At 63.5% G+C, this 57,671-nt stretch carries 44 protein-coding genes and 2 pseudogenes (2 of these 46 cut by a window edge); 19 read left to right on the top strand and 27 right to left on the bottom strand.

Annotated features, from left to right (window positions below; all coding sequences use genetic code 11):
• Positions 1-119: the 3' portion of an ABC transporter permease gene (locus tag F8O05_RS11865; protein WP_192497162.1), read on the top strand. The gene continues 1,108 nt to the left of window position 1, outside the view; 119 of the gene's 1,227 nt are visible here — the last part of the coding sequence; its start codon lies beyond the left edge, outside the window; its stop codon occupies positions 117-119.
• Positions 120-129: 10 nt separating this feature from the next.
• On the opposite strand, the gene F8O05_RS11870 is transcribed toward F8O05_RS11865, so the two are convergent.
• From F8O05_RS11870 to F8O05_RS11880, 3 genes are all read right to left on the bottom strand, one after another.
• On the bottom strand, positions 130-1,422 hold the full coding sequence (locus tag F8O05_RS11870) for a DMT family transporter (protein WP_225735896.1): 1,293 nt from the start codon (positions 1,420-1,422) through the stop codon (positions 130-132).
• Between the two features lie 141 nt (positions 1,423-1,563).
• Positions 1,564-4,371, bottom strand: a complete 2,808-nt coding sequence (locus tag F8O05_RS11875; protein ID WP_225735888.1) for a cation-translocating P-type ATPase — start codon at positions 4,369-4,371, stop codon at positions 1,564-1,566.
• Between the two features lie 21 nt (positions 4,372-4,392).
• A complete protein-coding gene (locus tag F8O05_RS11880) occupies positions 4,393-6,819 on the bottom strand; it encodes an ATP-dependent helicase (protein ID WP_158052967.1) in 2,427 nt (808 codons plus the stop codon).
• Between the two features lie 272 nt (positions 6,820-7,091).
• Between F8O05_RS11880 and F8O05_RS11885 the strand changes: the two genes are divergently transcribed.
• Entirely contained in the window at positions 7,092-7,454 is a 363-nt protein-coding gene (locus F8O05_RS11885; protein WP_158052968.1) for a hypothetical protein, read from the top strand.
• Here F8O05_RS11885 and F8O05_RS11890 read toward each other — a convergent pair whose 3' ends face one another.
• The 3 genes from F8O05_RS11890 to F8O05_RS11900 all read right to left on the bottom strand — a co-directional run bounded on the left by F8O05_RS11890 (position 7,455) and on the right by F8O05_RS11900 (position 9,973).
• Positions 7,455-8,453, bottom strand: coding sequence for a glycerophosphodiester phosphodiesterase family protein (locus tag F8O05_RS11890; protein ID WP_225735889.1), 999 nt, complete (start codon positions 8,451-8,453; stop codon positions 7,455-7,457).
• Between the two features lie 40 nt (positions 8,454-8,493).
• Complete coding sequence (locus F8O05_RS11895; protein WP_192497163.1) at positions 8,494-9,417, bottom strand: Bax inhibitor-1/YccA family protein; 924 nt, start codon at positions 9,415-9,417, stop codon at positions 8,494-8,496.
• Positions 9,418-9,580: 163 nt separating this feature from the next.
• Positions 9,581-9,973, bottom strand: coding sequence for a DUF3054 domain-containing protein (locus F8O05_RS11900; protein ID WP_158052970.1), 393 nt, complete (start codon positions 9,971-9,973; stop codon positions 9,581-9,583).
• A 177-nt stretch (positions 9,974-10,150) separates the two neighbouring features.
• Between F8O05_RS11900 and F8O05_RS11905 the strand changes: the two genes are divergently transcribed.
• The 3 genes from F8O05_RS11905 to F8O05_RS11915 all read left to right on the top strand — a co-directional run bounded on the left by F8O05_RS11905 (position 10,151) and on the right by F8O05_RS11915 (position 13,534).
• A complete protein-coding gene (locus F8O05_RS11905) occupies positions 10,151-11,818 on the top strand; it encodes an alkaline phosphatase (protein ID WP_192497164.1) in 1,668 nt (555 codons plus the stop codon).
• A 223-nt stretch (positions 11,819-12,041) separates the two neighbouring features.
• The gene (locus F8O05_RS11910) at positions 12,042-12,539 is read left to right on the top strand and encodes a heme-degrading domain-containing protein (protein WP_158052972.1); all 498 of its coding nucleotides are present in this window, start codon (positions 12,042-12,044) and stop codon (positions 12,537-12,539) included.
• Positions 12,536-13,534, top strand: a complete 999-nt coding sequence (locus F8O05_RS11915; protein WP_158052973.1) for a Gfo/Idh/MocA family protein — start codon at positions 12,536-12,538, stop codon at positions 13,532-13,534. The genes F8O05_RS11910 and F8O05_RS11915 overlap by 4 nt, the downstream gene beginning before the upstream one ends.
• A gap of 91 nt (positions 13,535-13,625) precedes the next feature.
• Here F8O05_RS11915 and guaA read toward each other — a convergent pair whose 3' ends face one another.
• The 4 genes from guaA to F8O05_RS11935 all read right to left on the bottom strand — a co-directional run bounded on the left by guaA (position 13,626) and on the right by F8O05_RS11935 (position 17,955).
• A complete protein-coding gene (gene guaA / locus F8O05_RS11920; RefSeq protein WP_158052974.1) occupies positions 13,626-15,224 on the bottom strand; it encodes a glutamine-hydrolyzing GMP synthase in 1,599 nt (532 codons plus the stop codon).
• Positions 15,225-15,274: 50 nt separating this feature from the next.
• Positions 15,275-15,811: a DUF3817 domain-containing protein gene (locus tag F8O05_RS11925; protein WP_158052975.1), complete on the bottom strand. Its 537-nt coding sequence runs from the start codon at positions 15,809-15,811 to the stop codon at positions 15,275-15,277.
• Between the two features lie 8 nt (positions 15,812-15,819).
• Positions 15,820-16,761 (bottom strand): SURF1 family cytochrome oxidase biogenesis protein, encoded by a 942-nt coding sequence (locus tag F8O05_RS11930; protein ID WP_158052976.1) that lies wholly within the window; start codon positions 16,759-16,761, stop codon positions 15,820-15,822.
• A 69-nt stretch (positions 16,762-16,830) separates the two neighbouring features.
• The gene (locus tag F8O05_RS11935) at positions 16,831-17,955 is read right to left on the bottom strand and encodes a GuaB3 family IMP dehydrogenase-related protein (RefSeq protein WP_158052977.1); all 1,125 of its coding nucleotides are present in this window, start codon (positions 17,953-17,955) and stop codon (positions 16,831-16,833) included.
• A 194-nt stretch (positions 17,956-18,149) separates the two neighbouring features.
• On the opposite strand from F8O05_RS11935, the gene F8O05_RS11940 reads away from it, so the two are divergent.
• Entirely contained in the window at positions 18,150-22,232 is a 4,083-nt protein-coding gene (locus tag F8O05_RS11940; RefSeq protein ID WP_158052978.1) for a lamin tail domain-containing protein, read from the top strand.
• Positions 22,233-22,451: 219 nt separating this feature from the next.
• Entirely contained in the window at positions 22,452-23,963 is a 1,512-nt protein-coding gene (gene glpK, locus F8O05_RS11945) for a glycerol kinase GlpK (RefSeq protein ID WP_158052979.1), read from the top strand.
• An 87-nt stretch (positions 23,964-24,050) separates the two neighbouring features.
• On the opposite strand, the gene F8O05_RS11950 is transcribed toward glpK, so the two are convergent.
• The 5 genes and pseudogenes from F8O05_RS11950 to F8O05_RS14840 form a co-directional block, all read right to left on the bottom strand.
• The gene (locus F8O05_RS11950) at positions 24,051-25,481 is read right to left on the bottom strand and encodes an Ltp family lipoprotein (protein WP_192497165.1); all 1,431 of its coding nucleotides are present in this window, start codon (positions 25,479-25,481) and stop codon (positions 24,051-24,053) included.
• A gap of 169 nt (positions 25,482-25,650) precedes the next feature.
• Positions 25,651-27,027 carry an Ltp family lipoprotein gene (locus tag F8O05_RS11955; protein WP_225735897.1) on the bottom strand — a complete coding sequence of 459 codons (1,377 nt, stop codon included), beginning with the start codon at positions 27,025-27,027 and terminating at the stop codon, positions 25,651-25,653.
• A gap of 312 nt (positions 27,028-27,339) precedes the next feature.
• Positions 27,340-27,489, bottom strand: a pseudogene (locus F8O05_RS15340) (DUF2510 domain-containing protein); the annotation flags it as partial.
• A gap of 172 nt (positions 27,490-27,661) precedes the next feature.
• Complete coding sequence (locus tag F8O05_RS15345) at positions 27,662-29,626, bottom strand: HNH endonuclease signature motif containing protein (protein ID WP_158052982.1); 1,965 nt, start codon at positions 29,624-29,626, stop codon at positions 27,662-27,664.
• Between the two features lie 159 nt (positions 29,627-29,785).
• Complete coding sequence (locus tag F8O05_RS14840; protein ID WP_192497168.1) at positions 29,786-29,923, bottom strand: hypothetical protein; 138 nt, start codon at positions 29,921-29,923, stop codon at positions 29,786-29,788.
• Positions 29,924-30,091: 168 nt separating this feature from the next.
• Here F8O05_RS14840 and F8O05_RS11965 point away from each other — a divergent pair, with 168 nt between their 5' ends.
• From F8O05_RS11965 to F8O05_RS11990, 6 genes and pseudogenes are all read left to right on the top strand, one after another.
• The gene (locus tag F8O05_RS11965) at positions 30,092-32,293 is read left to right on the top strand and encodes an NADP-dependent isocitrate dehydrogenase (RefSeq protein WP_158052983.1); all 2,202 of its coding nucleotides are present in this window, start codon (positions 30,092-30,094) and stop codon (positions 32,291-32,293) included.
• Between the two features lie 359 nt (positions 32,294-32,652).
• Positions 32,653-33,681: an iron-siderophore ABC transporter substrate-binding protein gene (locus F8O05_RS11970; RefSeq protein WP_158052984.1), complete on the top strand. Its 1,029-nt coding sequence runs from the start codon at positions 32,653-32,655 to the stop codon at positions 33,679-33,681.
• Entirely contained in the window at positions 33,678-34,733 is a 1,056-nt protein-coding gene (locus F8O05_RS11975; RefSeq protein ID WP_225735890.1) for a FecCD family ABC transporter permease, read from the top strand. The genes F8O05_RS11970 and F8O05_RS11975 overlap by 4 nt, the downstream gene beginning before the upstream one ends.
• Positions 34,730-35,794, top strand: a complete 1,065-nt coding sequence (locus tag F8O05_RS11980; protein ID WP_225735891.1) for a FecCD family ABC transporter permease — start codon at positions 34,730-34,732, stop codon at positions 35,792-35,794. The genes F8O05_RS11975 and F8O05_RS11980 overlap by 4 nt, the downstream gene beginning before the upstream one ends.
• A gap of 212 nt (positions 35,795-36,006) precedes the next feature.
• Positions 36,007-36,798: pseudogene (locus F8O05_RS15105) on the top strand (ABC transporter ATP-binding protein); the annotation flags it as partial.
• A gap of 212 nt (positions 36,799-37,010) precedes the next feature.
• Positions 37,011-37,943, top strand: a complete 933-nt coding sequence (locus F8O05_RS11990) for a siderophore-interacting protein (RefSeq protein ID WP_158052985.1) — start codon at positions 37,011-37,013, stop codon at positions 37,941-37,943.
• Between the two features lie 149 nt (positions 37,944-38,092).
• On the opposite strand, the gene guaB is transcribed toward F8O05_RS11990, so the two are convergent.
• The gene (gene guaB / locus F8O05_RS11995) at positions 38,093-39,595 is read right to left on the bottom strand and encodes an IMP dehydrogenase (RefSeq protein ID WP_158052986.1); all 1,503 of its coding nucleotides are present in this window, start codon (positions 39,593-39,595) and stop codon (positions 38,093-38,095) included.
• 272 nt (positions 39,596-39,867) lie between these two features.
• On the opposite strand from guaB, the gene F8O05_RS12000 reads away from it, so the two are divergent.
• The gene (locus F8O05_RS12000) at positions 39,868-41,082 is read left to right on the top strand and encodes a class I SAM-dependent methyltransferase (protein ID WP_158052987.1); all 1,215 of its coding nucleotides are present in this window, start codon (positions 39,868-39,870) and stop codon (positions 41,080-41,082) included.
• Between the two features lie 185 nt (positions 41,083-41,267).
• The gene (locus tag F8O05_RS12005; RefSeq protein WP_225735899.1) at positions 41,268-43,220 is read left to right on the top strand and encodes a glycoside hydrolase family 15 protein; all 1,953 of its coding nucleotides are present in this window, start codon (positions 41,268-41,270) and stop codon (positions 43,218-43,220) included.
• A gap of 276 nt (positions 43,221-43,496) precedes the next feature.
• Here the strand turns inward: F8O05_RS12005 and groES are convergent, their stop codons facing one another.
• The 8 genes from groES to glmS form a co-directional block, all read right to left on the bottom strand.
• Entirely contained in the window at positions 43,497-43,790 is a 294-nt protein-coding gene (gene groES, locus F8O05_RS12010) for a co-chaperone GroES (RefSeq protein ID WP_158052988.1), read from the bottom strand.
• A gap of 143 nt (positions 43,791-43,933) precedes the next feature.
• A complete protein-coding gene (locus tag F8O05_RS12015) occupies positions 43,934-44,761 on the bottom strand; it encodes a hypothetical protein (RefSeq protein WP_158052989.1) in 828 nt (275 codons plus the stop codon).
• A gap of 61 nt (positions 44,762-44,822) precedes the next feature.
• Positions 44,823-46,406, bottom strand: a complete 1,584-nt coding sequence (gene tsaD, locus F8O05_RS12020) for a tRNA (adenosine(37)-N6)-threonylcarbamoyltransferase complex transferase subunit TsaD (protein WP_225735892.1) — start codon at positions 46,404-46,406, stop codon at positions 44,823-44,825.
• Complete coding sequence (tsaB, locus tag F8O05_RS12025) at positions 46,403-47,026, bottom strand: tRNA (adenosine(37)-N6)-threonylcarbamoyltransferase complex dimerization subunit type 1 TsaB (RefSeq protein ID WP_158052990.1); 624 nt, start codon at positions 47,024-47,026, stop codon at positions 46,403-46,405. Before tsaB ends, tsaD begins: the two co-directional genes overlap by 4 nt.
• A 110-nt stretch (positions 47,027-47,136) precedes the next feature.
• Complete coding sequence (gene tsaE, locus F8O05_RS12030; protein ID WP_158052991.1) at positions 47,137-47,658, bottom strand: tRNA (adenosine(37)-N6)-threonylcarbamoyltransferase complex ATPase subunit type 1 TsaE; 522 nt, start codon at positions 47,656-47,658, stop codon at positions 47,137-47,139.
• Positions 47,655-49,559: an alanine racemase gene (locus F8O05_RS12035; RefSeq protein WP_192497170.1), complete on the bottom strand. Its 1,905-nt coding sequence runs from the start codon at positions 49,557-49,559 to the stop codon at positions 47,655-47,657. The genes tsaE and F8O05_RS12035 overlap by 4 nt, the downstream gene beginning before the upstream one ends.
• A gap of 127 nt (positions 49,560-49,686) precedes the next feature.
• Complete coding sequence (locus F8O05_RS12040; protein ID WP_192497171.1) at positions 49,687-50,043, bottom strand: holo-ACP synthase; 357 nt, start codon at positions 50,041-50,043, stop codon at positions 49,687-49,689.
• A 6-nt stretch (positions 50,044-50,049) separates the two neighbouring features.
• Positions 50,050-51,900, bottom strand: coding sequence for a glutamine--fructose-6-phosphate transaminase (isomerizing) (gene glmS / locus F8O05_RS12045; RefSeq protein WP_158052994.1), 1,851 nt, complete (start codon positions 51,898-51,900; stop codon positions 50,050-50,052).
• Between the two features lie 108 nt (positions 51,901-52,008).
• Here glmS and coaA point away from each other — a divergent pair, with 108 nt between their 5' ends.
• Together coaA and F8O05_RS12055 are read left to right on the top strand one after the other, a co-directional pair.
• A complete protein-coding gene (coaA, locus tag F8O05_RS12050) occupies positions 52,009-52,959 on the top strand; it encodes a type I pantothenate kinase (RefSeq protein WP_158052995.1) in 951 nt (316 codons plus the stop codon).
• Between the two features lie 162 nt (positions 52,960-53,121).
• Positions 53,122-54,120, top strand: a complete 999-nt coding sequence (locus F8O05_RS12055) for an LCP family protein (protein ID WP_158052996.1) — start codon at positions 53,122-53,124, stop codon at positions 54,118-54,120.
• 94 nt (positions 54,121-54,214) lie between these two features.
• Here the strand turns inward: F8O05_RS12055 and F8O05_RS12060 are convergent, their stop codons facing one another.
• The 3 genes from F8O05_RS12060 to F8O05_RS12070 are packed head-to-tail and all read right to left on the bottom strand — an operon-like array spanning position 54,215 to position 55,924.
• Positions 54,215-54,772, bottom strand: a complete 558-nt coding sequence (locus F8O05_RS12060; RefSeq protein ID WP_158052997.1) for a YdcF family protein — start codon at positions 54,770-54,772, stop codon at positions 54,215-54,217.
• 12 nt (positions 54,773-54,784) lie between these two features.
• On the bottom strand, positions 54,785-55,378 hold the full coding sequence (locus tag F8O05_RS12065; RefSeq protein ID WP_158052998.1) for an arsenate reductase/protein-tyrosine-phosphatase family protein: 594 nt from the start codon (positions 55,376-55,378) through the stop codon (positions 54,785-54,787).
• A gap of 60 nt (positions 55,379-55,438) precedes the next feature.
• Entirely contained in the window at positions 55,439-55,924 is a 486-nt protein-coding gene (locus F8O05_RS12070) for a hypothetical protein (RefSeq protein WP_158052999.1), read from the bottom strand.
• 167 nt (positions 55,925-56,091) lie between these two features.
• On the opposite strand from F8O05_RS12070, the gene F8O05_RS12075 reads away from it, so the two are divergent.
• Entirely contained in the window at positions 56,092-57,432 is a 1,341-nt protein-coding gene (locus tag F8O05_RS12075) for a sensor histidine kinase (protein WP_158053000.1), read from the top strand.
• Positions 57,429-57,671, top strand: the start of a protein-coding gene (locus F8O05_RS12080; RefSeq protein WP_158053001.1) for a response regulator transcription factor. Its footprint extends 360 nt past the window's final position; only the first 243 of its 603 coding nucleotides appear in the window; it begins with the start codon at positions 57,429-57,431; the stop codon falls past the right edge of the window. The genes F8O05_RS12075 and F8O05_RS12080 overlap by 4 nt, the downstream gene beginning before the upstream one ends.

Below are 57,671 nucleotides of genomic sequence, written 5' to 3' on the forward strand. Positions count from 1 at the left end.
TCCCGCTTCAAGCGGCATTGATCGGCTTGGGCGCCGCCACCCTCGTCGGCGCAATTGCTGGGGCGCTTCCCGCGTTGACGGCCACCCGGGTACAGATTGTGGATGCAATCCGGTACTAGCCGGGTAGCCTCAGTCGGTCTCGGAGACCTCGATCGTGTCGATCAGGCCCGACTGCAGATCGGGGCCTCGCAGGAGGGCCGCCGCAACCGGATCCGGTTCGCGCTCCTCCAGGGACGGTTCGATCGGCACTGGCAGTTCAGCGAGCGGGATATCATGCCCGGTCTCGCCATGGCCCTCTTCGCTCACCGCTACCGTGTCGTCAGCATTCGTGCCGTCAGCGAGCAGATCGGAATTCGCTGCTTCGGGGATCGGCACGACCAGCGCGAGCTGGCCGGTGTGGGTGCCGAGTTCGCTGATGGCCGCAATATCGGCCTGGCCGAGGGTGCCAACCTGCGGCTCGAACTCGGGCTGTGCATCCTTCGCAAGATACGGCAGCGTGATTGGCGCCGTGATCGGGTCCAGCGGCGCAGCCACGGTGACCATGTCGGGTGCCAGACGAACGCAAATCACGCCGCCAACGACCAGGGCGACCCCAACTAACTGCACTTGGGCCGGCACTTCGCCGAGCAGCAGGACGGAGATCACGATCGCTGCGACCACTTCGAGGAGCCCGAAGAAGGACGCCATGCGGGAGCCGAGGATGCGCGCGGCTTTGATGCCACCGAGGTATGCGAACGCGGTGCCGAGCACCACCACGAACAGCAGCGGCACCCACCAAGCGACCTCGCCGCCGAACATAGTCACCGTGCCGAAGGTCGCGGTAATTGGCGCGAGCCCCAGGGCGGCGAGCACAACCATCATCACGGTGCCGACCAACATTGCGCCGCCGATCAGCGCGGCCGGCGGCAGGTCTTCGGGCACGGCGGCCGCCATGAGGTAGTAACCGCAGGTGGTGAGCGCCGCGCAGGCCGCGAAGCACACGCCCGCCCAGTTAATGCCGCCCTGGTTGCCGAAAATGTCGAGCGCGAGCAGCAGCCCGAGGATGCTCAGCCCGGCACCGATGAGTGACATCACCGCCGGTCGGATGCGCGTGCGCGCCCAGGCGAGAAAGAGCAGCAGCACCGGAGCGAGGTACATGATCAGCAGGGCCAGGCTCACCGGGAGCAGCTGGACTGCCGAGAAGTAGAGCAGCTGACTGCCGCCAACCGCCACGATGCCGTATCCGGCGATCCAGCGTGCGCGTCGTAGCCACACCCTGGGATCGTGTCGAGTCTGGATGAGCCCGAGCGGCAGCAGAATAGCCGCGGCTCCCAGAAGTCGTGCGAGGACGGCCGCGGTTGGCGACCAGCCTTCAAGTAACAGTGGTTTCACGAAAGGCCCACAACATGCAAAAGCGACCGCCGTAAGTACAGCGATCGACATACCCGTGGCCTGCCGGCGTTCCAACACCGCCACCACCTTTCCAAATTCAAAACGCCAACATGGTTCGGATGATCGTAGAAGCGAAAAGAGGCGACACGCAATCGTTATGAGATCTGAGAATATTGTTTTCTGTGCGCGCTTTTAAGAATGTTTAATTCGGCGGAAAAGTTTGACCAATTCCTCTGCCCACAGCACAATCGAGGCCATCGCGACGGCGATAATCCAGTGCTGCAGATCGAGCGCCGCGGTGCCGAAGGCGACCTGCATGAAAGGCACGTGCACCACCGCAATTTGCAGTACCACCCCGAGCACCACTGAGGCCCACAGCCAGCGGTTGGTGAACAGGTGCGTGAACGCCGATTGGTCGGCCGAACGCGAGTTGAACACGTTGAAGAGCTGCGCCATCACGAGTGTGGTGAACCCGGCGGTGCGGGCGACTTCGAGCGAGTCGCCACCCTCAATGAGGCCACCCGGCAAGAACATGTCAATGGTCAAGAGGGTGACCGCGCCCATCACGAGTCCAATGAAGATCACCCGTTCCCACATCGCCCGGTCAATCACGTGGTCATCGAGGCGGCGGGGTTTTCGTTCCATAACCCCGTCCACGGCCGGATCGAGACCGATCGCGAGCGCCGGGCCGGAATCGGTAACGAGGTTGATCCACAGCACCTGCGTGGCCAGCAGCGGCAGTACCACTCCTGCGCTGTCGGGGTGCTTCAGCCCGATTATCCCGGCGAGCAGCACCCCGAAAAACACCGTGCACACTTCGCCCATATTGGAGCTCAGCAGGTATCGCAAAAACTTCTGAATATTGTCGAACACCACCCGCCCGCGTTTGACCGCCGAGACGATGGTGGCGTAGTTGTCGTCGGCGAGAATCATCCGCGCGGCTTCCTTGCTCACCTCGGTGCCGGTGATTCCCATAGCGACCCCGATGTCGGCGGATTTCAGCGCCGGGGCATCGTTGACGCCGTCGCCGGTCATCGCGACGATATTGCCGTCGCGTTGCAGCGCATCCACGAGCCGCAGCTTGTGTTCCGGCGCGACGCGAGCGTAGACATCCACCTCGTGCGCCGCAGCCTTCCGCGCTTCGGGGCTCAGCGCATCCACTTCGGCACCGGTGAGGACCCGTCCCGCCTCCCCGGATATGCCGAGTTGGCTCGCGATGCTCGCGGCGGTGACAGGATGGTCGCCCGTGATCATCACGGTGCGGATGCCCGCCCGATGTGCCTGCGCGATGGCTTCCTTGGCTTCTTCCCGGGGCGGGTCGATGATGCCGACCACGCCCATGAAGCACAGTTCGCGTTCATCGGCTTCGGTGAACTCGGCCTCGGTCTCGGGGACCTCCTTGTAGGCCGTCGCGAGGGTGCGCATCCCTTCGGCAGACAGGTCGGTGATGGCTCGCGAGATCTCGGCGCGGCGCGCTTCAGTGAGGGGGCGGATGCTCGTCCCCACGCGTTCTTCCGTGCACAGCTCCAGCAGCACATCGGGGGCACCCTTCGTGTAGAGCCGCCCGAGGTGCACCACCGACATGCGCTTTCGGGTCGAGTTGAAGGGCACCTCCGCGATGCGCTCCCCCGGCATGCCTCGTTTCGAGTCGAATTTGGGCCAGGCCACGAGGAACGCGGCCTCGGTGGGGTCGCCAAGAATCTGCCATCCCGCTTCGCCGCGATCCAGTTGCGCGTTATTCGCGACGGCACCGATAAACACCGTCGCTTCGGCTTCTGCGATTGCGGCTTCTGCGATGTCGGCGCCGTTCGATGAGGCTGCCGCCTCACCTTCGGTCGGGTCATAGCCACTGCCGCTGAGTGTGACGGTGCCGCTTGCGGTCACGATCCGTCTGAGGGTCATCTCATTGCGGGTGAGGGTGCCGGTTTTATCCGAGCAGATCACGCTGGCGGCGCCCAGCGTTTCAACCGAGTGGAGGTCTTTCATCACCGCATTGCGCCGGGCCAGCGCCTGCACTCCGATGGCGAGCACGAGCGACAAAATCGCGGGCAAGCCTTCGGGTACGGCGGCCACCGCAAGCGAAACTCCAAGCACGAGGATGGCCACCCAGTCGCTCGGATTCTGCAGGTCGCTCACGAGTGCGAGCACGACCATGACGACCACCGCGATGGTGACGACGACGATTCCGAGCCACCGCGAGATCCGGCGAATCTCGCGCTTGAGGGGTGAATCTTCCTGCGCGGTACTCTCCAGCAGGGTCGCGATCGCGCCCATTTCGGTGCGCATCCCGGTCGCCGTCACCACTGCTCGCCCGACGCCTTCTACGACGCCGGTGCCCTTGAACACGCAGTTGCTGCGATCGCCGAGCGGCGGCGGCGCGGCATCGGGGTCCACACCGCCAATCGCGGCAAGGTCTTTGTCCACCGCTTCCGACTCGCCGGTCAGCGAGGCTTCTTGGATGCGCAGATTGGTCGCCTCGAGCAGGCGCGCATCGGCACCGACCGCATCGCCTTCTTCCAGCAGCAGGATGTCGCCGGGTACAAGTTCGCTCGAGGGCACGCGGGCTTTCTGGCCGTCCCGCAGTACCGTCGAGGTCGCCGCTGACATTTTCGCGAGCGCCGCGACCGCATCCGCGGCCTTGTTTTCCTGGACATAGCCGAGCACCGCGTTCAGCACCACGATCGCGGCGATGACCACTGCATCCACAGGGAGGCCTCGCGCTCCTTCGAGCAGCCAGGCGAGCAGTGAGATCGCGATCGCGATGAACAGCAGCGATACGAGCGGATCGCGGAACTGTTTGAGGAAGCGCTGCCAGCGAGTCTCCTGGCCCGACTCCTGCAAGTCATTCGGCCCGAAGCGCTCCTGCCGGAGCGCGGCTTCGGTCGCGGTGAGGCCGTGTGTGTCGTCCGCCCCAAATGCGGCAAGCGCCTCGGCGGCCGAGAGTTGCCAGGCAGGTTGGATGGCGGCTTGCTGCTGGTGCTTACCGTCGTCCGTGGTCACGTGGCCCGCGTTCTTTGTGCCTTAGAGCTTTTCGAGGGGTGCGACCTTGATCAGCAGCTTCTTGCGGCCGACCTCATCAAATTCCACTTCGGCGATGCGCTTGGCTTTCATGCCAGTCACGGCGCGCACGGTGCCCTCACCGAAGTCGGTGTGCTTGACCCGGTCCCCCGTCTCCAGCACGAGGTCGGCGTTGTCCTTCATCGCCCCGGTGATCTGATTGTCGAAGGTGCGGTTGCCGCGAGTGGGTTTGAATTCGCTTTTGAGCCCGGCGCCCTGCGGCATATCGCCATAGGAGCGCGAGCCCACCGCCCGCCGGCCGCCAAACCCGCCACCATTCCCGTAGCCCGAGCCGTAGCCCGTCGCGTTGAGCGCCCGCGGCCGCTCGCCACCGCGTGAGGTGGCGATGCCGGGCGACTGCCGCCAGGCGATGAGCGCTTCTGGAATTTCCTGCAGGAAGCGGCTCGGCATCGCGACCGAGGATTCCCCGTACTGCGTGCGAGTCAGCGCGAGCGAGAGGTGCAGGATCTTCCGCGCGCGGGTGATGCCCACGTAGAAGAGGCGACGTTCTTCGGCGAGCCCGCCCGGTTCATCCGCGCTCATCTTGTGCGGCAGCAGCTCTTCTTCCACGCCGGTGATCCAGACCGCGTCGTATTCGAGGCCCTTCGCGGTGTGGAGTGTCATGAGCGACACCGCACCCGATTCGTCATCGAGTTCGTCGGCGGCTGCAACCAGCGCCACCTCCGTGAGGAAATCAACGAGCGTACCGTCCGGGTGCTGCTTGTCGAATTCCTTCGCGACGTTGATGAGTTCTTCAACGTTTTCGGCGCGCGCGTCATCCTGCGGGTTGTTCGTGGCGCGCAGCTTTTCAATGTAGCCGACGCGCTCGACGAGTTTCGCAAGCATGTCGGAGACCGGCACGGCGCCGGTGTTCCGCGCCGGGTCAATCGACTGTTCTGCCTCGACGAGCACGTGTTCCAAGTCGAGGATGGCGTTCGTCACCTTCGGACCGAGGCCGAGTTCGCGAGCGCGGCCCATCGCCTCGCGGAAGGTGATGTCATTGTCCTGCGCGAACAGCGAGATCGCCGTCTCCGTCGAGGGCCCGATCCCTCGCTTGGGTGAGTTAATAATGCGTCGCACCGAGAGCTCATCCGCGGGGTTCGCGATCGACATCAGGTAGGCGACGATGTCCTTCACCTCGGCACGCTCATAGAACTTCGTGCCGCCGATCAGCCGGTAGGGCACGGCCGAACGGATCAAAATTTCTTCCAGCGCACGGGTCTGCGCGTTGGTGCGGTAGAACACCGCCATGTCGTTGAAGTTCGTGCCCTGATCGTGCAGTTTGTGAATCTCATCCGCCACAAACTGCGCTTCATCGTGCGCCGAGTAGCCGGTATAGCCGACGATCTTCGCGCCCTCCCCCGCGGCGGTCCACAGGTTTTTCGGACGGCGATCGAAGTTGTTGCCGATGACGGCGTTCGCGGCATCGAGGATGTGCTGGGTCGAGCGGTAGTTCTGCTCGAGCAGGATCGTTTCGGCGCCCGGGAAGTCCTTCTCAAACTCGGTGATATTGCGAATATCGGCACCGCGGAAGGCGTAAATCGACTGATCCGAGTCACCCACGACGGTGAGCGAGGCGGGCGGGATCGACCCATCTGCAGCGAGCCGGATGCGGGTATCAGCGGGCACGTGCTGCGGCTCGCTGCCGCGGGTGAGTTCGCGAATCAACGCGTACTGCGCGTGGTTCGTGTCCTGATACTCGTCGACGAGGATGTGCCGGAAGCGACGCTGATAGAGCGCGGCGATCTCCGGATAGGCACGGAAGAGCCACACGGTCTGGGCGATGAGGTCATCGAAGTCGAAGGCCTTATTGCGTTCGAGCTGTCGCTGATACTGGCGATAGATTTCCAGGATGAGCTGATCGCGCGGGTTCGTGGAATCCACCTGGCGCGCAAAGCCGTCCGGGTCGATGAGTTCGTTCTTGAGGCCCGAAATCCGATTCTGCGCGGTCGAGACCGTCACCCCCATCGACTCGGCTTCGAGCGCCTTGACGATGCGCTTGATGAGTGCCTTCGAGTCGGCCGAATCATAGATCGTGAAGCCCTGGGTGTAACCAAATTTCTCGGCTTCGCGGCGCAGGATGCGCACGCAGGCCGAGTGGAAGGTGGAGATCCACATCCCCTCCACGGCCTCGCCCAGCAGCTGCCCGACGCGCTCGCGCATCTCGGCAGCCGCTTTATTGGTAAAGGTGATCGCCAGAATCTGGCTCGGCCAGGCTTCGTGCGTGGCGATCAGCGATGCGATGCGGTGCGTAAGCACGCGGGTCTTTCCCGACCCCGCACCGGCAATGATCAGCAGCGCATCGCCGCGATACTCGACGGCGGCGCGCTGGGGCGGATTCAGACCCTCGACGAGGTCGGCAGGAATGGCAGTGGGAGGCAAGAACGTCATGGCTCCACCATCCTAAGCCGCACCACCGACATCCGTGCTGGCGTCGATCTTGCCCTAATCCGCCTCGCTGGTGAGTCCATGACCGCGGCGGATGCTGTCCCGTGGCACACCCGCAAGGATTCATTGGTAGGGCCCGGGAATCTCCTGAATTACAGCGTTAGCGGTACCCACTGTGCGCAAGGCTGCAACATTCCTGCTTGCCGCAGCCACAGACTGAGACGAATCACCGGTGGAAGCTGCCGCGGCTTCCTGCTGAGCAAAGGGGCTTAGAGATGAGTTCAACCGCATATGACATGGATGGCGACGGCTACAACGAGACGCTAGCGCAAGACACCAATGGAGACGGATACGACGACACCGTACACGTCGATACGGACGCCGACGGGTATATCGACACCACCTACGTCGACACCGACGGTGACGGCATCACGGATGTGAAGGGTATTGACGCGAACCAGAACGGCTACTACGAAACCATCGCCGAGGACACCAATGCTGATGGGTATCTCGAAACGGTCTACACCGACACGAATGAGGACGGCTATTACGAGACCACTCAGGTGGATACGGATGCGGACGGCTTCATCGACCAGACGTTTATGGACACCGACGGCGATGGAGTGCTCGACACCTAATCACACGCGGTCCTCACGCTCCAGCAGCGCGCGCACGCGATCGGGCGCATCGGCGAAGACACCGTCCACTCCCGTCGCGATGATGGCGCGCCAATAGTCCTCAGGGCGGCCCAGATAGGCGGGCGGTAGAAACTCGTCCTCGGCTCGAAGTGTGTAGGTGAACACTTCGAGCCCACGGGCGTGCGCAGCCGTGACGAGTGGAGCGTCGAGGAGCGAAGCGCGCACCGAGATCCCGTCGAAGCGTTTCGCGGCGTCATCGAGGCCCGCGGCAGTCAGCCGCTCTGGGCCTTCTTCCCCGGGCAGTACCTCTTCGGCGGCTGCGACGAGCAGGATGCGCGTCCCGGGGAATCCTGCCTCGCGGAGCCGATCGAGGGCCGAGGCTTCAAAGCTTTCGATGCGCAGATCGCGCAGGCTCTCGAGGTGCCACAGCCCGTCGAGTTCTTGCGCGAGTAAGTCGACAAAATCGAAGCCCAGGGTGAGGCAGCGGGCATCGTGCTTCAGCTCGATCACGAGCCCGCAATGTCTCCCGCAGACCTCCGATTCTTCGGCCACGATTCGCACCAGGTCGCGCAGCCGCAGGATGACCTCCTCCCCCGAGTGCGCGGCGGAGGTGAGGCGAAGCTGTGGGATGCGCTCGACCGCACGCAGCCGCTGCAGTTCAGCCCAGGTAAAGTCTTCCGCGAACCAGTCTGTGTCCCGCCGCCTGTCGGCAAACTCGGGATGTTCGGCAATATCGGTGGTGGATGCGAGCTGCGGCTCGTGCCGCACGAGCAGCACGCCGTCGCGGGTCGGCACGACATCGGGCTCCACAAGATCGGCGCCCTGACGGATCGCGAGGCGATAGCTCGATTCGGTGTGCTCAGGCAAATATGCCGGCGCACCCCGGTGGCCGATGATCAGCGGTGACATGCTGCCATGGTGCCTGTGGCCGGTGAACGCGAGCCGAGCATCCAGCGCCGAGACAACAATGAAGGCGGGAAACGCTGAAGGCGGGGCCACCGTTCAAGGTGACCCCGCCTTCAGAGCGTTGGTAGAACTCCTAGTCGTTGCCGCGCAGGATGGCGATCAGGCGCAGGATCTCGATGTAGATGAACACCACGGTCGAGACGACCGCGTAGGCCGCGATCCAGCCGTACTTGCGCGGTGCACCCGAGCGGGCACCGTTCTCGATGTACTCGAAGTCACCGATGAGCATGTAGGCGCCCATCACCACTGCGAAGATACCGAGGAGAACACCGAGCGGGATGCCGAAGATCTCCACACCGGTGCGCAGACCCCATGGGTCCTGCGAGACGCCGGTGAGCATGAGTCCGACGTTCACGAGCGAGAACACGAGGTATGCGGCACCCGCGATCAGGAAGAACTTCGTCACCTTCGGCGAGGTGCGTACCTTGCCCGAGGTGAACAGCGCCAGCGTCACACCAACCACGATCAAGGTCGCCAGCACCGCCTGTACGACGATCCCCGGGTACAGCGATTCGAGGGCGACCGAGAAACCACCCACGAGCAGACCCTCGGCGACACCGAAGATCATGATCAGTGGCACGCTCGGTTCCTTCTTGAACGCGAGAATGATGCCGAGCACCAACGCGGTAACCGAACCGGCAAGGGCGAGCATCATGCCGATGCTCGGGCCGAGGAACCAGGTGATCGCCGCGACGACCAGAACCACACCGAAGAGCGTGGCGCTCTTGGCGATCGAGTCCTCCACGGTCATCCGCCCAAGCTGATCCTGCGAGGGGGAAGGCATGTTGTACTGGTGGTCCATCGCCTGCGGCGAGGGCATCTGCTGGTACTGGCCCTGGTACGTGCCCTGCACGTACTGCCCGTTCTGGCCGTAACCCTGCTGCGGGTAACCCTGCTGAGGCTGCTGTCCGTAGCCCTGTTGCTGCTGTCCGTAGCCCTGTTGCTGCTGCGCCTGGCCGTTAAAGTATGGATTTCGTTGTAGTGCTGAACTCGCCATATGAGTAAGTCTCCGGTCTCGTGTCATGCGACACACGTTGGCCGCGTTCCCGACAGTCTAGAGAGGGAACGAGACGCGCGCTCGCAGCATTCCTCCCACAGCGTGAAACATCACGAAAATTGTCTGTGAATTAGCCAGATCGCGTGTGCTATTTGGGCGTGTGCTAATCGATCGCTTCGACCTCGCGCTTCGCGTGCAGCAGCAGTCGCGGCAGGATGAGGAAGACGGCCAGTACGCCCGCGGTCACCAAAATGAACGGCAGCGCCGCGGTCGCACCGAAGAGGATGCGCAGGGCCAGGCCGCTCGTGACCGTCACGGCAAAGATGAGGATGCCGGTGGGCCAGGGTGCCGAGGGCTGCATTTTCGTGAGCTTCACGATCAGCCAGGCGATGAGGAGTGCCCCGAGGAACGGTCCCGCCGTCACAAACACCTCGATGACGCCGAGGGTTTGTGCGTGGCTTGATCGTCCGGCGATCGCGAACACAATCACGAGCACGACATCCACCACAAAGGGAATCCACGAATTGCGCGTGTAGGCGCGGCGAAGCTTCTGCATCCCGCAATGCTATCGAGTCTCACCGATGCCCCGACTCGCAACCGGGGGTTCACCTCCCGGCCACCCATTGAAACGTTTTGGTGCCGAGTCTTCTCTATGTTGAGGCGCGAATTGCACATCAGATGCGTTCTCCACAAACAACTGAGAGTTCGGTTAAGAACACTGAAAGGTTTCGACTTGAAGTCAAACAAGTTTGGCAAGGCTCTCGCGGCAACCGGCGTCGCAGCGTGCATGGCAATGGCAGGCACCGCGTTCGCCGCCCCCGCGATCGCGGCGGACGTTTCCCCCAAGAACGTCATCGTGCTCATCGGTGACGGTATGGGCTACAACCACCTCGACCTGATGAACGCATCGAACACCGGCGAGACCTACTGGCAGGTGCAGCGCGGTGGCGACCAGAAGGTGATCCTCTCCGGCGAAAACGCCGCCCCAACCGGCTGGCAGGCCTGGGACCACGTTGGCCAGTCCACCCACTCGGCCAATAGCAACGCCTACGACAGCAACGCATCCTGGACCGACTTCTCCTGGAACGCCGCCTCGGCAACTGACTCGGCTGCCGCGGGTACCGCAATGGCCACCGGCGTGAAGACCAACAACGGCATGCTCGGCTTCGACCCCGAGAACAACGAACTCGAAAACCTCACCCAGCGCGCGGAACAGCTCGACAAGAGCACCGGCGTAGTCTCCTCAGTGCCGTACTCGCACGCGACCCCCGCGGCATACTCCTCGCACAACGAGAACCGCAACGCCTACGGCGAGATCGCCAACGAGCAGATCTACGGCGACCTCGAAGTGGTCTTCGGTGTAGCTCACCCCCACTACGACAACGACGGTCAGCCGCGCGAAAACGGCAACTTTACCTACATCAACGAAGCCGACTGGGAAGCCGTCTCAAACGGTGAAACCGACCGCACCTTCATCGAAACCACCGAAGACTTCGAGGCACTCACCACCGGTGAGACCCCCGAGACCGTCTTCGGCACCCCGCAGGTGGGCGACACCCTCCAGCAGGGTCGCAGCGAGGGCGCACCGATGAACGACGTTGTGGACCTCAAGACCATGACCGAGGGTGCCCTCAACGTTCTCGACAACAACGACAACGGCTTCTTCCTGATGGTTGAAGGCGGCGCGATCGACTGGGCCGGCCACGCCAACCAGACCGACCGCGATCTCGAAGAACTCCAGGACTTTGACCAGACCGTTGACGCAGTCATCGACTGGGTTGAGACCAACTCGAACTGGGATGACACCCTCGTGGTCATCACCGCCGACCACGAAACCGGCTACCTCTACGGTGAGACCGAGGGCGACTACAGCTCGATGGTCCCCAACGCCGAAGCAGCCGGCGGCTCGCTCCACACCTGGAACAGCGGCGACCACACGAACCAGCTCGTACCGTTCTTCTACAAGGGCGCCGGTTCGGAGGTCATCGCTTCGATGGCCGCGGCAAACAACGACCGCGTGCGTGGCGACTACCTCGACAACACCGACATGGCCGCGTGGCTGCTCGACGAGGCCTGGGTAGTTCCGGCCGAGGGCGGCAACGATGACGAGGAACCCACCGAGACCGACGACAACTCGGCCACCGACCCGGTTGACACCGAGGACCCGGCAGACACCGAAGAGCCGACCGAAACCGATGATGCTACCTCCCCCACCACAGACAAGGATGGCGACAAGAACGGCAACAAGGGTAACGGCACCTCGACCGACGCCGACAAGGGCGACAAGCTCGCCCAGACCGGTGCGGATGCATTCCTCCCGATCGGCATTGCAGCCGGCACGCTGCTGCTGGCCGGCGCCGGATTCGCACTGAAGGGCTGGCGTAAGGCAGCCGCCGAATAGGCAGCTCACCAAGATTGTGGCCCCGCAGTTCTCCCTTTCGAACTGCGGGGCCACTTACTTTTGGCAGACCACACCCGCGCATCCGTCCCGGCGCATCCTGAACGAACCCCGCGAGAAATTTATGTCCTATTGACATGACATATAGACTGGGCATAGGTTCTGTCGCGAGCGACGAACGTCGCAACACCAGACCTACGCCGAACCCGCGATCAAGGAGGACCCGATGCTCGATCAGGCAACGCGATATACCGGAATGATGCCCACTGAGGCGCATAACTACCTACTGGCCGAGGAATACGGCCTCAAGTTCGACAGCTTTGGCCTCGACGACGCCTGGGCCATCGGCACCTGGCTGCGTGACTACGCCGTCGAACACGACCTCTCGATTGCCATCGCAATCAAGCTCGGCGAGCAGCGCGCCTTCCACGCCGCCACTGGCAGCGCGGATGCCGAAAATGATGCTTGGCTCGAGCGGAAGTTCCGCATCGTCAATCGCTATGGCCACTCCTCCCTCGCAGTGCGCTACGACTTCCTTGCCAATGGGCAGGCCGCCGACGAACACTCAGACGCAGACGCCGAGGGCTATGCCGCACCCGGCGGTGGGTTCCCGATCCGTGTGGGGCTCAACGTCATCGGCGCGATCGGCGTGAGCGGTCTGGAAATGCACGAAGATCACGCGCTCATCGTGAAGGCGCTCCAGGAATACCGCGGCCGCGCATGAGCCGCCAGCGGGAGGTGCGGATCGCGCTGCTCGGCGCGGGCAAGATGGCGCGCGTCCACGCGCTGAACATCGCCCAGACTCCGGGGGCTCGTCTCGCGATTGTCGCGGGCGGCTCGAAAGCCCCGGAGCTCGCCGAGCGGTACGGTGCCGCCACGGCCGCCGTCGAAGCGGCCTGCGCGAGCAGCGAAGTCGACGCGGTGGTGATCGCCTCCCCCAACGGCGTGCACGCCGACCACATTGAGCTCGCGGCTCGCCACGACAAGGCGATCCTGGTAGAAAAGCCGGTGGACCTCGACCTCGCGCGGGTGGATGCGTGCATCACCAATGTCGGTTCGGCCACCGAACGCTGCGTGGTCGCCTTCAACCGCCGGTTCGACCCGTCCTTCGCGGCACTGCGACAGCGCGTGCACGCCGGCGAAATCGGGGCCCTGCAGCAGCTGACGATCACGAGCCGCGACCCGGCCCGGCCGCCACTGGAATATGTCCCCACTTCCGGTGGGCTCTTCCGCGACATGACCATCCATGATTTCGATATGTCCCGCTATATCGCGGGCGAGATCACGAAGGTGTATGCCTTCGGGCAACGCCTCGATCCAGACCTTGCGGAGCTCGGCGACTACTCCGGAGCGCTCGTGACGCTGGAAACCGCCACCGGCGCATCCGTGGTGATTCAAAACTCGCGGCACAACCCGAGCGGTTTCGATCAACGCGTGGAGGCCTTCGGCGCCGCAGGCACCCTCGCGCTGACCAACCCCACACCAACACTGGTGCGCTCTTCGGGACCTGACCACAGCGGTGCCGGTGATGCGTTCATCCGCCCGTATGCCGAACGCTATGCCGCCTCCTACCGGGCCGAAATCGAGCACCTCGTCGCCGTCACGCGAGGGGATGCTGCCCCACTCGCGAACCTGCACGACGGTCGGCACGCACTGGCGCTTGCCCTGGCCGCCGCGGAATCCGCACGGCGTGGGGTGGCAGTATCGCTGGAACAATAACGCCGCTCGACCGACAAAAATCCCCGTTCCCAGGTGCATCCAAGTACATAGGGAACGGGGATTTTTTGTTACCGCAGAAGCAGCTGCATAGCTACTCCCACTCGATGGTCCCCGGCGGCTTCGAAGTCACGTCGAGCACGACGCGGTTGACCTCTTCAACCTCATTGGTAATGCGGTTCGAAATCTTCGCGAGCACGTCATAGGGGATGCGCGACCAGTCGGCCGTCATCGCATCCTCACTCGAGACCGGGCGCAGCACGATCGGGTGACCGTAGGTGCGGCCATCACCCTGCACGCCCACCGAGCGCACATCCGCGAGGAGCACGACCGGGCACTGCCAAATCTCGCTGTCGAGACCGGCGGCGGTGAGCTCTTCGCGAGCAATCGCATCCGCCTCGCGCAGGATCGCGAGCCGCTCCTCGTTGACCGCACCGATGATGCGGATGCCGAGGCCCGGGCCCGGGAAGGGCTGGCGGGAGACGATGACCTCGGGGACGCCGAGTTCGCGACCCACTGCGCGGACCTCGTCCTTGAAGAGGGCACGAAGGGGCTCGACGAGTTCGAACTTCATGTCCTCGGGAAGGCCGCCGACATTGTGGTGGGATTTGATGTTCGCGGTGCCGGTGCCGCCGCCGGATTCGACGACGTCCGGGTAGAGGGTGCCCTGCACGAGGAACTTAATCTCGCCGGGAATGTCATCGGTGCGGGACTCTTCCACGAGGCGAGCCGCGGTGGACTCGAAGACGCGGATGAACTCGCGGCCGATGATCTTGCGCTTTTCTTCCGGGTCGGTGACCCCCTCGAGGTGCCCCAGGAACTGCTCCCGCGCATCCACGGTCACGAGGCGCACGCCGGTCGCGGCCACGAAATCTTCCTCAACCTGGCGGCGCTCGTCCTTGCGAAGCAGGCCGTGGTCCACGAAGACGCAGGTGAGCTGCTCCCCCACCGCGCGCTGCACGAGCGCCGCGGCAACGGCCGAGTCAACCCCACCCGACAGGCCACAGATGACCTCATCGCCGCCGATCTGCTCGCGGATGCGGGCGACCTGCTCTTCGATGATCGAGCCGGGATTCCAGTCATTCGGGATGCCCGCGGCGCGGTGCAGGAAGGCGGCAAGCACTTCCTGGCCGTGCTCGGAGTGCAGCACCTCGGGGTGCCACTGCACGCCGTAGAGCTTCCGCTCTTCGTTGGCGAATGCGGCCACCGGGGTGTCGTCGGTGGATGCGAGCACCTGGAAGCCCTCGGGGGCCTTCGCGACCGAGTCGCCGTGGCTCATCCAGACGATCTGGTTGCCGGGCTGCTCGGCGAGGATGCTCGAGGAGGAAGCCTGGTCGGAGAGGACCACGTGTGTGGAGCCGTATTCGCGCTTACCGGTGCGAGCTACCTCGCCACCGAGCGCGACGGCCATGGTCTGGAAGCCGTAGCAAATGCCGAAGGTCGGGACACCGAGCGAAAAGATTTCGGAGTCGAAGTTAGGCGCATCCTCGGCGTACACGCTCGAGGGGCCACCCGACAGCACAATGGCAAGCGGTTGCTTGGCGGCAACCTCGGCGGCGCTAATGGTGTGCGGAACGATTTCGGAGTACACGTTCGCCTCGCGCACCCGTCGGGCAATCAGCTGGGCGTACTGCGCGCCGAAATCGACAACGAGTACCGGCCGAACTGCGGTCGAAGAAGATTCATCTGTCACCCGACCAAGTCTAGGGCACTGAGCACGTCACCCTGGCACCGCGCACGCGACTACTCCCCGTCGGTGCGGCGCTTCACCTCGGCGTCCACCTCGGCGTCGAGCGCGGCGCGCTGCTCGGCGCTGAGCGAGTCCTCAACCGCCGCAAGCTTCGCGTCTTCCTCAACCCGCGCATCCCACATCAGCTGCGCCTCAGCAAGCTCGCGGTGGGCGCGCTTGGCCATCTGGTGCTCAGTAATGAAGGACAGGAACGGCACCACACCGCCGCCGGCCATCGCCAGCAGCCAGATGAGCTCCCACCGCATCTTGAGCCACACGAGGTACGACGCGATCAGGTACACCACGTAGAACCAACCGTGGATGATCAGAATCCAGCGCGAGAGGTTGAAGGCGGTGACCGTTCCCTCTTGCACGAGCGCCATGAAACCAAACGGCCCAAACATTTCGATCTCGAGATGGAAGGCGTACTTCAAGACCATTTCGACCACGAGCAACAGCAGCAAGATACCGGTGATCCAGGCGGTCACCTTGTAGAAGCGCAGTCGCGCGTGGATGCCGGGGAACTCTTCGGGGCGAGGGATTCTGCTCATCGTCAAACTCAGTTTCGTTCGGGGGCGGGCTTGTCTTGGGGTGCACGCTCGGCGGCAAGCGCGCGGAGTTTCTCGCGACGGATTTCTTCCGCGAGGTCGGCGACCGGGTCTTCCGCGAGCTCTGCCTGATAGTCATCGCGCACGAGGCGCCACCAAATGTAGATCGCCATGATCGCGAACACGAGCCATTCGATGGCGTAGAAGATATTGAGCAGGTCGAGCTGGAAACTATCGTCAATCGCGACCACCGCGATCGGTTGCAGCCCGGCCGGCAGCTCGACGCCGGTTTCGACGAGGCTCCAGGCCGCGTAGTAACTCACCGCCGGTGCCTGCCAGGTGTTGATGAGCTGGCCCGCGCTCATCGAATTCACCTGGGCCGGGTTCTGGCCATCGCGGTCAATGACCGGTTCCTGCAGCGCTTCCAGCTTGCCGACAATGTTCAGCGGCGCTGCCTGTTCGGCAATCTGTGGGGTGGATGCATTGAGCTCGGCAGCGGCCGCGAGGGCTTCGTCTTCGGTCGCGGCCCAGCCGAACGCTACCACCAGGCCCGGGTATTCGGAGGCGGTGCCGGTCTCGGTCTCCTCAGTAACTACCGGGCTACTGGGGAGAAATTCCGAGACCCCGTCATCCGCAACCGCGAGGTGCCCGACCACCCACCAGCCGGTTTCACCGTTCTGAATGCGGTTTGAGACGATCGTGAAATCCCCCGGCACCAGCCAGCCCGACATGGTGATCGAACGGGCTACCGTCTCTTCGGTCACGCCCCCACCGGGCTGGATCAGCTCTCCGAGCGGCACGACTTCCTCGTACTGTTCGCTGTCCACCGCGGTGGTCGACGAGTCGAAGGCGGCGTTCAGCTGCCAGCGTCCCAGCAGCAGAAACAGTACGACCACGAGGAGCGCACCACCGAGCAGGGCGAGCCATTTCGGCTTCACCATGGTCTTGAGCAATGCAGTCCTCGGGTTGTTGTTTGGGCGGGGGTGGTGTTTGGGGTCTGCGCTTGGCGCGGTCGAGCGCGACTAGCGCTGGTCGCCGTGCGGGATGACCGAAATATTCGACTTCTGGAAGGACTTGAGGTCGGTGTACCCGGTCGTGGCCATCGCGTAGCGCAGCGCACCCAAAAGGTTCTCGGTGCCGTCAGCCTGGTGTGCCGGGCCGCGAACGATCTCCTCGAGCGTGCCAACCTGGCCGATCTCCACGCGGTTGCCGCGCGGCAGCCGGTCGTGGCGCGCTTCCGCACCCCAGTGCCAGCCGCGACCCGGTGCGTTTGTGGCGCGAGCGAGCGCTGCGCCGAGCATCACCGCATCCGCACCGAGGGCGAGTGCCTTGACAATGTCACCCGAGGTGCCGAAGCCGCCGTCGGGAATCACGTGCACGTAGCGGCCGCCGGATTCGTCCATGTAGTCGCGGCGTGCCCCGGCAACATCCGCGATGGCGGTGGCGATCGAGGCCTGAATGCCGAGCACGCGTCGAGTGGTGGAGGCCGCTCCCCCGCCGAAGCCAACGAGCACACCGGCGGCGCCGGTGCGCATCAGGTGCAGCGCCGAGGTGTAGCTTGCCGCACCGCCGACGATCACAGGGGTGTCGAGTTCGTAAATGAACTTCTTGAGGTTGAGGGGTTCGCGGTTTTCCGAGACGTGTTCCGCCGAGACGGTCGAGCCGCGGATCACGAAAATATCCGCTCCGGCTTCGAGCACATCCTCGTAGTGGTCCTGGGTGCGCTGCGGCGAGAGTGCGCCGGCGACAACCACGCCCGCGTCGCGGATCTCCTGCAGGCGCGCCTTGATCAGCTCGCCCTTGATCGGCTCACGATAAATCTCTTGGATTCGCGTGGTCGCCTGGGCTGCGGGCAGGTCGGCGATCTCCGCGAGCAGGGGCTCGGGGTCTTCGTAGCGGGTCCACAGCCCCTCGAGGTCGAGGACACCGAGGCCACCGAGCTTGCTGAATTCGATGACGGTGCTCGGGCTCATCACCGAGTCCATCGGTGCGGCAACCAGCGGTGTCTCGAACTCAAACGCGTCGATCTTCCACGTCGTCGACACGTCCTCGGGGTCACGAGTTCGACGCGAGGGAATGATGGCAACGTCGTCGAGCGAATACACCTGTCGCGCGCGCTTTGCACGGCCAATCTCAAATTCAGTCACCAGCTAAGCCTATCGGGCTCTGGCTGGATGCGCCTATCGCGGCGCCACGCCGGTTACTGAACGAACTTCACTTACCGGCCACCTCGGCGTCAAGTGTCGGCAACCCTGTTCAGCGAAGGTCAGCTTGCGCGACCAATTACTTGGTCAGAGCGCACCGAAAATAAAAGAACTCAATCCGAGAAGGACGCGATTCCGTGCTGCCATTCCAGCCCGCAGAACCAATACGCGGCCGCCACCATCGACGAAAGCGCATCGGCCAATTCGGCCGAGCCGCTGCCGTCGCCGTGGTTGCCGCCGCCCTGACAACCCCGACCGCCGCATTCGCGGCCGACCTGGCTCCACAAAAATACGATGTGGAACCCGACGGTTCCGGCGTGCTCATTAGCGAAATCGCGGCCGGTGGCGCGGGTGCCACCCCACAAGCCAACCGCGACGGCAACCAGAACTTCATCGAGTTGACGAACTACGGCGACGCCGCCGTCGACCTCTCGGGGTGGAAGGTCTTCCGCTGCGGCCAGACCGGCGGCGGCTACGGCCCACAGACGGTCATCGCCGATGGCACCGTGCTCCAACCGGGTGACCAGTACACGACGGCGGCCGCCGCATCGAAGTACGAGGTCGATGGTTCCTACGACACCAGCCTGCACGCCTTTGGCTTCGGCGCCTTTATTGAGGATGCATCCGGCCAGCGACTCGACGCGATCGGGTTCTATCACGAGAATGTCTCCACCGACTGCGCCACCGCATCGGGCGAGTGGTCGCAAAACACGCTGCAGCACCGACTCGATGAATCGCACCAGCGAGTGGACAACACCGGCGATATCGACAAGGACTGGGTGGTCGCACCCCGCACCGTGGATGCGCCGAACGCGACCGAGTGGGATGTCCCCCGCGTAGACAACGGCCTGCGCATCACTGAGCTGTCCAATAGCGGCGCGGTCACGAGCGCCGACCAGTACGTGGAGATCACGAACTTTGGCGATGCTGCCGTAAACGTCGGCGGCTACCAGTACTTCCGCTGCGGCGACAACGGTTCGCAGTACCTGATGAACGGGAACCTGCCGGATGCTGAAATTCAGCCCGGTGAGAGCTTCCTGATCAGCCACAGCGGTGCCACCGACGAAGGCATCAAGGCGAACTCGGATGCGACCTTCTCGAGCGGCATGCACCACCTCAACTACGGTGCGATCATCTACACGCCGAACGAGGAAATCGTTGACCGCGTGGCCGTTTACGGAAACCGCAATAGCCCCTGCATGGACACGCGCCCCCTGGCTACCCAGCCGAATGCTTTCCACGGCGAGGTCATCGTGCGCGTGGACGACACCGGCGACAACAGCGTCGACTTCTCGCTCACCACGACCCGCACCCCGGGCGAGCATGACGCGAACCCTGCCGTCACCGCATCCCCCGTCTCAGAATTCACCGACATCAAGATCAGTGAGCTGACGGGGGCCGGCCCCCAGGGCGGCAATGACGAGTTCGTGGAACTCGCGAACTACGGCACCGAGACGGTGAACCTCTCGGGCTGGACCGCCTACCGCTGCTACGGCACCGGACAGCCGGGCATCGGCTCGAACGCGCAGGTGGCCGACCTCGGCAATGTCGACCTCGCTCCGGGCGAAACCTACCTGATGGTCGCCTCCGGCGCACCGGCAGAGCTCCGCGACATCGCGGACGCAACCTACTCGACCGGCCTCAACCAGACCGACGGCTTCGGCATGTACATCACCGACGGCACCGGCGCGAAGGTGGACGCCGTCGCGGTCTACGACGTGAACCAGGATGTGTACACCCCCTGCCGCGAAGGCGAAGAGGTTCGCAACTACGTCAAGAACGACGAGGGTGAGTCGATCACCCGCGCGCAGGATACCGGCGACAACGAACTGGACTTCCAGATCGTCGCCGACCGCACCCCGGGCGAGCTGATTGATGCCCCGCTGATCGACCCGACGCAGCCGCTTGACGGCGAACTCGACCCGGTCGAGGTGGACACGAACCACGTGCCCGGTACCCCGACCGCTGCCCTGGACGACACCGGTTTTAATGCATCCGTCACCGTGAGCGACGAGGACGGCACGACCGTCTCCATGTCGGCATTCCAGGCCGAAAAGCGCGATGAAGCCGGCGTGAAGGTGTACGCGGGCACGACGAACGAGGCGATCCCCGCATCCCTCGAAATCGACGGCGAAGCCGAAATCGACACCGCTCAGGCGCTCGAGACCATCGGTACCGGGGGCGAATTCCCCTTCCAGCGTTTTGAGGTGCCGGTGACCGAAGGTGCCACGGGTGAGCAGTTCCTGTGGAGCGGCACCACCGCGTCCCGCAACGAAATCCAGCTGCTGGCGTGGAACACCGAGACCTCGGCCTGGGAGATTCTCACGACCGCCGTGCCATCTGCGGATGGCGACCTGTCGCTGATCGCCGAAATCCCCGCATCCGCCAGCAACGGCGGCACCGCGAACCTGCTCGTGATCGACGGGCCGCGCACCGAGGGCGGGCTGATCGATGAAATCGGCGTCACCGACCAGGCGTTCGCGAACCCCAGCAGCTACGACTTCGCGCTCAACCACATGACCGACACGCAGTTCTACTCCGAAGGCTACCGCGACGTGTTCCGCGAAATGGCCACCTGGGTGGTCGCGAACGCTGACGACCGCAAGATCGCGTACAACTCGCTCACCGGTGACATCATCGAGAACTGGATCAACGGCAATAACTCACCCGAGCGTGCCGAGCGGGAATACGCTGCGGCAGCCGAGATCATGTCGTACATCAACGACGCTGGGATTCCGAACGGCGTCCTGCCGGGCAACCACGACAACAAGTGGGGCTACGACAACGAGATGTACAACGAGTACTTCCCGGTCGATATGTACTCCTCGAAGGACTGGTACGGCGAATCCTGGCGCGAGGGTGACAACTCGGCACACACCGACTTCTTCTCGCACGAAGGTGTCGATTTCATGGTGATCAGCCTGCAGTACCGCCCCTCGATGGAGCAGATGGAATGGGCCTCCGAGCAGGCCGCTTCGCACCCGGACCACAATGTCATCATCGCGACGCACTCGTACCTGCACACCTCGGATGTTCGCGACAGCACCGAGCTGCGCTACACGGGTAACGCTGACGACATTTGGAAGTACGTGATCGCCCCGAACGACAACGTGTTCCTCGTCTTCGGTGGTCACTACCACGGTATTTCAACGCAGTACGCCGACCCGGTAACGGGTGAACAAGTGGATGCAACCGAGATCGCCGACGCCACCTACGCGCACACCAATGTGGGCGCAACCGGCCGCACGGTTGTCGAAATGCTCGCTGACTACCAGGGCTACCGTTCGACCCAGGTTGACGGCAACCCCAACGCGACCCGCGACGACCTGCTCGACCGCGACACCGGATTCCAGCGCCTGCTGCAGTTCGACCTCGACGCGAGCCTGATGGCCATCAACACCTACTCGCCACACCTCGACTCCTTCGAGGCATGGAAGTACGACGAGCCCGCATTCCGCGGCGACGCCGCCCGCTACGACGAGACTGACGAGGAATTCGTCGCGAACATCTCGCTCGTGCGCAACACGACGCTGTCGTCCACCGGCTGGGCTGTCACCGGCGCCCCGACCGAGGTCGCTTCGGTGACGGATGCTGCGGTTGGGGATGCGCTCGAGGTCGCCTTGACCGCGGGCGAGACCGACCAGGTTTGGTACGTCACGGCCACGGATGCGGACGGTAACTCGGTTGCTACCAAGCCGCTCGCGCTGACTGTGGAGGGTGCAGAAGAGCCTACTGAGCCTGAACCCACTGACCCAGAGCCCGGTGAGGGTGATGAGGATGCGAACGGTTCGGCTGACTCGTCGGGTGACGACAACGCTTCCGGTGACACCGCTGCCGAAGGTGACCAGGAAGCTTCCGGCGACACCAGCGCCGAAGGTGACCAAGAAGCCTCGGGCGACGCTGGCGCTGCCGGTTCGGCAAACGCTGAAGGCGACGCCGACGGCGAGCAGACACCGATCCCGTCAACCCCTGCCGAGGCTGACTCGGAAGCAAACGCTGCGGCCACTGGCTCCGACAATGGTTCCGCTGACGCCAACGACAGTGCAAACAACGCTGGCGGGTCGAAGGACTCCTCCGCAAACGAAGCTGACGGCACGGACGACGGGCTCGCGCAAACCGGCGCGAACGCGACCGTACCGCTCTTCATCGCCGGTGCACTCATCGCGCTCGGTGTCGCGGTACTCGTGATCCGACGCAAGCAGCAGGGCGTAGAGCTCTAAATCCCCTAGTCACAACCAGAATGTGGGAGTCGGCCAGCCGGTCGGCTCCCACTTTGGGTCTCCTGACGGGATCTCAGCTGGGTTCTTACTGCGAAGCTGGTTTCGATACGCGACCCTGCGGGCCGCACTCAACCAGCGGTAGGTTGGGACTGGTTTCGATATGCGGCCCAGCGTGCCGCACTCAACCAGCGGCGGAATTTACAACGAATGTGAGGCAGCGTGGCCGACTACATCCTCTCCCTCGATCAGGGCACCACCTCAACACGAGCGATCGTCTTCGACCGTGCCGGAAGCATCCTCGCAACCGCACAGCGCGAGCACACACAGTACTTCCCGCAGCCGGGTTGGGTGGAGCACGACGCGGACGAGATTTGGCGCAATGCCCGCAATTGCATCGGTCTGGTGCTCGCCGACGCGCAGCTCACCGCGACCGATATCGTCGCGGTCGGAATCACCAACCAGCGCGAGACCACGATCTGCTGGGACCGCAAGACCGGCAAACCCCTGCATCCAGCCATCGTTTGGCAGGACACTCGCACCCAGGAGATCGTTGACCGGATCGCTGAAGAAGGGGCTGAGCAGGGCGGCGTCGACCGGTTCCGCGAGCGCACCGGCCTGCCACTGAACGCCTATTTCACGGCCACCAAAATCGCTTGGCTGCTCGAGCACGTGGAGAGGATCCGCGAGCGCGCCGAGCGCGGCGAGGTACTCTTCGGCACGGTCGATTCCTGGCTCACCTGGCACCTGACCGGCGGCCCGAACGGCGGGGTGCACATCACCGACGTGACCAATGCATCCCGCAGCTTGCTGATGCGGCTCGACACCTGCCAGTGGGATGACGAGCTGCTGGAAGCCTTCGATATTCCGCGCGCCTGCCTGCCAGAGATTCGCTCCTCCAGCGAGGTCTACGGCCGCTGTTCGGTGCGCTCGCCGCTACCGGGTGTGCCGGTGGCCGGGATCCTCGGCGACCAGCAGGCGGCGACCTTCGGGCAGGCTGCGTTCGACATGGGCGAGGCGAAAAACACCTATGGCACCGGATCATTCCTCGTTTACGGCACCGGCACGAAGCCCGTGCAAAGCGAACATGGGCTGCTCACCACGGTCGCCTATCGGCTCGGGGATGGACCCACCCACTATGCGCTCGAGGGTTCGATCGCAGTCACGGGTTCGCTCGTGCAGTGGCTGCGCGACAACCTCGGGATGATCAAGTCTTCGGCCGAGATCGAACCGCTCGCTCAGACGGTCGAAGACAATGGCGGATGCTATATCGTCCCGGCGTTCTCGGGACTATACGCGCCCTGGTGGCGGCCGGATGCGCGCGGGGTGATCGTGGGCCTGACCCGTTTCATCAATAAGGGACACATTGCCCGCGCGGCGCTCGAGTCGACCGCTTTCCAGTCGGCAGACGTGCTGGATGCGTGCAACGCCGATGCGCCCGAACCATTGACCGAACTGCGCGTGGATGGCGGCATGACGGTGAACGACTCACTCATGCAGTTCCAGGCGGATGTGCTGGGAGTCCCAGTCGTGCGGCCTGTCGTTACCGAGACCACGGCGCTTGGTGCCGCGTTCGTCGCGGGGCTAGCGGTCGGATTCTGGTCGGGGCTCGACGAGCTTCGCAGTCTTTGGCAGGAGGACCGCCGCTTCTACCCTTCAATGCCGGAGGATGCGCGGGAAGCGCTCCGTGGCAAGTGGCGGGAAGCAGTCTCCCGTAGTTTCGATTTGGCCTAGCGGCCTGGCCTCGCAATAACGCGTTCGCCCCGACTGATTCAGTCGGGGCGAACGCGTGTAATGATCTCGGCGTAATGAGTTCAGCGGTTAGGGGAACTTCACGTTATCCACGCCGTACTGCGCCTGTTCTTCGGTGAATTCCTCATAGATGAGCTGGTCGTAGAGCTCGTCCTTAGTCATGTCCGGAATCGCGCTGAGGTAGGACTCGGCGGATTCCACAGCCTGTGCGTTCCAGTCAATGTCCATCGAGGCGACGGCGGCTTCTGCTTCATCAGAAGTGAAGCCGTCATAGATCAGGATGTCGATCAGGCCCTGCTCGGAGTATCCACCGACGTATTTGAGGAAGTCTTCGGCCGAGAGCACTGCCTGCTCGGTCCAGTCCACGTCGAGTTGTTCGACGGCCCAGGTGGCGTCTTCCGTCGAGAATTTTTCGTACTCGAGCTGATCGATGAGACCTTCCTTCGAGAAGGCCATCGTGTCGAGGTAGGACTCAGCCTTTTCCAGCGCATCCTGCTGGCTCTGCGTCGGGTTCGACGTGTTCGGCTTCGGGGCCTCGTTCGTCTCCTCAGTGGGCTCTTCCGCCTTGGTCTCTTCGGTCGGCTCTTCCGCAGTCTCCTGCGTCGTCGACTCGGCTACCGGCTCTTCCGCTTCGTCGGACTTTGAGCCCGAGTTGCTGACGGCAATACCAATGGCAATTGCCGCGATGATCACGACACCGACCCCACCGCCAATCCAGGCGATCAGCTTGTTGCGCTTGGACTTCGCGGCCTGCTGCGGGTCCTGCCCGTTCGGGCCGAACTGCCCGGCACCGTATCCCCCAGCACCGTAGCCGCCATCGCCGTATCCACCCTGGCCGCCGCCGTACTGCTGCGCACCAGCCTGGCCGGTGCCATACTGCGGCGCACCATAAGGGTCAGTACCGTACTGACTCGACTGGCCCTGGTCACCACCAAACTGCTGGGTGTTGTACATCTGGGTCGGTGCATCCGCCGCACTAAATTGCTGCGTCGGCGCGTCACCATACTGGCCAGCGCCTTGCTGGCCGGCACCGTACTGGTCCGAGCCGTACCGATCCGAACCGTACTGCCCTGAACCGGATTGTCCGCCGCCGTACTGCCCGGCATCGCCGCCGCCCGAAACGTACTGTCCCGAACCATCCGGCTGCGGCACCCCGTAGGAGCCAGTGGCGCCGTACTGTTCGGTCGGTGCGTCGCTCCCGAACTGGGATGCGTTGTACTGCTGCGTGGGAGCGTCACCAGAGCCGTACTGCCCGCCGCCGAAGCTATTGGAGTTCTGGTCACCTGAGCCGTACTGCCCGGAACCATACTGGTCGGAGCCGTACTGGCCCGCACCAAACTGGCCGGTGCCATACTGCTGCGTCGGTGCATCCCCTGCCCCACCCGACACCGGGCGGTAGTCGGAAGTCCAGGCGACGCCATCGAAGTAGCGCTCCTGCCCGGGCTGCTGCGAGTCTGGATACCAGCCCGCGGAGGGCGGATTCTGCCAAGAGTTATTCATTAACGATCCCATTCGTAGAGACAGTGCCGAACGTATCGCCACTCATAAACCAGGGAGAAGCTTATCTACCCTGCAAAAACACAACCAGAGTTGCGGCCATATTAATGTCTGCTGCACGCACAATAAAGAGTAATCGGTTTGGTCCGCAAGGGCCTCAATATTGAGTTCACTACGGGGTCAGTTGGTCGAGTGCGTACTGGATTTCGTCCTCGGTGAACTGCTCGTACTCGAGCTGAGTGCGTAGGTCTTCGTACTCCAGGATGTTCTCATCGAGATAGCTTTCTGCCTGCAGGTACGCCTGTTCGTTCCAGTCAACGTTGGCGCCGTCCACCGCCGCCTCGGCGTCTTCCTGAGTGAAACCATCGCGAACAAGTCGTTCGATCAGCCCGTCGCGTGAGTAGTTTGAATACTCGAGGATGTCGTCAACTTTGAGGTGCGCTTGCTCGGTTTCGTCAATGTTGAGGAGCTCTACCGCTGCGGTGGCTTGCTCTGTAGTGAAACCGCGGCTTTCCAAACGCTCTATGAGATCAGTCTCAGAGTATGCGCCGTAGTCCAACGCGTCGACCGCGGCAAGCCAAGCTTGTTCGTCCCAGTCGACGTCGAGGTTCGCGACGGTTTCTTCCGCCACGTCACGATCAAAGCCTTCATATTCGAGCTGATCTATGAGTTCGTCCGGACTCATCGGAATCGAGTCGAGGTACCACCAGGCCACCTCGACCGGATCTTCCTCGTCATGGGAGCTATAGGAGTAGCCGCTGTCGGAATCCGTGTCGGTACTGCTGTCGCTGTCGTTGCCGAGATTGCTACCCCAAATGACAAGGCCGATGATGAAAATCACAATGACCCAAATGCACCCAGCGCCGGTCTTCTTTGCCGTCTTGGCGGCGTTCGCGGTGGCTTTTCCTGCCTTATGTTGAGCCTGTTGCTTGGTGCGCTCGGCTTTCGCTTTCACGGATGAGGCGAACTGCTCGCGAGCCTGGGCGTTCGCCTGCTCCTGCGCTTGCGAGAAGGTCATGCCGCCGGACGCGGTGGCGCGGGCCTGATCATAGGCTTGCCGCGGGTCATAGTTCGTTTGTGGGGTGTAGTGCTGTTGCGGCGTGTAGTGCTGTTGCGGGTTGTAGTTCTGCTGCGCGTTATAGCTCGCGGTGTGGCTGGATGTAGTGGCCGAGTCGGATGCAGAAATCTGGGATTCGGCATTGGTTTGGGCGGATGCCGAGGTCTGGTTGGATGCAGAGGCCTGACTGGTTGCAGGAGTTTGGGCATCTTGAGCCGCTGCGTTGGGTTGCTGTTGTTTGGCACCGCGCCCCGCGACAAGTCCGGCTCCCGCTGCGAGCCCGGCGGCACCTGCGAGCGCCGCACCTGCGGCTTGTGTCATGCCGCTCGCACCGGTTTTCTCTGCGGCCTCCCGAATCCAGGGCTGGTCTTTCAGATCCGAAATCAGCTCGGAAGCATCGAGACCAGCGGTCGGCGCGTGACCGAGTGTCGGTGTAACACCGATTGTCGGTTCAACCTCGAGCGCAGGCTCCGCCCCAAGTGATGGAATCAATCCCTGCACAATTTCGGCGCTCAGCGAGGGCTCCGACCTCAGTGACCCAATGGGACGTGGTGCTCGCCCAGCCGCGGCCTGCGGATCCTCCGATTCTGCAGCCGAGTCGGAGCGAAAGAGCGAGCTGGCACTAAGTAGCCCAGCACTGAGCGAACCTCCGGCGCTTAAGGAAAACTTGGCAGGATCGCGAAGCGCAGGTTCCGCATCGCCCGAGGGCTGAAGCAACTCACGCGCTTCGCGACGCCGCGTATCCCACCGCGATGCGCGCCCAGACCCAGACCCAGACCCAGCATCCTGCCCACCGGTCGACCGTGATTCACCCGTCCAGGCCGCGCCATCGAAATACCGCTCGACGCCGCGTTTCAGCGGGTCGGGATACCACCCAGTAGAGGTTGGGTTGGCCCATGGGTTCGACATTGGTCCTCTTTTTTGAGCTCGCGATGGATGCAATGTATTGCGCATTCATGGCACAACTTCTGGCTGGGCGACAGTTTGCAAACCTGACCCGTGAATGCTGCAAAAAGCATAGCCATTCGGTAGCGCTTGCCCAGCGGTCAGCGCCTAATTCAATCGCCAGGCTGACGAACGCTGCCGATAAAGAGCGATGGCACACCACGTAACGATGTCGCGACTCTTAGAACGGGGGCGGCCCGTATTCACCAACCGGCACAAACACCGGACCGTGAGGAATCGGGCTCGTCGTTGCCACTTGCCCCAATGGGGTGCGCCATTCCAAAACCCCTCCACCCAAGTTCGTTACTGTCCAAGGTTTGCGGTGTTTCTGGACATGGTGGGCACGACATAAGTGCGCAAGATTATCCACATCGGTGGGGCCATCTTCGCTGTATGGATGCGTGTGATCGGCATCACAATATTGCGCTGGTCGGACGCAACCCGGGAATCTGCAGGTGCGATCTCGGACCTCCAAGAATCGACGCATCCCGATAGACATTTCGTATTTGTCGACAGCCGTGACTTGCCCGGTTACCGGGTGGATGAGGATGCGCTCAAGGAAGGAAGCATCGCTCGCGAACTGGCGAGCCTGTTCAATACTCATTGGCTGCGTCCCGTTCAAGAGTGCGGGCCCATGCCCGTCTGCACGCCAGCCGGAGCATTGTGTAGTGGCCCCGCCCTTGTTGGCATCGCCCGCAGCGGCTTCCTTGGCAGTCTTCTCGACCATGCGTTCTGCATCCAGCAACGAAAATGCGGGCACAGTTACGCTCACGGTCGTCTTTACCCGTGATTCTCCAGGAGCCGAACACAGCAAAGTCTCGATAAGCAAATCAGCGCGCATCTGTGGCAACGTTCGGGTGTCTGGCTGGAACGGTTCCGGCTCCGGCAAGCCCTGCTCGCGGGCTCGCTTAACCTCCGAAGCATGTTCGGCAGCGGCCTTGGCGTCTATTTCCCGCAGCTCCCGAGCACCAAGTTCGAGCAATTGCATAGCTGGTGCGAGCAACTCACTCGGCAAATATGCGTCCAATCGCGCCATCCCAAAGCCGTCGTGTCGGTAGGAGACGCTTCGACTCTGCCGCGCTCGGGCATGGGCCTCTTCAAACGCCATGGCCGCGATTGTTGCTGCGGCTTCTTCGGCAAAGGTGCCTGTCTGACCTGGCGTGTGACCTACCGCAAATTCAAGCGTGACCGCGCCATACTCGGCGACATGCTCTTCGGACAGTTGCCGTCCATGTCGCAACATCGTATTGACATGGCGCAGATCGACTTTCCCCTGTTCGAGAGCTGTCAGCCAGTCGGGGAGCTTTGTGGTCAGAAGGCGTGCATCGCCCGCACGGTTGCGAAGCGTTGCGTCGCTCTCATTGGTGGAGATTGCAAACTCACCCACTATCGACGTGAGATGCCAGGAAAACACGCGCTGTTCACTCTCGGTGTCGAACCGGATATCGCGAATCTTTCGCGGCGTTGTCGACCCACCAGCGATACTCATCAACGCGCGCTCTAAGGCAATGTCATATGCCACTGCGAGTGCCCGGATTTGGGCTGCATCTGCTGCGGCTCGTGCCCGGAATGCGTCATTAAATCTCGTGACTGAAGCAAGCACCTCGTCGTGCCGCACTTCGTCCGCTTCGCACGACGCACCAAAATTTGCACGCGGACGACGCTTACCCCTTACCGAACTTTGAGCACCCGTGGGCGTTTGTCTGCCTGTGGGCTTTGATAAATTGCGATTTGGCCCACCCCAGGAGAGGCCTGATGGAGTGACATCCTCACCATTCGACGGCAACGAACTCGTCGCACCGGTCTTCGGAATGTTGTTAGCAGTATCGGGAGCGAGGAACGCTCCCCCAGTGCCCCCTTCCAGGTTGCCGCCCTTGTGAGACGTGGTTGCTACCTTCTTCGCTTCTTTCTCAGCCTCGAGTTTCTCTTTACGAGCCGCGCGGAGGTTTTCAATGGTCCGCTTGTAACGCGTCCGCTTGGCTGGGCGCGAGGCCGGGACTGCTTGAGTCGCAATGGGATCGCCATACGGAGGCAGATCAAGAAACTCGGACGTATTCAAGATTCGACCGTCCGTTGGACGAACGACAAAGGCAGCACCGGGTACAGCAGCACCCGAGACCGAAGAATGATCATCAACGATAGTCATGAGCACTTTCACCTCCCCGTCGCAAGGTTCACATGAGCATTACTGCGAACTGATACAACACAGGCTATCGAACATAAATCTTAATTACAAGGGTTGCTAAATGGGATTTTTTGTTCCATCATTAGTGAGGATCCCACGTGGCGAACTGTCTCCCGGAGGCTAACCTGAGCCACCGACATCGAGACTATTAATCGCTTCACCCGAAACCAGTCCGACCACCGAGTGACCCTGGCCTTTTACGAACTTAAAGAGCGATCCCGCATCGACCCCAGCATCCTTGCGGGCACAAAATTTCACGACCATCCACCTTCCGAGACGGCAGCCACAAGACCAAGAACCGCAACGTAAGACCCGATACATAAGACTTGTATAGGATGGCTTGGTTATCTCGACATAGAGATATCTCGACCAAGGGTCTCAACCAATACCCGACCCGAAACCCACTTCATTAGGGAGTTTCCGCGCATGGCGAAGATCATCTACACGCACACCGACGAGGCACCTCTCCTCGCGACTTACTCCTTCCTTCCGATCGTTCAGGCTTACGCAGCCAAGGCGGGCGTCGAAGTCGACACCCGCGACATCTCGCTCGCCGGCCGCATCCTGGCCGCTTTCCCCGAAAACCTCACCGAGGAGCAGCGCGTGGGCGACGCCCTCGCTGAACTCGGCGAACTCGCGAAGACTCCCGAGGCGAACATCATCAAGCTGCCGAACATCTCGGCATCGGTGCCGCAGCTGAAGGCCGCGATCGCGGAACTGCAGTCGCAGGGCTTCGACATCCCCGACTACCCAGAAGACGGCGGTGACGCCGAGATCCGCGCACGCTACGACAAGATCAAGGGCTCGGCAGTGAACCCGGTCCTGCGTGAGGGCAACTCGGACCGCCGCGCGCCGGCCGCCGTGAAGAACTTCGCCAAGAAGCACCCCCACTCGATGGGTGATTGGAAAGCCGACTCGAAGACCAACGTCGCCACCATGGGCGAAAACGACTTCCGTTCGAACGAGCAGTCGGTCATCCTCCCCGCCGACGACACCCTCAGCATCCGCCTCGTTACCCGCGACAGCGAAGTCTCGCTCAAGGAGAACCTCAAGGTACTCGCGGGCGAGGTTGTCGACGGCACCTTCCTGAGCGCCACCGCGCTGGATGCATTCCTCGCCGAGCAGATCGCCGTCGCGAAGGCTGATGACGTGCTCTTCTCGGCACACCTCAAGGCGACCATGATGAAGGTCTCCGACCCGATCATCTTCGGTCGCATCGTCCGCGCCTTCTTCCCCTCGCTCTTCGAGCAGTACGGTGAGGTGCTCGCCGCCGCAGGCCTGTCGGCCAACGACGGTCTCGCCGCAATCATCGCTGGCGCCGAAAACCTCCCCGAAAAGGACGGCATCCTCGCCGCGATCGACGCCGACTACGCAAACGGACCGCGCCTGGCGATGGTGAACTCGGACAAGGGCATCACCAACCTGCACGTACCCAGCGACGTGATTGTGGATGCATCCATGCCCGCGATGATCCGCATCGGCGGCCACATGTGGGGCCCGAAGGGCGAAGAGGACGACACGCTCGCCGTCCTCCCCGACTCGAGCTACGCCGGGGTCTACCAGGCCGTAATCGAGGACTGCAAGGCTAACGGTGCACTGAACCCGGCCACCATGGGCTCGGTTGCGAACGTGGGCCTGATGGCGCAGAAGGCTGAGGAGTACGGCTCGCACGACAAGACCTTCCAGATCGAGGTCGCTGGCCGCGTCGAGGTCCTCAACTCGGCTGGCGAGGTGCTCATCGCGCACGACGTCGAGCCCGGTGACATCTGGCGCGCTTGCCAGACGAAGGATGCTCCGATCCGTGACTGGGTCAAGCTCGCTGTCACTCGTGCTCGCGTTTCGGGCCAGCCGGCCGTGTTCTGGCTCGACGAGACCCGTGCGCACGACCGCAACCTGATCGCGAAGGTCAACGAGTACCTCGCTGACCACGACACCGAGGGGCTGGACATCCGCATCCTCTCGCCGATCGAGGCTACGAAGTTCTCGGTAGAGCGCATCCGCCGCGGTGAGGACACCATCTCAGTAACCGGTAACGTGCTCCGTGACTACCTCACCGACCTCTTCCCGATCCTCGAGGTTGGTACTTCGGCGAAGATGCTCTCGGTGGTTCCGCTGATGAACGGCGGCGGCCTCTTCGAGACCGGCGCCGGCGGTTCGGCGCCGAAGCACGTCCAGCAGCTCGTGGAAGAAAACCACCTGCGTTGGGACTCGCTCGGTGAGTTCCTGGCACTGGCGGAGTCCTTCCGCCACGAGGCAACGGCTGGTGACAACGCCGGTGCGGCAGTGCTGGGTGCTGCCCTCGACAAGGCCACCGAGCGTCTGCTCGACGAGAACCAGTCGCCTTCGCGCAAGGTTGGCGAGATCGACAACCGCGGCTCACACCTCTACATCGCCGCGTACTGGGCGCAGGAGCTCGCTTCGCAGACCGAGAACGCCGAACTCGCTGCCGCGTTCAAGCCGGTCGCTGAAGCCTTCGCTTCACAGCTCGACGCGATCGCCGCAGAGCTCGTGGCCGCGCAGGGTGCAGCTGTTGATCTCGGTGGCTACTACCGTCCCGACGCCGAGAAGGCCGCAGCCGTAATGCGCCCCTCGAAGGCGTTCAACGAGATCCTGGCGCAGCTCGCGTAGGGGTCGTCGTGCGGGCTGAATAATCCCGCGAGTTTTATGCCGCCAGCGTGGGGTCCACGGTTATCTGACCACCGACTCCACGCTGGCGGCATATTTTTCCGCGTCGCGGTGCACCGGGTCCTCGGAAGGCGCATCCACCCACCCCGACGCGCACCAGCTCCTCGCGAGGCGCGTCAAGATCAAAAATCGGAAAGCAATCGGCGGGTCAATGCCTGGGTAGAGGTGCATTGACCCGCCGATTGTTTATGCGAGAGAATTTTTCCGACATCGCTTGCAGTGAACGCTGTCAGTAGTAAGGTTAGCCTCCCCTAATAGTTTCGACAAGGGGTCGGAACAAAATCTTCTCGAAAGGCAACTTCATGCGCCTGAAGCGCTTCGCTGCAGCCGCAATCGCGGCAGCCCTCATGACCTCACTCGCCGCTTGTGCGAGCGATTCCCCCAACAACACCGAGGAAACCAGCGGTGCCGCATCCGACGGTGAATTCCCCATCACCATCGAGCACGCCTTCGGCGAGACCGTAATCCCCGAAAAACCCGAAAACGTTGCGACCATTGCTTGGTCGAACCAGGATGTTCCCCTCGCACTTGGCGTCTCCCCTGTCGGCTTCCCCGCCGCTAGCTGGGGCGTAGAAGACGGCAGCGGCATGCTCGAGTGGACCAAAGCCGCCGTAGACGAACTCGGCGCCGAGCCGGTGCTCTTCGATGAAACCGACGGCCTCGACTTCGACGCCATTGCGAATACGCAGCCGGATGTCATCCTCGCCGCCTACTCGGGGATCACCGAAGAGGAATACAACACCCTCAGCCAGATCGCCCCAACCGTCGCTTATCCCGAAATTGCCTGGACGACCACCTGGCGTGACGTGATCAAGGTCAACTCGACCGCACTCGGTATGGCCCAGGAAGGCGAGGCCCTGGCCGCCGACCTCGAGGACCTGCTCGCTGAAAAGCGTGCCGAGCATCCCGATATCGAAGGCCTGACAGCAGGCTTCTTCTACGGTGGCGACGCGACCGATCTGTCCACGGTGGGCTTCTACAACACCAGCGACCCTCGTTCCGCATACCTCGAGGACCTCGGCCTTGCGGTCCCCGAGAGCATCGCTGCGACCCAAGACCAGAGCCAGTTCTACACCTCGATCAGCGCCGAGAACGTCGACCAGCTCAACGACGTCGACATCATCGTCTTCTACGGTGACCAGGCTGCGCTGGATGCTTGGAAGGCCGATCCGCTGCTCAGCCAGATCCGTGCCGTGCAGAACGACTCAGTCGTGCTGCTTGGTACCGACGGCGCGTTTGCGGCTTCGGCAAGCCCCTCGCCGCTGTCGATCCCGGCATACCTCGACGACTACCTCACGTTGATCTCTGAGGCTGCCGCGAAGGTCCAGTGACCACTGCATCCATCCCCCGGACCATAGGTCCGGATAACGCTCCAACTGCGCCGCGCGTGCGGGTGCCGAGGGCCCTCATTGCCCTCGGCATCTGCCTCGCGCTGGTCGCGATTTCAGTCGTACTCTCCGTGGCGTTTGGCGCGCGGCAGGTCAGCTGGGAAGAAATCTTCGTCGGTCTGTTTGGCGAACCATCCAGCCTCGGCGAGATCGCAGTGCACGAGCGGGTACCGCGCACCGTGTTCGCACTCATCGCCGGTGCCGCGCTCTCGGTCTCGGGAGCGCTCATGCAGGCCATCACCCGCAATCCGATCGCTGACCCGGGTGTGCTCGGGATCAACACCGGCTCGTCGCTCTTTGTTGTGGTTGGCATTGTCTTTTTCGGGATTGTCACGATCGACCAGTACATCTGGCTGGCGATCATCGGCGGCGCAGCCACCGCGGTGTTCGTCTACGTGATCGGCTCAGTAGGCCCGGGCGGAACGACCCCCATCAAGCTCGCCCTTGCGGGTGTTGCCACCGCCGCCGCCCTCACCTCAATCATCACCGCAATCGTGCTCCCCCGCCCGAACGCGATGGACACCTACCGGTTCTGGCAAATCGGCAGCGCCGGCCGCGGCGACTGGGACAATATGCTCACGATCGCACCCTTCCTGATCGCAGGTGCCCTCATCGCGCTGCTTTCCGTCGGCGCACTCAATGCCCTCGCACTCGGCGATGAGGCCGCCACCGGCCTCGGCGTCAACGTCACCCTAACTCGCGCTGCCGTCGCCGTCGCTGGCGTGCTGCTCTGTACGAGCATCACGGCCGTCGCCGGGCCGATCGGGTTTGTCGGGTTGATGGTCCCGCATGTGATTCGGATGCTCGTGGGGCCGGACCAGCGCTGGTTACTGCCGCTTTCAGCCCTGGGAGGTGCGGCCCTCCTCACCTTCGCCGACACCCTCGGCCGGGTGCTTGGCCGGCCATCAGAGATCAACGTGAGCATCCTCACCGCGATCCTCGGGGCACCGATTCTCATCTTCATCGCCCGGCAAGCAAAGGTGCGTGAACTGTGACCGACGACACCAACCACGGCATCCAGGCACCGTCGACGCTCGAACGCCTCCAGGCCGGCCGTCGCGCCCGCACCGCACGCTTCCTCACCGTGACGATCATCCTCGGCGTGATTGCGATCGCGCTGTGGTGGACCATGGTGCTCGTCGGCGATGTGATCTATTCCTTCGGGGAAGTCTTCGCCGTGATGCGCGGTGAACAGGTGGCTGGCGCGAGCTTCTCTATCGGAACCCTGCGCATCCCCCGCGCCACCGCGGGACTGCTCGCGGGCCTCGCCTTCGGGGCTGGCGGGTATCTCTTCCAAACCATTTTGCGCAACTCCCTCGCGAGCCCGGATGTGATCGGCATCACCTCCGGAGCGAGCGCCTCGGCGGTCTTCGCGATCCTCGTCCTCGGGCTCAGCGGTGCCGCAGTCTCGGCGATCTCGGTCATCTGCGGCCTCGCAACGGCGCTGGTGATCTACCTGCTGTCGTCCGGACGCGGCGGGCTCGGATCGCGACTGATCCTGATCGGTATCGGGGTCGCGGCGATGTTCAACGCGGTGATTTCCTACCTGATGCTGCAGGGCGACGCCTACGACCTGCCCAAGGCCCTGCGCTGGCTCTCCGGCAGCCTCAATGGCATCAGCTGGGACAGCATCCCGATGCTCGCGATCGCGGTGGTCGTGTTTGGCGGTATTCTGCTCGCCAATGCCTCGAAGCTCGGTCCCCTCGAGCTGGGTGAGGATGCGGCGGTCGCCTTGGGTGTGCCGGTCAACCGCACCCGTCTCTCGCTGATTCTCGCCGGCGTCGCGCTCGTCGCGTTCGCGACCGCCACCACCGGGCCGATCGCCTTCGTGGCGTTTCTGTCCGGACCGATTGTGACTCGGCTCGTGCGGCATACCGGCCGATCGCTGCTGGTGCCGTCGGCGTTCATGGGCGCGATTTTGGTACTCGCGAGCGACCTGATTGGCCAGTTCGCGTTCACCACCAACTTCCCGGTCGGGGTGATCACCGGCGTACTCGGAGCCCCGTACCTGATCTATCTGCTCGTCCGTCAAAACGCTCAAGGAGCATCCACATGACCCGCAAACCGTTCACCGGTCGCGGTGCTAAACCCGAAAAACCAGCGGCTCCGAGGCTTCTCTCGACCGCCGAGGAAGCTCCTGGTGAGTCCGCCTTTTCGTCCCTCACTCAAGCTCGCGGGGAGTCCGCTGTTTCATTGCCCGCACAAACTACCGGTGAGGCCGCCGTTTCATCCCCCGCGCAGTCGGGTGCTTCGGCACGCCGGCAGGCTGTGGCTCGCGAGCTGCAGGCGGTCGAGCTCGCGACCGGCTATGGCAAAAAGACCATTAGCGAGAAAGTCGATCTGCGCATCCCGGTCGGGAAGATCTCGACGATCGTGGGCGCCAATGCCTGCGGGAAGTCGACGCTGCTGAAGACCCTGGCGCGCATCCAGCAGCCACTGTCAGGATCGGTGCTGCTCGATGGCAGATCGATCCGCGAAATCCCCACCAAGCGACTCGCCACAAAACTGGGGCTCCTCCCCCAACAGCCGATCGCGCCCGAGGGGATGGCGGTCGCTGATCTCGTGGGCCGGGGTCGGCATCCGCACAAGAAACTGCTGCAGAGCCAGAATCGTGAGGATGCGCAGATCATCGCCGAAGCGCTCGACGTCACCGGCACTTCGGCGCTCGCCGACCGGCCGGTGGATGAGCTCTCGGGCGGGCAGCGGCAGCGCGTGTGGATTGCGATGGCGCTCGCGCAGCAGACCGATGTGCTGCTGCTCGACGAGCCGACCACGTTTCTGGACCTCGCTAACCAAGTGGAGGTGCTGGATCTGCTGACCGATCTCAACCGATCACGTGGGACCACCGTGGTGATGGTGCTGCACGATATTAATCTCGCGGCGCGCTATTCCGACCACATGATTGCGATGCGCGGCGGACAGGTCGTGGCTGCTGGCGCTCCTGCCGAGGTGGTTACCGAAGAGCGGGTGCGCGAAGTGTTTGGGCTCGAGGCCCAGGTGGTGGTTGATCCGGTTTCGGGTGGGCCGCTGATCGTCCCTCGTGGACGCCACCATGCGCGATCGGCTGCGGATTCTGCGGCTGCTGCTGCGGCGGAGAATGCTGCGGCGCACGCTGCCGAACGTGCTGCCGGTGCTGCTGCTGCCGGTGCTCCAGGTGTTCCCGAAGCTGCCGAAGCTGCCGAAGCTGCCGAAGCTGCCGACCATGCTGCTGCACGCGCGAAGCGCATCGATCCTGTTGAAGTTATTGCCGATTCTGTTGCTGAGGAGATTCCATGACCCAACCGTTCAAGTTCTTCCCCGTTCGAGTGAGCGCGATCCAGGATCTGTCTTCGGGGTTCCGCCGGTTCACGTTCACCGACCCCTCACTCGCGACCTTTGCCGACCCAGGTTTTGATCAGCGAATCAAGCTCGTGTTCCCGCTTGCCGGCGTGGACTATTCGGAGCTGCTCGAGACCACCGACTGGTACGACACCTGGCGGCAGCTGCCTGACGAACGTCGTCATCCACTGCGCACCTACACCACTCGCTATGTCCGAGCGGCCGACTGCGAGCTCGACGTGGATGTCGTGGTGCACGGTGAAGCAGAAAGTGCTGTGGCGGCGAGCGAGGCGACCGTAGGCCCTGCATCCAGCTGGATCGCGAATGCCAAGATCGGTGACGAACTGTTGATCCTCGGGCCGAATGCCGAGTATGACGGTGAGCCCGGCGGTGTCGATTTCGTGCCGCCCGCGCAAACCGAGCAATTCCTCATCGCCGGCGATGAGACCGCGGCGCCTGCGATATCGGTGATTCTCGAACAGCTCCCGCGGGAGGCGCGCGGGATCGCCGTGCTCGAAGTTCCATCGGTGGATGATGCTGGGTATCTGCCGGAGCATCCGGGAATTGAGGTGCGAGTGGTGCCGCGTGCGGATGCCGCGCACGGTTCGGCGCTAGTCGCCGCGACCCGCGAGGCCGTGGCCGAGATCGCGCCGGAGGGCACCCCGCAATCGGTCGAAGAAATCGATGTGGACTCTGACTTGCTGTGGGAGGTTCCGCGTCACGCCAAGGGCGGGGCAGCACTCAAACGCACCACGCTGTACGCCTGGCTGGCGGGCGAGGCCGGTGCCGTCAAAACGCTCCGGCGTCACCTGGTGTCGGAACGCGGCATCGACCGCCGCACCGTCGCCTTCATGGGCTACTGGCGCCTCGGCAAGTCCGAAAACTAGCTGCCGGGTGTGGCGCATACGCCCCACCCCACACCAAATACCACCGAAAATATAGTCGACCACTTTCCTGAGAGTGGTCGACTATATTCTCGGTGGTATCGCGTCGAGGCTGGGGGTGGTATCGCGTCGAAGCAGGCGGCGAAAACCGACTACTTGCGGTAGTTCGGTGCCTCAACCACCATCTGTACGTCGTGCGGGTGCGATTCCTTGAGGCCGGCAGGCGTGATGCGCACGAAGCGGCCGCGCGACTGCAGCTCCGGTACGGTGCGGGCGCCGACGTAGAACATCGACTGGTGCAGGCCACCGGTGAGCTGGAAAACGTTCTGTCGAACGGTGCCGCGGTACTGCACCTTGCCCTCGATTCCCTCGGCGATCAGGTCGTCGTCACCGGGAACATCGGCCTGGAAGTAGCGGTCGCGCGAGTACGAAGTCTTCTTACCGCGAGTCTGCAGCGCGCCGAGCGAACCCATGCCGCGGTAGGACTTGAACTGCTTTCCGTTCACAAAAATCAGGTCACCGGGCGACTCGTCGGTACCGGCGAGCAGCGAACCGAGCATCACCGAGTTCGCACCGGCAACGAGTGCCTTCGCGATGTCACCCGAGTGCTGCAGGCCACCGTCGGCAATGATCGGCACGCCCGAACCGCGGGCAGCCTTCGCGGCCTCGTAGATCGCGGTGATCTGCGGCACGCCAACGCCGGCGACCACGCGAGTGGTGCAGATCGAACCTGGGCCAACGCCAACCTTCACTGCGTCAGCACCGGCGTCAATGAGCGCCTTCGCACCTTCGGCGGTCGCGATGTTGCCACCAATAATGTCCACGCCGCTGAATGCCGGGTCGGTCTTGAGGCGACGGATCATGTCGATCTCACCGCGCGACTGCCCGTTCGCCGTGTCAACCACAATCACGTCAACGCCCGCGTCGCGCAGCGCAACGGCACGATCGAAAGCGTCTCCAAAGAAGCCGATCGCCGCGCCCACGCGCAGGCGGCCCTGAGTGTCCTTCGAGGCATCCGGATACTTGTCGATCTTGTCGAAGTCCTTGACCGTAATCAGGCCCTTGAGCACACCGTTGTCATCCACAAGCGGAAGCTTCTCGATGCGGTGCTTGCCGAGCAGACCAAACGCCTCTTCGCCGGTAATGCCCACGCGACCGGTCACGAGGTTTTCCGAGGTCATGACCTCCGAAACCTTGGTCGTCTTCTTCTCGCTGTCCGGAACGAAACGCATATCGCGGTTCGAAATGATGCCGACGAGCTTGCCGTCGCCGTCCACCACGGGCAGGCCCGAGATCCGGAACTGGCCGCACACTGCATCCACTTCGGCGACAGTCGCGTCAGGCGAGGTCGTGATGGGGTTCGTGACCATGCCCGATTCCGAACGCTTGACGCGGTCGACCATGTCGGCCTGGTCTTCAATCGACATATTGCGGTGCAGGATGCCGAGGCCACCTTGGCGGGCCATGGCGATAGCCATGCGCGATTCGGTCACAGTGTCCATCGCGGCGGAGATGAGCGGCACCTTCACCGAGATGTTGCGCGTGAGCTGCGTGGTGGTGTCCACTTCGGAGGGGATGACGTCCGTCTCTTCCGGCAGCAGCAGGACGTCGTCGTAGGTGAGTCCAGTAAACGCAAATGGGTCGTGCTCGGTCATATTGACGGTTTCTCCAGTTATTCGGCGAGGGAACGCGGCGAAACAGTCGGCCGTTCTCGCGCAGCACGCGGCGGCCGCGTTCGCCTGCGAAATACGGCGGGTAATTCATCCTACGCGCCGATTGCACTTTCGGCACGCGGGAGCGATTACGCTGCGGGCAGGATGCGCTCGGGAATATTCTCCTCCCACCGCTCCATTTTTCCCTGCGCGCTAACTCGTCGATGGATCTACCCCGGCACACGGTCGGCACGCGACCAACTACGGTAGAGCGCATGGATCGCGAAGACTTGACCGCCTTGCTCACCACCGAGTCGATGGCGCTACTCGAGCAATTCGCGGAACTCGACACCGCCCGCGATGCGCTCGGCGCGGTCACGGCCCTGCGCAAGGCGGGGGCGGATACCCGCACGAGCGCCGCGATCCTCACCCAGCTGAAGTTCCGTCGCAAGGCGCGCGGCAAGTTCGGCGAGTTCGCAAACCGAATGCTCTTCACCGAAGACGGCCTCGCCCAGGCAACCAGGCTCACCGTCGCGGCGCACCACGGCAATCGATTCCGGCAGGCAGGCACAAGGCGCATCGCGGATCTCGGTTGCGGAATCGGCGCGGACGCAATGACGTTCGCTGCACTCGGGTTCGAGGTCGTGGCGGTCGAGATGGATGAGGTCACCGCCGCGATCGCCACCCACAATCTCGCACCCTTCCCGAACGCCGAGGTGCGTCACGGCCGCGCGGAGGAAACAGACCTGTCCGAATTCGACGGAGTCTTCCTCGACCCCGCCCGCCGAACCGCTCGGGAAGGTGCCACCGAACGCGGCGCATCCAGGCGGCTCGCGAATCCGGCCGATTGGTCGCCCTCCCTCGATTTCGCATTCGGCTGCGCGCAATTCGATAGGTCGGTCGGCGTCAAACTCGGCCCGGCAATCCCCCACGAGCTGCTCCCCGACGATGGCGAGGCGCAGTGGGTGTCGGTCGGCGGCGAACTCGTGGAGTGCGCGGTGTGGCTCGGTCCGGCCGCGCGCGAGGGAATACGCCGCTCGGTACTCAGCATCCGCGATGGCGCAAGTCACGAAATCTCCTCGCGCACCACGGCAGCGGATGCGGTGGATGCGCCGGTCGGCGAGCTCGGTTCCTGGCTCCACGAGCCCGATCCGGCGATCATCCGCGCACGGTTTATTGGGGATCTCGCCCGGCAGCTCGGCGGTCGGATGATCGCACCCGAAATTGCTTGGATCACCACCTACGAGGAAGTCTCCTCGCCATTCGCGCAGTCCTTCCGGATCGTCGAGCAGTTCAAACTCGACAAGTCGCTGCTCAAGCGCGAGCTGAGGTCCCGCGGGATCGGCACCCTCGAAATCAAGGTGCGCGGCGTCGACATCGACCCGGCAGAGTTCCGCAAGCAGCTGAGCCTCAAGGGGGATGCATCTGCCACCTTGATTTGCACCCGCGTGGGTGATCGCCGGGTCGCCATCCTCGCCGAACGCGCCTAACCCGCCCGATCGTTGATTACGATGAGCCCGCTCGTTGAGTGCGATTAGCCCGCTCGTTGAGTGCCGACCGCAGGTCAACTCCTGCCCGTCCGTTGGGCGCCGGCCGGAGGCCGGTGTATCGAAACGAACGCGCGCCCAACCTGCGGGCGCTCAGATCTGAGGAATACACTCGCCTCGTGTCCGAGATCAAGGGTGATGCAGGTTTGCGCGGTGCCGTTCCAGGTAACCGGCCCACACCGATCGAGGACTATGCCCTGCTGAGCGACTGCCGCACGGCGGCACTGGTCTCGGGGCGAGGGAGCATCGACTGGCTGTGCCTTCCGCGGCTCGACTCCGCATCCGTCTTCGGCGCGCTGCTGGGCACGGCCGAACACGGCCACTGGACCCTGTGCCCGAGCGACCCGAACGCCACCTGCACGCGCCGCTATGACAGCGACACGTTCATCCTCATCACCCGATGGGAGACCGATTCCGGGGTCGCCGAGGTCCACGACTACCTCGCCATCCACGACACCACCGCAAACGCGGACACCAAGACCGAGACCGACGCGGACATCGACAACGCCACCGACACCGACACCGACACCGACACCGACACCGACACCGACACCGACGGAACCCGAGCCAACTCGCAAGACACAAACCGCACCGACCTCATCCGCCGAGTCGTCGGCGTCAGCGGCTCGGTGCATTTCGAGCAGACCCTTCGGTTTCGCTTCGACTATGCCCGCGCGCTGCCGTGGGTGCGACAGATCGGGTCCCGCGAGCATCCGGAACTCCTTGCCATCGAGGGGCCGGATGCGGTCCTCGCCCGCTGCGGGCACCTCGACGCCGCGGGTACCTCGCACCGCGGCAGCTTCACGGTCGAGGCCGATCAGCACCGGGACCTCGCAATCACCTGGTTCCCTTCCCACCTGCCGGCCCCGCCCGCGCTCGATGCCGAGGCGAGCATCCAAACCACCCGCAACTGGTGGCAGCGCTGGGCGCAGCGAATTGAACATGACGGCCCGCATCGAGACCTGGTGATCCGGTCGCTCCTAACCCTGCGCGCGCTCACAAATCGCAATACCGGCGGGATCGCCGCGGCCGCGACTACCTCGCTGCCGGAGGAGTTCGGCGGCAGTCGCAACTGGGACTACCGATTCGTGTGGCTGCGCGACGCGGCGCTCACCCTCGAGGTGCTCCTCGAGCACGGCTTCGTGCACATCGCCGCGCACTGGCGCGACTGGCTGCTGCGCGCGGTGGCCGGTGACCCCGCCGACCTGCAGATCATGTACGGTCTCGCCGGCGAGCGGGACCTTCTCGAGCGCGAGCTGCCGCAGTTCCCGGGCTATGCCGATTCGCGTCCGGTGCGGATCGGCAATGGCGCGCAGCAGCAGTATCAGGCGGATGTCGTGGGCGAGGTGCTCGTGACGCTTTCCGCCGCCCGCGAGGCCGGGCTCGAAGAAGCCGCGATCTCCTGGCCGCTCGAGCGGGCGCTCGTGCAGTCGGTCCTGGAACGTTTTGATGAGCCCGATTATGGCCTCTGGGAGATCCGCGGCGAGCCGAAGTTTTTCGTGCATTCGCGGGTGATGATGTGGGCGGCGCTCGACCGCGCCGTGCAGGCTGCAGAGGCGCACGGCTTCAAGGGGCCGGTCGATCATTGGCGCAACCTGCGCGGGCAACTGCGGGAAGAGATTCTGTCGCGGGGAGTCGTCGACGGCCACTTCGTGCAGCACTACGACACCGACGAGGTGGATGCATCGCTACTGCTGCTGCCCCAGGTCGGTTTTTGCGCGATCGACGATCCGCGGATGCTCGCGACGGTCGCGAAGATTGAGCGGGACCTCATGCACCACGGCTTCCTCCGCCGCTACCGCACCGACATTGGATCCGTCGACGGGTTGCCGGGCTCCGAGTCACCATTTTTAGCCTGCTCGTTCTGGCTCGTCGAACACTACGCCTGCACGAACCGGCTGGCGGAGGCGCACGAGCTCATGGATCGGCTTTGCGCTCTCGCGAACGACGTCGGACTGCTCTCCGAAGAGTACGACCCCGTCGCTCGGCGGCAGGTCGGCAACTTCCCGCAGGCATTCTCGCACCTCGCGTTAGTCCGCGCCGCGGACGCTCTCGCCCGCGCCAACCTCAAACCACGGTAGCGCCCCGCTGCTGGCGCCCCACTGCCCGCCGCCCCGCTGCCTGCCGCGCCGCCGCGCATCCCGCACATCACTCTCGCCGGAATACCACCGAAACTTTAGTCGACTACTTTCGTGAAAATAGCCGAATGCATTCTCGGTGGTATTTCGTGAGGGATGACGGAGGCAGCGAGCCCGCCCCTCGATACGGCACTACGTGCCTACTCGGGGAAGGGAGCGACCGGAAAAAGATGTGGGCCCCGACCGGAGTCGGGGCCCACATCAACGACTGCGAAAGGTTTAGAGCACCTTTGCGAGCACGTCGCGTGCCGAGAGGATGAGGTACTCGTTGCCGGAGTACTTAACCTCGGTGCCGCCGTACTTCGAGTAGATGACCTTGTCGCCTACTGCAACGTCCATGGGGATGCGCTCGCCTTCGTCGTCGAAGCGACCCGGACCAACGGCTACAACTTCGCCCTCCTGGGGCTTCTCTGCAGCGGTGTCTGGGATGACGAGACCCGAGGCAGTGGTCTGCTCTGCCTGGACCTGCTGGATGACAATGCGATCTTCGAGCGGCTGGATGTTCACCGACACTGTTGACCTCTTTCTAGGCGTAACGATGTGTATAAGTTCGAAAGTTAGCACTCTCACCCTGAGGGTGCTAACTCGAGTCTATGCGTCGAAGGCTGATGGTGCCACCCGAAGCGATCCTCGCTGTACGCGGATAGCGTACGGACTCAGATCACATACACCAGCACGGCCGTCGCCACCGCGATGATCACCGCGAGGCAACCGGTGACCACACCGAGGATGCCAAAAGTCCGGCTCGGTCCATGCATCCGCATTGCGCCGAGGACGACCGCAAGAATGCCGAGCACACCACCGGCCATATAGGACCAGCTCGGCAGCAGCATCAACAGCAGTGCGAGCACACCGACCGCGAGCGCCGAAATCGCCAGCACATCCGCCCCTGGCTTCGCCTCCGGAGCCGCACCGAACTGCGGCGGCGCCATCGCTGGAGTCCCCGCGGGCGGTGAAAACGCACCGAACTCGCCCTGCCCAAAGCCGGGCTGCGCGGCACCAAAATTCTCGCCGTAGGGGGCGGCGTTCGGGTGCCCATCGACCGATTGATAGCCCGATTCGTCGTGCTGGACTCCGAAGGTACCGCCATCGGCTGGCACCGCGGATGCACCGTTCCCGTCGGCGTTGAAGTCGCGATCGATATCGCTCAGGTCAATGCTGCTGTCGTAACCCACACCATTGCTCTGGCTAGGAACCTCCGTGCCGGTGGGGTCGATCTCGACCTCACCAATGGATAGATCGCTCGCAGCTTCTTCCGGGCGGCCGGCCTGCGCATCCGCACCGGCCTGGGCATCCGCACCGGCCTGGGCACCAGCATCCGCTCCGCCATCAACGCCCGCTTCGCCCGGCAGCGGATGCTGCCCGAAGCCCGACTGATCACCGTCGACCCCGAAAGTGCCACCGCTGGCGGGGACGACGTCGTGTTCGGTCGGGTCTTCCGGCGTTAGACGAGTCTCGTCTTTCGCACCGTTCGTGTCGGTCATAGTGCCGAGGCTCCTCCCCTGATGGATGCGATCATCCTAAGGTCTCCCAGTTGCGGATTGACTAACTAGCTACTGAAGTCGCAGATTCTTCGAAGGCCTCGTCAACCTGCGCGGTAGTCATCGGCAGCGTCGAGTCGGCACCGATTTCTAGAGTCGACGGTTCGCGGCCCGACATCACCAGTTGTGCTCCGAGCGCGGCGATCATCGCGCCATTGTCGGTGCAGAGTTTCAGCGGTGGGATGTGCAGCGAGATTCTCTCGGCGGCGCAGCGTTCGGCCGCGAGTTCGCGCACTCGTGCGTTCGCGGCGACGCCGCCACCGAGCAGCAGCCGGGGCGTGTCGAATTCCTTGCAGGCGTCGATGGCTTTGGTGAGCAGGACATCCGCCACCGCTTCGCGGAAGGATGCGGCGATATCGGCCACCGGGACCGGCTCGCCCGCATCCTCGAATTTCTCGACCTGCCGGGCGACGGAGGTCTTCAGTCCTGAGAATGAGAAGTCGAAGCGGTGCTTGGCTTGGTCCTTGGGGTGGGTGAGCCCGCGCGGGAAGCGGAAGGCTTTCGGGTCGCCGTCGGCCGCGACCCTGTCGATGGATGGGCCGCCCGGGTAGGGCAGGCCGAGCACGCGCGCGACCTTGTCGAAGGCTTCGCCGGCGGCGTCGTCGATGGTTTCGCCGATGAGTTCGGATGCGCCGGTGAGTGATTCCGAGCGCAGCAGACTCGTGTGGCCACCCGAGACGAGGAGCGAGATCGCCGGGAACTCGATCGGTTCGCCGTCTTCGCGCAACAGGTCGGCGCTGACGTGGCCGACGAGGTGGTTGACGCCGTAGAGCGGTTTGTCGGCGGCGATGGCGAGTGCTTTCGCGGCGCCCACGCCGACCATGAGCGCTCCCGCGAGGCCGGGACCTGCGGTGACAGCGATCGCGTCGAGGTCCTCGAGGGCGACCCCCGCGGTGTCGAGCGCTTCACGCAGCACCGGCACCATCGAGTCGACGTGTGCGCGGGCGGCAACTTCGGGGACGACACCGCCGTACTTCGCCTGCTCGTCCATTGAGGAGGCGACGGCGTTCGCGAGCAGCGTCGTGCCGCGAACGATCCCGACTCCGGTTTCATCGCAGCTGGTCTCAATGCCGAGGACGAGCGGCTCCAGCGGAAACGGTGGCAGGAGTTTCGCGGCTGCTGTGGTGAGCACCCGGTCGATTTGGCCGCGCATGAGTATGGCCGCTTCGCCACTGCCGGCGTAGTAGCCCTCGCGGCGACCGATGGCTTCGAAGCTCAGTCGTTCGTACATCGCGCGCGCACCTACATTGCTTTCCCGCACCTCGAGAAAAACGAGCTTTGCGCCGCGTTCTTTCGCCCATTCGAGGGCGGTCTGCAGGAGCCTTGTGCCCCAACTATCGCGGCGCACCTGCGGGTCAACGACGATGGTCTGCACATCAGCCTCGCCCGAACCCTGCCCGGCGAGCACTCCGACATAGCCGAAGATTCGCTCACCGTCGGTGAGGGTCCAGTAGCCGGTGTGTTCGCTTTCCACCTCCGAGCGGATGGTCGCTTCATTCCACGCGTCGGCCGGGAACGCTTCGCGTTCGAGCTTCGAGATCCCGCGGATATCCTCAATTTCTGCGGGCCGCATCACAATCTTGTTCAACCTGTCACCCGTTTCGGTACTGCGCCCGGTTTCGCGTCGGGCGCACGCAAGTAGAGCACTTCATCCGGCGCGGCATCGATGCCGGCGGTTTCGCGGTCGAGCCAGGCCAGCGCGAGGTGCGCGGCTGAGACCTGCGTTGCGGCAACGTGCGTGGCGCCGGACGTTTCGGCGAGTTCGGCGACCGCGTCGGGCGCGATGAGTTCGAAGTCCCCCGCGAGCGTCTCGCCTGCGGCGAAGCGCGTGAGCGCAAGTTCGCGGCGCTTGGCGTCGGTGGTTACGTAGATGGCGCCGTTGTGGTCGGGATTCGCGGCTCGCCACTCGTGGGCGATGGCCTCGTGGCTGGGCATCGGGTTCAGCGGCAGGCTGCGGGCGAAGGCGAAGGTGCGGGCCGCGGCGATGCCGACGCGCAGGCCGGTGAAGGAACCTGGGCCCATGCCGCTGACGACCTGGGTGATGTGCTGGGGGCCGATTCCGGCCTCGCGCAGCACGAAACTGATGCTGGGGCCAATGATTTCGGCGTGGCGACGGGTATCGACGGTACGCGACTGCGCAAGAACTCGTCCTCCCTCAGACACCACGGCGACATCGGTCCCAGCGGACGTGTCAATTGCGAGGAGCATACCCGCCAGTCTACGTTGCCTCACGAACGCCCGGCTCCCTGAGTAGGCGCAGCCGTATCGAAGGGCGTAGCGCAACGGGCTCCTTTCGATACGATGCCTACCGCGTCGGCTCAAGGAGTGAGAATTGCATCGAGGGGGGCGTCTGCCCAACGCTGGCCAGTGCCCCGGAGGAGCACGCGGCGAGGTTCGTCAGCCTCATCTTCGTGGGCTTCAGCACCGGCACCAGCACCAGCTGCGTCCCCCGCCCGCGGCCGCCCAATCACAATCTCCAGCCAGGAGTCCGCAATCGCCGAAACGAATTCACTGCCCCATTCGATCACCGTCACCGAGGCCTCAAAGTCGAGGTCGAGATCGTCCAGTTCGAGTGCCGAGCCCAGCCGATATGCGTCCACGTGAATCAGCGCGGGCCCGCCGCTCACCGAAGGGTGCGTGCGTGCGATCACGAAGGTCGGGCTCGCAACGGTCCCACGCACGCCAAGCGCAGCACCGAGCCCGCGCACGAGGGTGGTCTTCCCCGCGCCGAGCGGCCCCGTCAACACGAGCACGTCGCCCGCCCGCAGCTGGGATGCGAGCCGTTCACCGAAGGCTTCCATGTCGGCCGCGGTGCGGATGCTGCCGGTTACTTCGCTCATGCTGAGTCTCCTTGGTCGCTCGACATCATGCCGTCGCTGGAAATCACCCGGACCGCGGGCAGCCCGAACCCAGCGGACTCATAGGGTTCGCGCGTGACATACACCCGGTTCACGCGCTGCCCAAGCGTGGCGCACAGTGCGGCGGGTGTGAGATCAGTCCAGGACGCCCAGTCGTGGAGGCTCACATCGCCGGTCGCCGAACCCCAAATGTGCACCGGCATCCCCGGCCAGCAGTCATTGTCCCCGAGGTCGATCACGACCTGGTCCATCGCCACTCGCCCCACAATGGGCGCGGTTGCGCCGCCCACGCTCACATAGGCGCGTTCGAAGGCCACGCGAGGAATCGCATCCGCATAGCCAATCGGCACGAGCCCGAGGGTCGTGTGCTCCGCTGCCCGCCATCGATAGCCGTAGCTGACGGCCTGACCGGGCGCGACCCGCTTGACGTGAATGAGTTCTGAGCGCAGCGCGAGCGCCGCATGCCGCGTATCGCCGCTGAGGCCGTAGAACGTCCGGGTCGCTTCGGGAGCATTGGCATAGAGCTGCACGTGCTTGGCACCGAGTTCCCGCAGCCGCGCCACATCCGCATAGGTGCGCGCAACCACCTCGAGGCCCTCTTCGAGCACGAGCGGCAGCAGTTCCGCCGCACCGTGCCCGTAAGCATCGGCGCTGAGGTCGACGGGCGCATACTGCTCTTGCAGCCCGACGCGCAGTTTGTCCAGATCAATCACCGCTTTCCGAAGCGGCGCCACGCGACGGTCGCTACCGGCGGCCATCGTGTCGGCCGCCCGCAGCCGCTCCGGCGCCAAATACGCCCGATCGATTCGGCCCGACAAACGCGTCGTAATCTCGTAGTTGATTGTCTCGGCGGCTGCCGCCCAATCATCCGCCGTGGTCTGCGGACCAATTGCGGTGAGGATGCGCCGGTCACCTCGACCGTCCGGGCTCGGCTCAGTGAGGTCCCCATAGGGCTCAACGATGCTGTGGTTCTCTTCGATGAGTTCGATCTGCCAGCGGTCACCGAAGTTATCGACCAGCGGCGGCAAGGCTTCCAGCCCGGCTATCTCCAGCGGCGGCAGACCGTCGGCAGAGCCGATGTCGATCCGCCAACTGTGGCTGTGTTCTTCTTCCGAGGTGAATCCGTGCGCGAGCGGCGCTCGCAGCGAGAGGGCGGGTCGTAGCGGGATGCCGGGGTCCTCCCCCGCATCGAAGGGCGAGAGGCCGTATATTCCGATGCCAATTCGTACTGCGTCGTAACGCGCCTGCGGATACTTCAGGGCCGCGCCGGTCGCGCAGAGATGCACGAGTTCAGGCTGTAACCCGACCTGTTCAGCCAGTGTGAGGCCGCGCTCGAACCTCGCGATCTGCGCAAGGTCATCAGTCTCGCTCGCCCCGGAGATGTGACTCATGATGCCGACGACCTTGAGCTGCCCGGTTCTCTCGAGGTCGCGTGCCTGTGCAAAGAGTGCCAGCCAGTCGACCTCGCGAGCACCATTTCGGCCGAGCCCGGTATCAAGTTTCAGGTGGATGCGCAGCGGCCCGGTTTTCTGCGAGCTCACGCGGTTGCGTGCTCGCTCGCCAACACGGGCGAGCATATCGAAGGAGGAGATGCCGAGTTCGAGATCGGCGGCGAAAGTAGCGTCCCAGTCCTGCATCGGCGAGTGGAGCCAGGCAAGAATCGGCACTTCGATGCCCGCATCCCGCAGCGCGATCGCTTCGCGTGCATCCGCGACACCGATCATTGGAGCACCCGCACCGACGACGGCCTGCGCGACCGCAAGCGCACCGTGCCCGTAGGCTTCGGCCTTGACGACGGGGATCACCGCGACACCGAGCGTGTCGCGGAACGTGCGATAGTTCTCGCGAATCGCGTCGAGATCCACCTCGATGAGGGGCTTCACTGGCAATCTCCTTTCTTCCACAAGGAGTCGGTCATTGAGTAGCGGCCAAAGGCCGCGTATCGAAATGACCGACACGGCGCGAGTTCGTTTCGATACGTCGCTTCGCTCCTACTCAACGAGCGTAATGTCACGACAGCCGGCCTTCGGCGATGACGAATGCGGTGGCGTACTCGCGATCGTGCGAAAGCGAAAGGTGCAGCCGTTTGACGCCCAGTGAGGTGAGCACCGCATCCAGCTTCGTATTGCGTGCGAACTCGGGCGCCTGCAGGTGATTGCGGTGCACCGCGAGGTCCCGCAGCGTCAGTCCGTGCAGACCGCGCAGCGCTTTGACCGCCGCCTCGCGCGCGGCGAAGCGTGCCGCGATCGAGGACAGTGGCAGCGCGAGTTCTTCCGGTGCAAACACGCGCTCGCCAAACTTTGGGTTGGCGAGCGCGTGTTCCACACGGCTGAGCTCGACGGTGTCTACTCCGATGCCGTGGATCACTGTAATTTATTCGACGGTGACGGACTTCGCGAGGTTACGCGGCTGGTCGACGTCGAGGCCCTTTGCGGTGGACAGCTCGAGCGCGAAGATCTGCAGCGGCACCACCTTGAGGAAAGGTTCGAAGAAGACAGAGGTCGGTGGGGTCGCGAACACGGCTTCCGTGTACGGCATGACCGAGGCGTCGCCACCTTCGGCCACCGCGAGCACGTGCGCACCGCGAGCCCGGATCTCCTCGATATTCGAGACGATCTTGGCGTGCAGCCCGTTGTCGTGACGCGGGCTCGGCACCATCACAAACACCGGCTGGCCGGGTTCGATCAGCGCAATCGGGCCGTGCTTGAGCTCACCGGCGGCAAAACCTTCGGCGTGGATGTACGCAATCTCCTTGAGCTTGAGCGCACCCTCGAGTGCGATCGGGTATCCGGTGTGGCGCCCGAGGAACAGCACCGAGCGGGTGTCGGCCATCCAGCCAGCGAGTTCCTTGATGCTCTCGTGATGCGTGAGGGTTTCGCGCAACTTGTCCGGGATGGTCTGGAACTCGGTGGTCTCAACCCGAATTTCTTCGTCGGTGAGGGTCTCGCGGACCTTCGCGATGTGCAGACCGAGCAGGTAGATCGCGGCGATCTGCGCGACGAAGGCCTTGGTCGACGCCACGGCAACCTCGGGGCCGGCGTAGGTGTAAACAACCGAGTCGGATTCGCGCGGGATGGTCGCACCCTGGGTGTTGCAGATCGAGATGGTCTTCGCACCGGCTTCGCGCGCGAAGCGCACGGCCAAGAGCGTGTCCATCGTCTCACCGGACTGCGACAGGGAGACCACGAGGGTGCGCTCAGTGATGACCGGCTCACGGTAGCGGAACTCGTGGGCAAGTTCGACAGCGACCGGCACACCAGTCCACTGCTCGAGGGCGTAGGCCCCGGTGAGGCCCGAGTAGTAGGCGGTGCCGCAAGCGATCAGCAGGATGCGGTCGATGTCGCGGAAGTACTCGTCGCTGAGCGCTTCGAGGTCCGGCAACCGCACCGTGCCGTCGGTGATGCGACCGCGGATGGTGTCCTCCACGGCCTGCGGGTCTTCCGCGATTTCCTTTGCCATGAACGACGACCAACCGCCCTTGTCAGCGGCCGCTGCATCCCAGTCAACATCGAAAGCTTCGCCTTCGGCGGGCTGACCGTCGAAGGTGGTGATCTCTACCGATTCCTTGCGAACCACGACCATCTGGGCCTGGCCCACCGCGATTGCCTTCTGAGTGTGCTCGACGAAAGCCGCGACATCCGAACCGAGGAAGTTCTCCCCCTCACCCAGGCCAATGACCAGTGGCGAGTTGAGTCGGGCGGCGACGATCACATCCGGCTGGTCCTGGTGCACGGCCACGAGACTGAACGCGCCGTCAAGGCGGGTAACAACGTTCCGGAAAGCCTGCTCGAGGTTGCCGACCTTGCGGTACTCGCGGCCGAGCAGGTGTGCTGCGACCTCGGTGTCGGTCTCGGACAGCAGGGTCACGCCGTCGGCGAGCAGTTCTGCGCGCAGGGCAGTGAAGTTCTCAATGATGCCGTTGTGCACGACCGCGAGCTTGCCGTCATCCGCCAGGTGCGGGTGCGCGTTCGCGTCGGTCGGGGCGCCGTGGGTTGCCCAGCGCGTGTGCCCGATTCCGATATTGCCGTCAGGCAGGGGCGTTTCGGCCAGGTCATCGCGGAGCACCTGTAGCTTGCCGGCACGCTTGCGGTGGTGAAGCTGACCTTCACCATCCACCACAGCGATACCGGCGGAGTCATAGCCTCGATATTCGAGGCGGCCAAGGCCACCGAGAAGGATGTCCTGGCTGAGTCGGTCTCCGACATATCCAACAATTCCACACATGCGGATAAGTATTGCGCATACAACCGACATCACCCGCACATCCGCACAAAAAAGCTGCAATTTTTGGTCGAATTCGCGAGCCGCGGATACCAAGTAGACTCGCTGATTATGCCTGTTCCCGGCCGAAGTGACGAGACACAGTGGTCGACGCCATTTGTTGAAATTGCGCGTGCGGACTGGGCCGAATTGGCGCCCACGACCCCGCTCACGCTTGATGAATCGGACGTCAATCGACTGCGTGGACTCGGCGACCCCATGAACGTGGCCGAGGTTCGCGAAGTGTTCGTGCCGCTCTCCCGACTGCTCAATATCTACATTGCAAACGCCCGGGAACTGCGTCGCTCAACGACCTCGTTCCTCGGCGAGCGAAGTGCCCCGACGCCGTTTGTGATCGGGGTGGCCGGTTCGGTGGCGGTGGGTAAGTCCACGGTCGCGCGTTTGCTGCGTGAGCTACTGCGGCGCTGGGAAGACACGCCCCGGGTCGAGCTGATCACCACCGATGGCTTCCTCTACTCCAATGAGGAACTAGCCCGGCGCGGGCTGATGGAGCGCAAAGGCTTCCCGGAATCCTATGACCGTCGCGCGTTGCTGCGGTTTGTCACGCAGGTGAAGTCGGGGGCGCCCGAGGTGCGCGCGCCGTTCTATTCGCACATGGTCTACAACATTGTGCCGAATGCCGAAATCGTCGTGAACGCACCGGATGTGCTGATCGTTGAGGGCCTGAATGTGCTGCAGCCGCCGGGGTCAAACTCGCTCGCGCTGAGCGACATGTTCGATTTCTCGATTTATGTGGATGCGCGTACCCAAGACATCACGCGTTGGTACCAGGAACGCTTCCTGCGGCTGCAGCAGGGCGCTTTCTCGAATCCCTCCTCGTACTTCCGCCGCTACGCGGACCTCTCCCGTGAAGAGGCGATCGAGACTTCGAAGGGAATCTGGGAGTCCATCAACCTCCCGAACCTCGAGGAGAACATCCTCCCCACGCGTTCCCGCGCCCGCCTGATCCTGCGCAAAGCCTCCGACCACACCGTCGACCGCGTCCTCCTCCGCAAGGTCTAGTCCCGCCCGCCGCATCCGGTCACTGAGCATCGAGCGCAGCATCGGTCGCTGAGTAGGAGCGGCAACGACGTATCGAAGCGTCCCGCCACGCCCACCTCGCTCGCTGAGTAGGAGCGGCAGCGACGTATCGAAGCGCCCCAATCTCATGTGAGAATTAGCGTCATGTCTACTGGCAAAACGGCAACCAAGGGCCGCGGCAAGAAAATAGTTCTGATCAGCATCGCTTCAGTGCTCGTCCTACTACTGGTCGCCGTCGGACTGGTCTGGTGGAACATCCAGACCAAACTCAACGAGATCGAGCAAATCGAAAACGCTTTCCCGGATGACTCGAAGCGACCGGCCCCGTTCGACGGTGAGGATGCTCCGCTCAATATCTTGCTGCTGGGTTCCGATTCCCGCGCTGACTCGTCCGAGTCGCTGCTCACCGATCTCGGTAGCCGTGCCGACACGATCATCGTGGCGCATATTTCGGGAGACCGTGAAAGCATCCAGCTGATGTCGATCATGCGCGACTCTTGGGTGGAAATCCCCGGCCACGGCGAGATGAAGATCAATGCCGCGCTCTCGCTCGGTGGAGTGCCGCTGATGGTAGAGACCGTGGAGTCGCTGATCGACCAGCGCATCGACCACGTTGCGATGATCGACTTCAACGGTTTCAAGGGCGTAACAGATGCTCTGGGCGGCGTGACCGTGCACAACCAGTACGCTTTCTCTTCGGGTGGTCATGACTTCCCGGTTGGCCCGATCACGCTTTCGGGCGATCAGGCGCTGGTGTTTGTCCGCGAACGCTATTCCTTCGAGGATGGTGACTATCAGCGTGTGGCGAATCAGCAGCTGTTCCTGAAGGCAGCTATGTCGCAGTTGATTTCGCGGGACACCCTCACGAACCCGGGGAAGCTCAATGAGCTGCTCGGCGCGGTGACTCCGTACGTTGCGACGGATTCTTCTCTGAACGGTCAGGCGATGTTCAATCTCGGGACCTCGATGACCTCAGTCCGCACGCGCGATGTCAATAACTTCACGCTGCCCACCGACGGCACCGGGATGATCGGCGACGAGTCGGTCGTCTACGTGAACTGGGATGAACTGGAAACGCTCCGCGAGAAGTTCGCGACCGACGACCTGACGAACTATCACCCACCCGCCAAGCCCGAAGGCTAACCTGCCACTCACCGCGCACCCCCGCCCATCCTCCAAGAAGCGGCGCCCCACCCAGTTCTCCGAGTAGCGCGAAGCGCGTATCGAGGACCCCCACCTAATTACACAGCCCAATCGCCCCGGCCTTGTACCAAGCAAACGTCTCATAAAAGAACGAGAACACCCGCCCCAGCACAGACCGATCACGCTCGGCCATGATGAAGCTGTACTCAATCCCCGACGTGCAGGTTTCGAAGTACATCCGCGTACGGTTCAGGTGACTCCGATCAGTGACCACCGCCGCCGACTCCCAACCGTGGGCTTCAGCTACCTCGGCGAAGGACAGTGCCTCCCCCTGCGTGGTTGACGGCACCGGCTCGAAACACACGATCGTGACCGGCCGCTCGATCTCGACCGACGCATCCTGCGCGCAGAGCCAGCCCGGGTACTCGATCAGCGGCGCCGAGATCGCGAGCCTGTCGCTGTAACCGGCGTCGATGAGGTCGACGCCCGCGTGCAGACGGTAGGTCTGCGGCGCGAGCACCACGACAACATCAACCGGTTTCTGCGCATCCGTCTTCGGCAAGAACACGATGAACAGTTGCACGACGAACATCGCGGCAAGGATGCTGCCGGTGATTATTACCGTACGGTTGCGCAGCTGCTGATAGTTCATCCGGCGCGGACATTACTCCTGGGTGCTCAGCCAGCGGGCGCGTTGGAAATACGCGACGATGACGCTGACGGCCCCGGTGATTGCCTGCGCGGAAGCTTCGTAGACCTCGAATTCGCGGCGATACGGGTCAGTAATGTCGAGATCGCTCTGCGATTCTGGCGGCGGCACGATCCCCCGCAGCTCGCTCAGCGTCTGGAACGCCGCGCGCTCGACATTGCGGCGCCCGGCAACGCCCTCGCGCAGTTCGTCTTCCGGAATCGCGCGCGCGATCCGGGCGAATTCGATCAGCGTGAAGGTGTACCGATTCGCACGAGGATGCATTTGCACCACTTGGCTGCGATGCTCACGCGACAACGCGAAGATCAGGTCTGAGTCGACGATGAGCTCTTCGGTGAGCTGCTGGCCGCGGTGTTCCGGCGCGCCTTCAATCCCATTGCGCGCAGCGATTTCCAGCAGTTCGTCGGGCATCGGATGGCCCACCAAAGCGCCAGTACCTGCGCTGTCGACCTCAAAACGGGAAGCATCAAGCTTTTCGCGAAGCAGCAGCTCCGCGTACGGGGAACGACAAATATTTCCGGTGCAGACCGTGAGCAGTTTGAAAGCCATCGAGCCCGATTGTATGCTGCTTCACCCACCAATGAGTGGAAGCGCAGCAAACCATTAGACCTACGCGAATGCCAACATCCCCATCGTGGCGAGCGTCGCGAAGATGCCGCCCCAGAGGATGATCGAAACAACCTGCCAACCGATGACGCGGTTGCGCTTCGCACCGAGCGACACCATGGTGCCCGCGACAATCTGGCTTGGCAGTACCGTCTGGCCCGCGAGGCTCACCACCGGTACGCCCCAGCGATCGAGCATCCGGCGGATGCGCTCCTGGCGACGCGAAGGCTCGACCGGAGCCCGGTTCGCCGTAGCTCGCTGACGGACCGCACTGGCCCCGAAAACCATCAGCAGCATCGTCGTCAGGTTCCCCACGACCGCCGCCGACACCGCCAACGGCGCCGGAAGCCCGGCGAGCACACCCACCGCCGAGCCAAAGTACGATTCGACGAACGGAATGGCACTAATCAACGCCACCCCGAGGAACTGGACGACCGGCGGCAGCCCCTCGACGAATGCCTGGAGTTGGGGAACGAAGTCGCTAAACATGGTGTGGTTCCTTTCGTTGGGGTGTGTTCTTGTTGCCGCGTCTTCCGCGGTGTTGATACAAGGTTCCCGGAATCGCGCGCTGCCCAGTAGCGCCAGAATCACACCTCTTCGCAGTGCGCCTGTCACGCGACATTCGTGACATTTGTCACTGCCGTACACTCGCGATCATGTCGCCAGGATCCACACCGACCGCTGCCTCCGCAGCCGACCAAGCGCACGCTTCAGCAACCAGCGCCACGGCCACGTCCGGCCAGCAAGTCGACAATCAGGCCCGTATCAACCCCGCCCGCGGCGTGCTCGCGAGCTGGCTGTACACGGTCATCACCTTCGTGTGCATGTTCATCTTCGGCGCGATCATCACGCTGGGGAATGCGGCGCAGGTTCGCGCCGACGAGTGGGTCACGGTGCCGGTGCTCGGGATGCTCGTGGGGCTCTGCGTTGGCGTCACGTTGATGCGCCGCGGGCTTCACAGCGGGTTGGTCGGGCATCCGGTGCAGCAAGCTGGCATCGGGCTCGCGCTGGTGAGCTCGCTCGTCGTTTTCGCCTACACCTTGATCGCGAAACCAGATTTCGGGATGGGCACCTTCCCACTCGCGGTCACCCTCTCCGCGGTCGCGTGTCTGCTTCCCCGCCGCATCGGGCTCACGGTGATCGCCGTCGCGGTCGTGCTCCCGATCCTGCAGCACGTCCTATTCGAGCCCACGGGTTCGCTCCTCGCGATCTATATGGCCGCGTTTTTCGCATTCACGCTGTATCTGTCGATGTGGGCATTCAACCTCATGCTGCAGCTCGACGACGCCCGCAAGACCGAGAAGGATCTCGCCCTTGCCCGCGAGCGCCTGCGGTTCGCGAATGAGCTGCATGACGCGCAGGGACACACGCTGCAGGTGCTGGCGCTGAAAACCGAACTCGCAGAGCGCCTGCTCGATGTGGATATCGAAGCGGCCCGCGAGCAGTTGCGGGATGCGCGGCAGCTCGCGGCGGATGCGCTGGCCAACACTCGCTCGATCGCCCGCGGCTACCGAAAGGTGTCGCTTGAAGATGAGCTGCGCAACGCCGTCGACGTCCTCGAGGCCGCAGGCACGACCTGTGCTCTGCAGATCCACACGACCCCGGAGGAGGGCCCGGAGAAGGAACTCATCGCCCGCCTCGTACGCGAAGGAACGACCAATCTTCTGCGGCATGCGACCGAGGCCACCCAGGCGTCGATCGAGGTGGCCGCGGATTCTTCCAGCTGGGTGGTGCGGATGCGCAACAACGGTGCTGCCCCGGATACGCTGGCCTCGGCGAATGGCTCGGCGACCGACCCGATTCAGGCCGAAGCGACCAATCTCGACCGTGGATCTGCCGCGGGAGGTTCCGGGAATCACGAGCCTGCTGCGAGAGCTTCCGCGAGCACTGGCACCGGCATCGAGAGCCTACGGTCCGCGTTCCGTGAGGCGGGCGGCGAAGTCGAAAGCACGCTCGCTGGAGAAGAATTCACCCTGACTGGAAGGTTGCCGCGATGATCCGCGTCCTGTTCGCTGATGATGAGGAACTCATTCGCACGGCCCTCGAGACGCTGTTGAATCTCGAAGAGGATATCGAGATCGTGGCCAGCTGCGATAACGGCAAAAATGCTGTCCGGCTCGCCACCGAACTCCAGCCCGACGTCTGCCTCTTCGATCTCGAAATGCCCGGAATGGACGGGGTCGAAGCTGCCGAACGGATCCTGCGTGAGGTCCCCACTCGCGTGATCATCGTCACT

The organism is Gulosibacter chungangensis (assembly GCF_008831155.1).
Lineage (GTDB): Bacteria > Actinomycetota > Actinomycetes > Actinomycetales > Microbacteriaceae > Gulosibacter > Gulosibacter chungangensis.

What these genes read in the sequence shown, in the direction of transcription:
- F8O05_RS11925 (WP_158052975.1), bottom strand. Translation starts at nt 15,811, where the DNA reads ATGAGCAGAATCCCTCGCCCCGAAGAGTTCCCCGGCATCCACGCGCGA.
- coaA (WP_158052995.1), top strand. Translation starts at nt 52,009, where the DNA reads ATGCCTGTTCCCGGCCGAAGTGACGAGACACAGTGGTCGACGCCATTT.
- F8O05_RS11990 (WP_158052985.1), top strand. Translation starts at nt 37,011, where the DNA reads ATGACCCAACCGTTCAAGTTCTTCCCCGTTCGAGTGAGCGCGATCCAG.
- tsaB (WP_158052990.1), bottom strand. Translation starts at nt 47,026, where the DNA reads ATGCTCCTCGCAATTGACACGTCCGCTGGGACCGATGTCGCCGTGGTG.
- F8O05_RS11870 (WP_225735896.1), bottom strand. Translation starts at nt 1,422, where the DNA reads ATGTCGATCGCTGTACTTACGGCGGTCGCTTTTGCATGTTGTGGGCCT.
- F8O05_RS11895 (WP_192497163.1), bottom strand. Translation starts at nt 9,417, where the DNA reads ATGGCGAGTTCAGCACTACAACGAAATCCATACTTTAACGGCCAGGCG.
- F8O05_RS12065 (WP_158052998.1), bottom strand. Translation starts at nt 55,378, where the DNA reads ATGGCTTTCAAACTGCTCACGGTCTGCACCGGAAATATTTGTCGTTCC.
- F8O05_RS11900 (WP_158052970.1), bottom strand. Translation starts at nt 9,973, where the DNA reads ATGCAGAAGCTTCGCCGCGCCTACACGCGCAATTCGTGGATTCCCTTT.
- F8O05_RS15345 (WP_158052982.1), bottom strand. Translation starts at nt 29,626, where the DNA reads ATGACTATCGTTGATGATCATTCTTCGGTCTCGGGTGCTGCTGTACCC.
- F8O05_RS11910 (WP_158052972.1), top strand. Translation starts at nt 12,042, where the DNA reads ATGCTCGATCAGGCAACGCGATATACCGGAATGATGCCCACTGAGGCG.
- tsaE (WP_158052991.1), bottom strand. Translation starts at nt 47,658, where the DNA reads ATGAGCGAAGTAACCGGCAGCATCCGCACCGCGGCCGACATGGAAGCC.
- glmS (WP_158052994.1), bottom strand. Translation starts at nt 51,900, where the DNA reads ATGTGTGGAATTGTTGGATATGTCGGAGACCGACTCAGCCAGGACATC.
- F8O05_RS11885 (WP_158052968.1), top strand. Translation starts at nt 7,092, where the DNA reads ATGAGTTCAACCGCATATGACATGGATGGCGACGGCTACAACGAGACG.
- F8O05_RS12060 (WP_158052997.1), bottom strand. Translation starts at nt 54,772, where the DNA reads ATGAACTATCAGCAGCTGCGCAACCGTACGGTAATAATCACCGGCAGC.
- F8O05_RS12055 (WP_158052996.1), top strand. Translation starts at nt 53,122, where the DNA reads ATGTCTACTGGCAAAACGGCAACCAAGGGCCGCGGCAAGAAAATAGTT.
- F8O05_RS11880 (WP_158052967.1), bottom strand. Translation starts at nt 6,819, where the DNA reads ATGACGTTCTTGCCTCCCACTGCCATTCCTGCCGACCTCGTCGAGGGT.
- F8O05_RS11965 (WP_158052983.1), top strand. Translation starts at nt 30,092, where the DNA reads ATGGCGAAGATCATCTACACGCACACCGACGAGGCACCTCTCCTCGCG.
- F8O05_RS11970 (WP_158052984.1), top strand. Translation starts at nt 32,653, where the DNA reads ATGCGCCTGAAGCGCTTCGCTGCAGCCGCAATCGCGGCAGCCCTCATG.
- F8O05_RS12015 (WP_158052989.1), bottom strand. Translation starts at nt 44,761, where the DNA reads ATGACCGACACGAACGGTGCGAAAGACGAGACTCGTCTAACGCCGGAA.
- F8O05_RS12070 (WP_158052999.1), bottom strand. Translation starts at nt 55,924, where the DNA reads ATGTTTAGCGACTTCGTTCCCCAACTCCAGGCATTCGTCGAGGGGCTG.
- F8O05_RS12075 (WP_158053000.1), top strand. Translation starts at nt 56,092, where the DNA reads ATGTCGCCAGGATCCACACCGACCGCTGCCTCCGCAGCCGACCAAGCG.
- F8O05_RS11915 (WP_158052973.1), top strand. Translation starts at nt 12,536, where the DNA reads ATGAGCCGCCAGCGGGAGGTGCGGATCGCGCTGCTCGGCGCGGGCAAG.
- F8O05_RS11950 (WP_192497165.1), bottom strand. Translation starts at nt 25,481, where the DNA reads ATGAATAACTCTTGGCAGAATCCGCCCTCCGCGGGCTGGTATCCAGAC.
- F8O05_RS12000 (WP_158052987.1), top strand. Translation starts at nt 39,868, where the DNA reads ATGGATCGCGAAGACTTGACCGCCTTGCTCACCACCGAGTCGATGGCG.
- guaB (WP_158052986.1), bottom strand. Translation starts at nt 39,595, where the DNA reads ATGACCGAGCACGACCCATTTGCGTTTACTGGACTCACCTACGACGAC.